This is a genomic window from Sphingomonas nostoxanthinifaciens (assembly GCF_019930585.1).
Lineage (GTDB): Bacteria > Pseudomonadota > Alphaproteobacteria > Sphingomonadales > Sphingomonadaceae > Sphingomonas_I > Sphingomonas_I nostoxanthinifaciens.
This window is the reverse complement of sequence record NZ_CP082839.1, coordinates 3,621,817-3,665,000: the sequence shown is the minus strand read 5'-3', so window position 1 is coordinate 3,665,000 and position 43,184 is coordinate 3,621,817. Positions and strand designations below refer to the sequence as shown.

Genomic DNA, 43,184 nt, shown 5'->3' with positions numbered 1-43,184 from the left:
GTATAGACCGTACCCGAAACCGACACAGGTGGTCTGGTAGAGTATACCAAGGCGCTTGAGAGAAGTGTTCTGAAGGAACTCGGCAAATTGCCTCCGTACCTTCGGAAGAAGGAGGCCCCAACTAAGCGCAAGCTCTGTTGGGGGGCACAGGCCAGGGGGTAGCGACTGTTTAGCAAAAACACAGGGCTCTGCTAAGTCGGCTTCAAGACGACGTATAGGGTCTGACGCCTGCCCGGTGCCGGAAGGTTAAGTGGAGATGTGCAAGCATCGAAATGAAGCCCCGGTAAACGGCGGCCGTAACTATAACGGTCCTAAGGTAGCGAAATTCCTTGTCGGGTAAGTTCCGACCTGCACGAATGGCGTAACGACTTCCCCACTGTCTCCAGAACATGCTCAGCGAAATTGAATTCTCCGTGAAGATGCGGAGTACCCGCGGTTAGACGGAAAGACCCCGTGCACCTTTACTGCAGCTTCAGAGTGGCATTAGGAAAGAACTGTGTAGCATAGGTGGGAGGCTTTGAAGCCAGGTCGCCAGATCTGGTGGAGCCATAGGTGAAATACCACCCTGTTGTTTTCTGATGTCTAACCTCGATCCATGAAACTGGATCAGGGACCCTCTGTGGCGGGTAGTTTGACTGGGGCGGTCGCCTCCCAAAGAGTAACGGAGGCGCGCGAAGGTTGGCTCAGGCCGGTTGGAAACCGGCTGTTAGAGTGCAATGGCATAAGCCAGCCTGACTGCGAGACTGACAAGTCGAGCAGAGACGAAAGTCGGTCATAGTGATCCGGTGGTCCCTCGTGGAAGGGCCATCGCTCAACGGATAAAAGGTACGCCGGGGATAACAGGCTGATAACCCCCAAGAGCTCATATCGACGGGGTTGTTTGGCACCTCGATGTCGGCTCATCACATCCTGGGGCTGGAGCAGGTCCCAAGGGTTTGGCTGTTCGCCAATTAAAGTGGTACGTGAGCTGGGTTCAGAACGTCGCGAGACAGTTTGGTCCCTATCTGCCGTGGGCGTCGATATTTGAGAGGACTTGTCCCTAGTACGAGAGGACCGGGATGAACGTACCTCTGGTGCACCTGTCGTTCTGCCAAGAGCGCAGCAGGGTAGCTATGTACGGACGAGATAACCGCTGAAAGCATCTAAGCGGGAAGCTCCCCTCGAGATAAGATATCTTAGGACGGTCGAAGACCACGACCTTGATAGATCGGATGTGGAAGTGGGGTAACCCATGGAGCTAACCGATACTAATTGTCCTATTCGCGCTTGAGAGTTCCACCATCAATGACAGGGCTGTCCGCAGCATTGTCGGCGATCACGTGGTTCGGCTCGGCATAGTGTTAGTGTGCACGCATCGATTTCTGACCCATCAGCATCCGCGCCGGCCCCATAGCTTGGTGGCCTTAGCGTCTGTGACCCACCCGATCCCATCCCGAACTCGGCCGTGAAACCAGACAGCGCCGATGGTACTATCGCTTAAGCGATGGAAGAGTAGGTCGCCGCCAGGCTTTGAAGCCGGCGCGAACGCTGATTAACCCATTCACAATGTTACCTTTTGCGCCTCAGGCGCCGGCAGCCGCATCCGCGGCTTTGGCTATCCTCGCATAAGCTCGGACGGCCGGTCGGCCTTGCGGACCTTCGGTCCGGGATCCAGGCCCGGGGCCAACACCAGTTGTCGCGGGGTGGAGCAGCCCGGTAGCTCGTCAGGCTCATAACCTGAAGGTCACAGGTTCAAATCCTGTCCCCGCAACCAACAAAAAGCCCGCAAGTCGAAAGACTTAGCGGGCTTTTCGCTGTCTGCTGCAGATCGCGCCAACTTGCCGGTGGAAGCAGCGTGGAAGCGCGCGGGATCGAAGTGGCGGTTATCATTGGCGGTCCTCGCGCGTTCGTACCAGTCAGACGCCCCGGTGATCGATGCCGAGTCGAGAGCGAGCGCGTGGCGTCTCAACCCAGGTGTTCGATCGGGTTGAAGCCTGGCCGATCTCAATGGAGCTCCCGAAGGTTTCCCTGGCACTCGCTTCTGGTAGTCAGGCCCGGCCGATGACAGCGACTAATGGGTCGCTCCCACCACCATCGGCAAGCAACTCGACCGTGATGTCGCGGAAGCCGGCGCGCTCGAGGTAGAGCCGGATCAATGCGGCATGTCCGTTCGTATCGAGCGACCGCCAGATGGCGACGGCCTTGGTCGGGAAGCAACGGTTCGAGAAGCTGACAATGAACGGGGAGCCCGGCGTCAACACGCGGCGTACATCGGCGAACACCGCGATGGGTTGCTGGAGATATTGCGCACCGACGCAGCAGAGCGCGGCATCGAACGATTGATCGTCCAGCGGCAGTGATGTTTCGCGATTGAGGTCCTGCACGAACCAGCCATCCAGCCTTGGATTGGCGGCGAGCTCTTCGGCGTTCATGCCGTGACCGACGACAGCGGCGTAGGATCGGTCGGATGGCAGGTGGCTGACCCAGCTCGACATGAGGTCGAGCACTTGGCTGTTCTCCGGGAGCCGCTCCCGATAACAGGCGGTCAGCGCCGCCACCGCTCCTTCGTCGATATGCGTGACCAGCCGCGGTGGAGCGTAGAAAGCGAGATCGTCGCCTGAATCCTGCTTCGAAAACGCACCGGCGGGCAGCTCGGGCAGCGGGTCGTTCGTCATGGTGCGCTATCCTGCTCGCTCAGCCAACTGGCATACGGAGTGTTGACGACGAGATGGCGATTGAGATCGGGCGAGCCGTCCCGCCACCACACCGGCCCGCGCTCGCCGAGCGCCACCTTGGCGCGATCGACCTGGGCACGTGCCTCGGCAAGGTGCGCTTTGTCGGCGGCACGCAACGCGGCTCCTACCGCCCGTCTCGCCGTCATGAGTTCGCTCACCAACGCGGCGCGCTGCTCTTCCGGCAGGCTCGGGTTCGATCGCCGCCACAGGCGGCCGCGAACCTCGAAATAGCGGCCGTCCGGCGTAACCGGGTAAGCGTCTGCGCTCACGCTGCCGCCTCACGCGATCGTGTTGGCGGGTTCTGCCGAGCGAGGTTCTCGCCAGGCTCGACGTCGACCGAGGCTCGCCCGACGAGCGCCGCGAGCGTCGTGGGCCGGAAATGACGAGCGTCTACCCCGACGTCGAACTGGCGCGGCAATGGCTTCAGCTTGCCGTGACTATGGCCGTGCAGGTTGATCGAGCGGCGATGCTGCCCGTTCCAGCTCCTGAACGGGTAGTGGCACAGCACCAGCAGGACACCGTCGTGCGTCAGTTCGGCATAGTCCTGAACGCTCGCCCAGCCGGCGGCTTCACCGGTCCCAGGATCGTCATTGTTGCCGCGGACGAGATGCTTGGTGCCGTTGAGCCGAGCGAGCAAGGCTGGCACGTCCGCCGACCGGCGTGCGACGTCACCAAGGTGCCAGATCTCGTCCTCGGGACCGACCACCTCGTTCCAGCCGGCAACAATCGCCGCGTCCATCGCCGCCACATCGGCAAACGGCCGATGGTGGATGTTGATCGTGCGATGGTCGCCGACGTGCGTGTCGGCGGTGAAGAAGAGCGCCATCGCCGAAAGCTCAGAGCATCTCAAGCGGGCGACGATTGCGCGGGCGCGGGAAAGCCGCGTCGAGGGTCGCAAGATCGGCGTCCGAGAGGACGAGATCCGCAGCCGCACGGTTCTCTCGCACATGAGCAACCGAGCCTGCCTTCGGAATGGCGATCACGCCGTCGTGGCGCATTGCCCAGGCAAGTGCGACCTGCGCCGGGGTCGCGCCGATCGCGGCTGCGACCTTGGCGAGGGTGGGATCGGCAAGGAGCCGTCCCTGTTCAACCGGGCTGTACGCCATGGTGGGGATGCCATGCTCCGCAAGCCAGGGCAGCAGGTCGTGTTCGGCACCCCGCCGCGTGAGATTGTAGAGGATCTGGTCGGTCACGCAGGCGCCTCCGTCCGCCGCGACGAGCTCTGCCATGTCGTCGGTATCGAGGTTGCTGACGCCCCAGTACCGGATCTTGCCCTCGGCCTTCAGCGCTTCCATCGCCTCTACGGTCTCGCCGAGCGGCACCCCCCCGCGCCAATGGAGCAGGTACAGGTCGAGCCGGTCGGTGCCGAGCCGCTTCAGGCTGGCCTCGCAGGCACCGCCGAGACGTTTGCGCGAGGCATTCTGCGGATCGGCCTTGCTGACCAGGAACAGCTGGTCGCGCACGTCCCCGAGCGCTTCGCCGATCAGGGTTTCGGCCGCACCGTCGCCATATATTTCGGCCGTATCGATGAGCGTCATGCCGAGTTCGACGCCCGTGCGCAGCGCCGCGATCTCGTCGCCGCGGCGATCGTGCCGCTCGCCCATCATCCAGGTGCCCTGGCCGAGCGCCGGCACCGTCTCTCCGCCTGGAAGCGTCACGATCTTCATGTTGGTCTCACCGCCGGAATGACTGACGACCTAACGCCGGATCTGTCGTTCCGGTGCAACGACCCGCCTTCAATCGCGGACGAGGAGGGGAGTGGCTTGACGCAGAATCGGTCGCCCTACCGCGAAGGCTCTGTGCCGGGCCGCAAGTACGCGAACATGTGCGCGACATAGTCGGTCTTGCCCAGCTCGACGCCTTGAGCGCGCAGGATGGCGTAGGCGGTCATGACGTGGAAGTAGAACTGGGGCAACGCCCAGTCGCGGACATATTGCTCGGCGGTAAGGTCGAACACCATGCCCTGCGGAAGCGCGTGAGCGATCGGTGTCGCGGGATCGATCCCCGGCGTGTCCGCTGCGATCGCCTCTACGAGCGTCAGGGTCTCGGCGATCCTGGTGCGTGCATCCGTGATGGAGCCAGGATGCTCGGACGCGTTGCGGCCTTCGTCCAGCAGCACCGCGATCGAGGGCGGGAACGTCTCCTGCCGCAGCCGGAACACCCCTTCCTGCGCCTGCACGCACGCGAACCGGATCTGGGTCGAGAGCGGGAACATGTCGGGAGCGAGGCGGGCGATGAGCAGCGCTTGGGCTCGGTCGCGCGAAGTTTCCTCGGCCTTGCCCAGCCACGCCGAAAGCGCACCCAGCATCTGGGTGTAGGTCGGTACCAGGATGTCGTTCAGCATCATCATCTTTCTTCTTCAACGCGCGGTCTCCTCGATCTCTTGGGGCAATATCTGAGGAAGATCGACGATGGTGCGCGAGATTGCACCTGCTCCGGTGGCTAGAGCCCGACCTTCTTGAGGGCTGAGGCCAGCTCCGCGTCGATCGCAGGATCGTTCCTGGGCGTGACCCGATGGAGCGCGGTCTGCACCCGGCTTTGCGCTACCTGGAATGTCTTGTGCCGGACCTTGCGCACCGCGTTGGTTCGCCATGACGGGCTTTCGCCGAGCAATGCCGACCATTTAGCTTCTTCCGCCGCAAGGATTGCCAGGGCCAGCCGCAGACCATCACGCCGCCCATGGGCGTAATCGTCGGACATCGGCATCTCCTCAAGGTTCGCGCCATTGCTACGGTCTCTTCGCCTGAGGTTCCAGGTGGCTACTTGAAGCGGGCTCAGGCAGCGCACCGATAAACGCCGCCGTGGCCCATAGGTCCTGGGCGGTTGGATTGTACCCGCTGCCTGCCCATCTTCCAGGCCTGAGGAACACCAGAACGGACGGAAGAGATGGCAGGCGGTTGGACAAGAGATGGCGCGATCCAGGATCAGATCGACGACACGGTCACCGACGCCGTTCTGTTCGCACGATCGCGCATACCGGCGGGGGGTGGGGAGACGCATTGCACGGAGTGCGGCGACGAGATCCCCGAGGCCCGCCGCCGCGCCCTGACAGGCGTGCGTACGTGCGTACAGTGCCAGTCGGAGCGCGACAGCCGTCCGACGCTTTCCGCCTTCAACCGGCGCGGGAGCAAGGACAGCCAGCTGCGGTAGACGGGCGTTACACCGCCTGCACGCCGGCTCAGCCTGACGTTGGCTTGCGAGGCGGCTTCGGCTTGGGAAGAGGCAGCTCCGCGGTCGTGATCCGGACGAGTTCGGCGAGCCAGTCGCCATCGTCCCACCGATCGGCGTCGACCAGCAGGCACGGCTTCGCACCAGGATAAGGTGGGGCCTCCTCGATGCTCCCGGCGAACCCCCGCCCGCCTGTGGTAGGCTTGATGAAGAGCTGGCCCTCGCAGATCATCCCGAACATCTTGCCGTCGCAGTATAGGCCATATTCTCCGAACATCGGCTTGGCCGAAACGTCACCGGCTGCGGAGAGCTGGTCGACGATGAAGGTGGCGGTGTGTTTGTCGGTAGCCATGACGCCAGCATGTCCGATCCGAGAGGCAATTTCGAGGTGCTGATCTGCGCTCGAGCACGAAAGGTGCGTACGCCTATGCTGCGACGGCCGCATCAAGGGAGAAGCGCGCACGGAGATCGTCCTCTGCCACGATCTCGATTGCGGAGCCGTTGCGTCGTAGCTCCTCAGCGCGCCGATAAGGGCCGCTGGGAGCGAACCTGCCGAACGGCTGATCCTTGCTGATAACGAGCATCGTGGATGTCGTGCCGATCGACGCAACCACCCGGGCACCCATCCCAGCCAACCAAAGACCCAGGGCGCCGTCACGTGGCGCGCCCAGGATTGCGGCGCGATGCCCTTTGAGGTGGCCATCTGCTGCCGCTTTCGGTGCCGGACCCCCGCGCGGCTGCGTTGGCTTCAGCCAAGTGGCCAGATCGATCCCGGTGTGATCGATCGCTTTCACGATCACCATTCCGGCGGCACGAGCATCGCTCAATGCATCATGATGCTTGTGGCGGACCCCGAGGAAGCGGGTGAGCACATTCAGCCGGTGGCTGGGAAGGTCGGGCCAGGCGCGCTTGGCGACCCGCACGCTGTCGAGCCATGTCGTCTCGATCATCTCGCGCCGATGCACGCGGCAGGCGGCGGCGAGCGCTCCCTTATCGAAAAGGGAGTGCGCTACAGTGGTCCGACCTGAGAGATGGCCATCGACGACTGCGTGGATGTGGGCAAAGGTGGGTTGCCCAAAGACGTGATCGCAGCTGATGCCGTGGATCCGCGTGTTGAACGACGAGAACTCATCGCACGGATCTACGAGGCTTTCGTACGCGAACACCTCCGAACCATCCCGAAAGCCGACGATCCCGATCTGGCAGATGCTGCTGACACGCGAGCATGCGGTTTCTACATCGACGACGACAAAATCGACCTGCGGCTTATCGTCCCACGGCGCCGGCGCAATGTCCGTTTTCGAAGCTGTCATGACCGGCATGCCCTGGAACATACCATGTCGAGTCGGTAGCGACAGTGGTTGCGTAACACGCCTTCCAAACTGGCCGATCAGGTGGAGGAAGCGGGCCTTGCCTTGGCTTTCCGCCGTGCCGGGGCCGGTGGCTTCGCCTCGTCGGCGAGCTCGATCCAGACCGGCGCGTGGTCGCTGGTCTTCTCCCAGCCGCGCACCTCGCGGTCGACCTGGGCGTCGACCAGCCGCTCGGCCGGCGCCGGGCTGAGCAGGAAGTGATCGATGCGCAGGCCGGCATTCCGCGCATAGGCATTCCGGAAATAGTCGAAGAAAGTGTAGATCGTCTCGTCCGGATGAATGGTCCGCAGCGCGTCGGTCCAACCTTGCTCGAGCAGGCGGAAGAACGCCGCGCGAACCTCGGGCGCGAACAGCGCGTCCTCGGTCCAGCGCTCGGGTTTGTAGACGTCCCGCTCGGTCGGCATCACGTTGAAGTCACCGGCAAGCACGACGGGAGCGCCTGAGGCGAACAGCGCTGCGGCGTGTTCGATCAGCGTGTCGAACCAGGCCATCTTGTAGTCAAACTTGGGTCCGGGCCGCGGATTGCCGTTGGGCAGGTAGAGCCCGGCGATCAGCACGCCGTTGACGGCGGCTTCGAGGTAACGGCTCTGCGTCGGATCGGGATCGCCCGGGAGTCCGCACCGGGTCTCGTGGATCTCGCCGACGCGGCTGAGGATGGCGACACCGTTCCAGCTCTTCTGACCGTGCCAGATCGCATCGTAGCCGAGATCGCGGATAGGCACTTCCGGGAACTTCTCGTCCGGCGCCTTCAGCTCCTGCAGGCAGACGATGTCGGGTTGTTCCTCCTCGAGCCAGCGGAGGAGGACGGGCAAGCGGCCGTTGATGCCGTTTACGTTGTAGGTGGCGATCTTCATCCTACAGGTCCGGCAGCACCTGGTCGGCGCGCCCCCAGCCGATCAGATCCTTCGACGCCGCCCGCTTCAGCAACTCCGCCGCGTCGCCGACATGCCAGCGCGAGGCGCCGTCGAGCGTCCGCAGCTCCTCCCAGGTGATCGGCACCGCCACCGGCGCATGTTCGCGGGCCCGGGCGCTGTATGGCATCACCGCGGTCGCGCCGCGCTGATTGCGCAGATAGTCGACGAAGATGCGACCGGTGCGCTTGGCCTTGGCGAGCGCGGCGGTGAAGCGGTCGGGCTCGGTCTGCGCCAGCACCTGCGCAAAGCGGTGGGCGAAGTCCTTGACCGCCGGCCACTCGGCCTGGGGTGTGAGCGGCGCGATGACGTGGACGCCTTTGCCGCCGGTCACCATCGGGAAGGTCACCAGCCCCATCTGCCCGAGCAGCTCCTGAACGTGGAACGCCGCGGAGATGACATCCTTGAACTCGAGGCCTTCGTCCGGATCGAGATCGAACACCAGCCGGTCGGCCTTCTCAACGTCCTCGATGCGCGCGCCCCAGCCGTGATACTCGATGGTGCCCATCTGCACGCAGGTGACCAGCCCCTCCGCATCGTCGATGAAGAGATAGGGCTCGTCGTGTCCGTCCTTTTCCCGGATGCCGACATGGTGGACGTGATCGCCGAAGCTGCCGGCGTCGTGTTTCTGGAAGAAGCATTTCTTGCCGCGCCCCTGCGGGCAACGGACCAGGCTGATCGGACGGCTGCCCGCCCATGGCAGCATGATCCCCGACACCGCCTGGTAATAGTCGGCGAGCTCGCCCTTGGTGATCTTGCCCTCGGGGAAGATCACGCGCTCGCGGTTGGTGACGCGAACCTTCGTTGCCGCCGGTGCCGTGGCGGCGGCCTCCACCTCGGCGACTGGGGCTTCCTTCTCGACGACGACGGCTTCCGCCTTCTTGTCGAGGCGTAGCCCGAGATAACTCGAGTGGCGCAGCACGCCGTCTCCGGTCACCTCCATGAACGCGATCTCAGCGACGAGCTTGGGCTGGATCCAGTGGGCGCCGCGCACCGCCGCGCGCGGGGCCTCGACGGTAGGCGTCTTGACCTCGAGCGGCGTCATCAGGCCCATCAGCTTGTCGATCTCGTCGGCGGTGTAGCCGGTACCGGCCTTGCCGGCGTAGCGCAGCTTGCCATTCTCGTTGACCCCGAGCAGCAGCGCACGAAAGCCGCGCTGCTTGTCCGACGGCGTCCAGCCGACGATCACGAACTCCTGACGCTTGATGCACTTTGTCTTGACCCAGCTGCCCGAGCGCGAGCCGACATACTTCGCATCGGCCCGCTTGGAGATGACGCCTTCCAGCCCGGCCTCGCAGAAGGTGCCGAACAGCTCCTCGCCGCGGCCGACGATGTGATCGGAGTAGCGGATCTTGGACGTGCCCGAGCCGATCAGGGTGGCGAGCTTCTCCTTGCGCTCGGTCAATGGCCGGTCGGTCAGGTCGTCACCGTCGAGCGCGAGCAGGTCAAAGGCGTAGTACAGGATCGAGCCAGGGTCTTCCTTGAGCGCATTCTGCAGCGCCTGGAAGCTGGTCCGGCCCTCGGCATCAAGCACGACGGCCTCGCCGTCGAGCAGTGCCGAGGAGACATCGAGCGTGGCGGCGTCCGCGACGACGGGCGCGAACTTGTCGGTCCAGTCGAGGCCCGAGCGCGTGTACGCGCGGCCATCACCGCCGCCGATCGAGATCAGCGTGCGGTAGCCGTCATATTTCATCTCGTGCAGCCAGGCGTTGCCGGCGGGCACATGGTCGACGAGCGTGGCCAGCTGGACCGGCCGGAACGGCGGGGCGACGCCTTCCGGCTTGGCTTTCTTCGTCCGACGTGCCGGCGCGGGAGCAGATGCTGCCGGCGGCTCCGCCTTGGTGGCGGTGGCCCGCTTCCTCGTCGGTTTCTTGCCGGCCGCGATCTCGGCCATGGTCAGCCCGCTCTCGACGCCGGTGAGGTGCGTCGTCACGAGGTCGTCCGAGCCGCCGGCATGCTCGTCGGCGACCTTGCGCAGCAGCCAGTTCTCGCCCTTTTCGCGGCCGCGTGGCTTCAGCCGGATCATGATCCACTCGCCTTTCATGCGATGACCATGGAGGATGAAGTGGAGATGCCCCTCGGGGATGGTCTTGCGCGGATCCTTGCCGGCGATCGATTCCCATGTCCCATTGTCCCACAGCATCACGGTGCCGCCGCCATATTGGCCCTTGGGGATCGTGCCCTCGAAGGTCGCATAGTCGAGCGGGTGGTCCTCGGTCCTGACCGCAAGCCGCTTGTCGTCCGGATCGGAGCTCGGTCCTCGCGTCACCGCCCAGCTCAGCAGCACGCCGTCGAGCTCGAGGCGGAAATCGTAGTGGAGCCGGGTCGCGTCGTGCTTCTGAACCAGGAAGCCATTGCCGGACGTCGGCTTGGTCGCGCCAGCGGGCTCGTCGGTTTTCGCAAAGTCGCGCTTGGCGCGGTAGGTGGCGAGGCTATCGGTCGCCGACGATTCGGTTGTGGAGGTTCGGGCCATGGCAGCTCTCGTCCTAGCAGGAATGTCTTGGTGGCCGGCTCATCGATCGAGCGTCGCCAGCTCGGCGGGGCGCAGCTCGTAGACGAGCTGCTCCATCGTGCACTGCTCCGGCGCCTTGTCGGGACGCCAGCGCAACAGGCGGGTGCCATGGCGGAAGCGTGCGCCTGTAACCTGATCGTAGAGGACCTCGACGACGAGCTCGCTGCGCAGCGGCTCCCATTCACTCTCCTCGCCATTGTTCCAGCGGCTGGGGCCGCCGGGCGCCTTGCCGGTGAAGCCAGGGGCTCCGATCAGAGGCTCGAGCCTGGCGGCGAGCGCAACGCGATCTGCCGCCGCGATCCCAGAGGTGAACCCGACATGGTTCAAGCGGCCGGCATCGTCATACAGCCCGAGCAGCAGCGAGGCGACGCCGTTCCCGTCCTTCGCGCGCCGGAATCCGCCGACCACGCAGTCCGCCGTCCGATGCTGCTTGACCTTGAGCATCGCACGCTCGCCGGGGCGGTACGGCTCATCGAGCCGCTTCGCGACGACGCCGTCGAGCGCCCCGCCGCTCTGCGCCAGCCACGCCCACGCCGCCGCGAGATCGCCGCAAGGCGACAGCAGCAGCGAGGGATCGCCGTGGCGGGCATGGAACGCCTCCAGCGTCGGGCGGCGTTCCGCGAGCGGCTTGGTCAGCAGATCGTCCTCGCCGTCGTGCAGGCAGTCGAACAGCATCAGCTGCGCCGGGGTCTCTCGCGACAGCTTCGTGATCCGGCTCTCTGCGGGATGGAGCCGCGCTTGCAGCGCATCGAACGACAATATGTCGCCGACCGGCAGGATCAGCTCGCCGTCGAGGGCGAACCGCGCCTGGTCGATCCCGGCGACCAGCGCCACGATCTCGGGAAAGTAGCGAGCGAGCGACTTGCCCGACTTCGACAGAAGCTCAACCGCATCGCCGTCGCGGAACACCAGTGCGCGGAACCCGTCCCACTTGGGCTCGAACTGCCAGCCGGGCTCCTCCGGCAGCTCGGTGACGAGCTTCGCCTCCATGGGCGCCGAGGCCGGTGCGGTCATGATGCGGCAATCGCCAAGGACAAGATCTCCGGTTTAGCGTTCCTGTCGCTGGTTTGCGCCGGAGAGATCGGCACATAGCGGCGTTCCTGCCTTCGTGCCGTCCAGCGTGATCCAGAGCTTCGTCTACGACAAGGAGGAACAGCGCCTCGCCGTGCGCTTCGTCAGCGGCAAGGTCTATACCTACGACGATGTTCCGGCTGAGGTCGCGGAGGGGTTCAAGGCGGCGGCGTCGAAGGGGACCTACTTCAACGATGTGATCCGCGACCGATTTCCCTTCGCGCGCAGCCGATCACGGGGCAGATAGTCTTTCAAGCCGCGGGTTGCGGCATCGATCGGACTCAGGAGCAGAAGCATGGCCGCACGTCCCTACTGGCGGGGCCAGATCCGGCTCGCTTTGGTCTCGATCCCGGTCGAGATCTTCTCCGCGACCAAGAGCGGGGCCGCGGTCGCGTTCCACCAGATCTACGAGCCGACCGGCCAGCGCATCAAATATGAGAAGACCGTGCCGGGTATCGGCCCGGTCGACGTCGACAAGATCATCAAGGGATTCGAATACGCCAAGGGCGAGTATGTCCTCCTCGACGATAAGGAGATCGAAGGCGTCAAGCTGGAAAGCAAGAAGACGCTCGAACTGACCCAGTTCGTCGACAGCCACGAGATCGACCCGATCTACTTCGACAAGCCATACTACGTGGTGCCGGCCGACGACCTCGCCGAGGAGGCGTTCGTGGTGCTGCGCGAGGCGCTGAAGCGCAGCCACAAGATCGGGCTCGGCCAGCTGGCGATGCGCGGCCGCGAATATGTCGTCAGCATCAAGGGCTGCGGTCGCGGGATGGTCATGGAGACGCTGCGCTACGCCGACGAGGTCCACAAGGCGGCGAGCTACTTCCGCGACATCGGCGAGACCAAGCCCGACGACGACCTGCTCGACCTCGCGCAGACGCTGATCGACAAGAAGACCGGCGCTTTCGACGCCAGCGATTTCCACGACCGCTATGTCGATGCGCTGAAGGAGCTGATCGAGGAGAAGCGGAAGGGCAAGACCATCAAGATCGAGGACGACAAGGCCGCCGATCCGCGCGGCAGCAACGTCGTCGACCTAATGGCGGCGCTCAAGAAGTCGCTCGGGTCATCGGCCACCGCAGCGAAGCCTGACGCGCCCGACGAAGCACCCAAGAAGAAACCGGCTGCGAAGAAGCCGGCCAAGGCGAAGGCCGAGGCACCCGCCGAACCCACGAAGGCGCCGGCGCGCAAGCGTGCCTGAAGGAGAAGATGATGCGCTGCGCGACGCGGCGGCGCACCGCGGGCTCAAGCTGGTCAAGTCGCGCAAGCGCAAGGCCGGCGTGGGCGATTATGGTCGCTATGGACTGACCGACGGTGCCGGCAAGGAGCTGTTTGGGTTTGGGCCCGACGGCCTGACCGCGCTTGCCCCCGACATCCGCGACTATCTGCGCAAGGCGGAGGTCTCGACCTGGGCGCAGTCCGCACAGGTGACACCGGATCGTCCAAAGCCGAGCCGCACCGCCTCCGAAATCGTGGCTGCCAACGATGCTGAGGCGGCTGAGGATGTGTCTGCGGCAGCGGCCGAGAGCGATGATCAGGACAAGCGGACGAGTCAGCCGGCGGGAGCGGGCAAGCGACGTAAGCCGGGGGCATTCACCACCAGAAAAAAGGCCGCCGAACCGCCGCCTCCGCGCCAGCCGAAAGCAGAGCCCGAACCCATACCTCAGCCTGAGCGTGAGCCTGAGCCGGAGCCAGAGCCGGAGCCTCAACCGGAGCCCGAGCCCGAGCCAGTTCTTGCAACACGCACCGCAGCCAAGGCGGACCTTGACGAGATCAGGACGCTGATCGGCGACCAGGACTCGGCTGCGACGTTCGCCTCGCGTTTCAACGAGCTCAAACGCGCTGGCGGCGGCGTGATCGTCGCCGAGCGGGGCAGGGTGCTCGGCTGCGTCGCCTGGCACGTCATCCTCGGTTTGCAGGAGGCTCCGATCGGCCGCTTGACGCTGCTCGTCGTGGCGGAGGACGAACGGCGGGAGGGCATTGGCCGTGCGCTGGTCGATGCTGCCCGGTCGGCGATGGTCGACCAAGGCTGCACAAAGGTCGAGGCGATGAGCGACATCGAGGTCCGCAACGCCAACGGCTTCTTCCGAGCCCTCGGGTTCGAGCAGAAGAGTTACCGCTTCGTCAGCGATGCCGAACCTAACATCTGATCGCTTCTCGTCGGTTGTTTGCCCCGCGTGAGCGAAGCTCACTAGAAGAATTGCCGTTGAGACGCGGGTTGCGCGCGGCGTAGGAGAACGTCCAATATCGTGAGCGGAGATCCGAGACGATGGTCGAAGCAAGCTGGGGCGATGCGGCATCGCCCGACATCAATTGGCGCATGAGCGCCGCGCTGGAGAACGTACCGCGCGGCCTTGAAGAGCTTGTCGAGGTGACGAGCCTCGAGAAAGCGGTACGCGCATGGCTCGCTTTGGACCTGACGCATCAGGAGGACGCGATTCTCATCCCGCAGCACGCGTTGATCGTGGAAGGGGTCTCGATGATCGAGATCCGCGGTGACAATATCGGCTCTCTTGCCTTGAAGCTGCCTGATGCGGACGAAGCCGAAACTGGCGACAGCCCTCATTTGGACGACGCCGGCTAGGAGGACCTGACCCGCAGGCTCCGGAACGTGATCGACCAGCGTGCCTGGTCCATCTCGACGATGCTGTGCTCCCACTCTTGGCGGGCCTCACCGCTGAGATGATAGGCGCCGCGGGGCGGCAGGGGCACGCCGACGCGCTCGAAGCGGGTGCCGACCCGGCGGCGAAAGCGCATCGTCGCCTCCGCACCCAGCGACAGCCCAACCACATGCTCGAATGCCGGCCGGTCACGATGCCAGCCGATGCCGGCGCCTGGATCGTAGCGGATCAGCAAGGCCTGGACGAGATCGTCCGCGGGTAGCCCGGCGAAGGCAGCCGCGCGATCCCGGATCGGCAGCAGCCACTCCGGCAGGGGTTCGCCGCGCTCGAGCCGCCCCGCGTCGAAGTCGTAGCGCCAGCCGAAGGAGCTGGTCAGCCGCTTGCCGGTCCAGCCCTGGAAGCGGAACGGCGAGAGCGCGGTCGCGTCGATCGCCTCGATCAGCATCCGCTCCTCGGCTTCGCTGATCAGATCGTCCTGTGACGCGAGGCCGGGCAGCGCAGCCAGGTCGAACAGGTCCGCCATGGCCATCATGCCGCGCTGTCGTCGGCTTGCGGCTGTGCCGGCTGCTCCCAGCCGAACACGCTGCGGCCGCCGAACGCGTGTGAGCGGCCGCGCTCGTCCGCGATCAGCGCGTCGACCGAAGGGCCGGTCGCGGTGGCTTCGAGGCGCCGCGCCTGCTGGTCGAGGCGTCGGATCGCCGCCAGCTTCTCGTCCTGGCCGAGCTTTGCGGCGTCGACCGCATTCTTCATGACCGCGATCGTCCGATCATAGACATGCGTCGGCACGGGATAGGGGTGACGGTCCTTGCCGCCATGCGCGAGACTGAAGCGGGCAGGGTCGCTGAAGCGACAGGGAGCACCGTGAACTACCTCCGCCACCATCGCGAGCGAGCGAACGGTGCGCACGCCGATGCCCGGCACCAGCAGCAGTTCGGCGAAGTCCTTGGGTCCTCGATCGGCAGCAGCCGCCAGCGCGCCATGCAGCCGGCGCTCGACGACGTCCTCGGCCCGGACCTCGTGATGATCCGGCATGATTAGGTGCGGCAGCGTGGCTTGTGCGGGCGGTGCAGGTGCCTTGGTGCTCATGGGCTGAAGCCGGGAGAGTTCGCGGACGATCCCGTCGGGACCAGCATCCCTGATAAGGTCCAGCTGCCGGTCGCGTGAGGCGGCGGCGCGCCGGTCGGTCAGGTTGACGATCCGGCCCTGATTGGCGCCCTCGACCGCGGCGTGCGGTGCGTCGACGAAACTCTCAAGTCCTTCGGAGAGCCAATGGTAACGACGCGCCTGCTTGCGGTCGCCGTTCATGCCCTGCTGCACGACCACCCAGCGCCCGTCGTCGGCGACGATGAAGCCGTGGAGGTAGAGGTCGAACCCGTCTTGGACGGCGGCGCTGTCCACCTTGGCGACCAGCCGGCTCGAGCGAGCGAGCGCTGTGAATCGGCCTGCAATGTTGACCCCGTTCGGGGCTGATCGGCGTGCAAAATTGACCCCCCTGAACTGAGCGGTTCACGCCCGGCGCTTTGCGCAGGAGCGGTCGGGGAGAATGCTGGTCGTGGAGACGGTGGCGCGCATCCGGCGCGAGTTCTACGTCAAGGGTAAGAGCATCAAGGAGATCGTGCGCGACCTGCGGGTGTCGCGGAACACGGTGCGCAAGGTGCTGCGGTCCGGCGAGACGGACTTCTCCTACGAGCGGACGGTGCAGCCGCTGCCGAAGCTTGGGCCATGGTCGGCGGATCTCGAGCGGCTGCTGGAGGCCAACGAGCGCAAGCAGCGGCGCGAGCGCCTGACGCTGGTCCGGGTGTACGAGGAGCTTCAGGGGCTAGGCTACCGTGGCGGCTACGATGCCGTTCGCCGCTATGCCACGGCATGGCAGCGTGAGCGGTCGGCGGTCACGGCGGCGGCCTACGTGCCGCTGAGCTTTGCGCCGGGCGAGGCCTACCAGTTCGACTGGAGCCATGAGGTCGTCGTCATGGCGGGCGTGACGACGACGGTGAAGGTCGCGCACATGCGGCTCTGCCACAGTCGGATGTTCTTCGTGCGGGCCTACCCGCGCGAGAGCCAGGAGATGGTGTTCGACGCCCACGACCGGGCGTTCGCCTTCTTCGGCGGCGCCTGTCAGCGCGGCATCTACGACAACATGAAGACCGCGGTGGACGCCATCTTCGTCGGTCGTGAGCGGCGCTACAACCGGCGCTTCCAGCAGATGTGCGGCCACTACCTGGTCGAGCCGGTGGCATGCACGCCGGCATCGGGCTGGGAGAAGGGGCAGGTCGAGAACCAGGTCGGGCTGGTGCGCGAGCGCTTCTTCACGCCGCGGCTGCGCTTCAGGAGCTACGACGAGCTCAACGCCTGGCTGCTCGACCGCTGCACCGTCCATGCCCAGCGTGCCGCGCATCCCGAGCTCAGGGACTGCACGGTCCAGCAGGTGTTCGAGGCGGCCGACCGGCCTGCGCTCATCGCCTACCGCGGACCCTTTGACGGCTTCCACGCCCTGCCAGCGGCGGTGTCGAAGACGCTGCTGGTCCGCTTCGACTACAATAAATACTCGGTGCACGCGAAGGCGGCGGGGCGCCCGGTCGAGGTGCACGCCTATGCCGAGCGCATCGTCATCCGGCAGGAGGGCGAGGTCGTCGGCGAGCATGCCCGGCGCTTCGGCCGCGACCAGACGGTCTACGACCCGTGGCACTATGTGCCCGTCCTGGCACGCAAGCCCGGCGCGTTGAGGAACGGCGCCCCCTTCAAGGACTGGCCGCTGCCGGTGGCGCTGGAACGCGTCAGGCGGAGGCTGGCGGGCCATGCCGACGGCGACCGCCAGATGGTGGGCATCCTGGCGGCGGTGACGACGGACGGGCTGGATGCCGTTGAGGCGGCCTGTGCCGAGGCGCTCGCCGGCGGCACCGTCAGCCGCGACGTCGTGCTCAACGTGCTCACCCGCCAGCGCCAGACCGCCGCTCCCGCCACCATCGCCACGCCCGAGGCTCTGCGGCTCGGCCGCGAGCCCGTCGCCGACTGCGCCCGCTACGACAGCCTGAGGAGGTCCTATGGAACGTCACGCCATCCTGGAGATGATGGGAACGCTGAAGCTCGTCGGCATGCGCCATGCCTATGACGAGGTCGTCGCCGATGCCGTGAAGCGGCAGCACTCCGCTCAGCGCGTCGTCGGCGACCTGCTCAAGGCCGAGATAGACGAGAAGCAGGCCCGCTCCATCCGCTACCAGATGACGACCGCCAAGCTGCCGCTCGCCAAGGAGCTCGCCGACTTCGACTTCGCCGGCACCGGCATCAACGAAGGCCTGGTCCGCGATCTCGGCACGGGTGCCTTCCTCGAGGCGCAGCGCAACGTCGTGCTGGTCGGCGGCACCGGGACGGGCAAGACGCATCTCGCCATCGCCATGGGGCGTGCCTGCGTCCGGGCCGGAGCGAGGGTCCGCTTCTACAACACCGTCGACCTCGTGAACCAGCTCGAGGCCGAGGCCCGTGCCGGGCGCCCTGGGCGCATCGCCGACCACCTGTCGCGGCTCGACCTCGTCATCCTCGACGAGCTTGGCTACCTGCCCTTCGCGCTCTCGGGCGGCCAGCTGCTCTTCCACCTCGTCAGCAAGCTCTACGAACGGACCTCAGTGGTGGTGACGACCAACCTTGCCTTCGGCGAGTGGCCCACGGTCTTCGGCGACGCCAAGATGACGACCGCGCTCCTCGACCGGCTCACCCACCACTGTGACATCGTCGAGACCGGCAACGAGAGCTGGCGCTTCAAGAACCGCGAAGCCGCCTGAAACCCTTCCCCCGGACCCCCATCCCCCGGGTTGACCCGGTGGGTCCACAGGCACCTCCCACGGCCGTCACCGCCTGCGCTCGTGGCGGCGCGCGGCGCCGGCCGTGGGGCCCTCCTGTGGACTACCGGGACAACCCGGCTGCCCATCAGAAAAGGGGGTCAAAGTTGCACGCCGATACGGGGTCAACTTCCCGAGCCGATTGACAGGTCGGCGCATGGCTTGGATTGACCACCCGGCGCTACCAGTCGGGCGAAGTAGACTATGGAGGCCATATCTCCCGCCGCGGCGATGCGCATCTACGAGCGCTTCTTTACGAGGCGGCAACAACGATCCTGACGCGTGTCGCCGCCGACAGCACGCTCCGAACCTGGGGGATGGTGCTGCGCGAGAAGCTTGGGTTCAAGCGCGCGGCGATCGCGGTCGCAAGGAAGCTTGCCGTCATCATGCACAGCATGCTCAAGAGCGGCCAGTGCTTCGAGCGCCTTGCCAGCAACCCAGCCTGAGCCGACCAGTGACCCTTTGACCATCTGACCCGTTCGCATCTCGTTCAGATGCGCCGAGATGTCCCTGCCGGGACGTGGGCTGGATCATTCCGACTATGGGAGTGCAGGAGTCTCCGGGCTCATTGCGGCGAAAACATAGGAAGATCCGTTCCGCGAAACCCATGATGCGGCGGCAAGTCCCGACCGCGAAGACGACCTTGCCCCGGCAGAGACGACATCGTTGCGCAGCTCGACATCAGATACGAAGCGGGTTGACCTCAAAGCGATTAGACGACCCCATAGCGCAGCGCTTGCAGCCCGCGGGTTCGGGCCTCCACGACTTTCGTACGCCTGCCGGCATCCGAAACTCTTCAGGTTAGCGGAATGGCCGCTTTGAAGCTCTAATCTGACTTAGCGGCCCTTCGTTCAACCATGGGATTCCGAAGGTGCGTTGTCGATCGTAAGCCCGCGGGTAAGAACCACCGCTCTCGCTATACGGACACATTTCCGTCAAGTGCCCGGTTTTCGCAAAGCTCAGCGATGATGCCAGCGACCGTTTCCAAGTGGCGTTCGCTTCTACGACTCCACATCCGACGCAGCAGATCCTCGTCGATGAACTCGTCGAGCTTGGCCGTACGCAGCCCGACGACGAAATCCGCGAGGTCGTCGATCGGAGGACACCCGTCCAAGGTCGAGAGCAGGGCTTGCAGGTCGGCGGGCGACGTACCGACGGCCGTCACGCCGACATCATGCACCTCTGCCTCGAGACCGGCGCTCATGAGCAGGATCGCGAGCAGCCCGTTCACCACGGTCCCCCGCCATGTGAGAAGGTGCGTGTCATTCCCGGATCGCACCAAGCTGCCGGAGGAAAGTCCGAGTTCGTCGAACGATGCACGACCCTGCGCGAGGAACTTCTTCGCGGCGGCGTCGAGGTACGTGGGCTCGTCGCGATCCGCCAGGACCTCACGCATGGTCATTGACAGCACATCGTGGAGAGGCTCGTTCGAGGGCCGGTCGAAACGCGGTAGCCGGCCCGAACGGTGCGGAACGACCTCGAGCACCTTGGCACGATCGTCGACGGCCTCCACCCGCCACCTCCGCCCTGCGAACCCGACGAGCGATCCCACGCCCAGCACGTTCGTGAGCGGCACCGTGCCCAGCGTCCTTCCGCCGGACACGAGGCGCCACTCGTCATCCGTCGAGAAGACCGCGTAAAAGTCGCGGCCCTGGACGAGCTGCTCGCCCGCGGAGCCCAGCATGAGCAACCCCTGCGGCGACTGCTCCAGCAGATCGATCCCCTTCCGACCGGCACCACGCAGCAGGTCGGCGTAATCGGCCGGTTGCACCTCGAGGTAGCTGTCGCGTCCGAAGAGCAGGCGGTGCGCCGCCGCTGGCCGGACCCCACCGGCCGAGGCTATCAGGGAGAGCGTCTGATGGAGCGCCACGGTCGCCAGCGACGCGTCCTCGACCGCGGGCTCGACCCAGTTCCGCTGTAGTAACCTAACGCATGCGACGGCGCGGACCGTCTCCAGCCGCAACCGGTCGAGCGGGTCGGCGTCCGCCGCCAGGTGCTTCTCCCTCAGGTACACGCGCAGGATGGCGGGCTCCCCGCGCCGACCGCTTCTTCCAAGTCGCTGGCGCAGCCCTGCCAGCGAACGTGGAGCGCCCACCTGGGCCACCGACTTCACGCTTCCGAGGTCGATCCCCAGTTCCAACGTCGTCGTCGCGACGGCTGTTGTCGGCAGCTTCCCGTCTTTCAGGCGCGTCTCGAGCGTCTCCCTCAGCTCCTTCGAGAGACTGCCGTGATGGGGAAAGAACTCCTCGGGCACGCCATCGCGCTCGGACCGCTGGCGCAGTCGATCGGCTAGCGCCTCGACCGTGCGCCTCGATCCGCCGAAGACAAGGTTGTTGGTGCCTCGCAGCGTGGAGAACAGATGGTCCGATATCCGGCTGAGCGCGTCCTGAGCGCCGTCCTCCGCAAGGTCGTCCACCCCGTCGGATTCCGGAGGCTCCTCGTAGCCGCGGATCTGGAGCTTGATGCCGGGCCCCGTGTTCGCCGCGCGAAGCACCTCGACCGACTGCGGATTCGGCTTGTGGAGCCAAGCGCTCGCCATGTCGGCATCGCCCAGCGTCGCCGAGAGACCCACGCGTCTCGCTCTCACGTCGGCGATCTGGTCCAGCCGTCGCAGCAGCGATGCGAGATGCAGTCCGCGCGGCCCCTGGAGGAAGGCGTGGAGCTCGTCGACGACGATGGCGCGGACGCCCTGGAACAGTCTGGCGGCGTCGGCCGGACGCCGCAGGAGCAGCGCCTCGATCGACTCGGGCGTGATGAGCGCCACCCCGGCGGGCGAGCGCAGCAACCGCTTCTTCGGACCTTGCGGCGCATCCCCGTGCCAACGGGTCAGCGGCAGCTCCATGCGCTCGCACAAGGTCTCAAGACGACGGAACTGGTCGTTGATGAGCGCCTTCAACGGGCTCACATAGAGGATGCGTAGCCCGGGCCCATCGAGCGCCGCTGCCTTAGTGAGAAGCGGCAGGAAGGCGGCCTCCGTCTTGCCGGACGCCGTGCCGGCCATGATGATGACGTCCGCACCTGTGCCGAGGATCGTCCGTATCGCGACGTCCTGTATCTCGCGCAGTCCGGTCCATTCCTGCTCGCGGACCCAGCGACGGATCTCGGGATGGAGGCGGTCGAAGGAGGACAGGTCAGATGCGGAGGTCGACAAGCTCGTCGTCCGCCTCGACCTCCTCCGGCTCCTCGGGCTCCGGAGCGACGCCGCCGAGCAGCTCGCGCCAGTCCGTACCCGGATTTTGCTCGAGGACCGAAAGGAACTGGACGAAGGCCTTGATGGTGTTGCGGGGCGTCCGGAAGTATGCCTCGCCGATCCTCCGGTTGCAGTGGTCCATGAACGCCGTGAGCGCCTCGTCCGGCACGAGGAAGCCAGCGGGATCGTCGAGCGCGAAGACGGCCCGGATGTTGGACAGGAGGATGAGGAGATCCTCGGGCGACAGGCTCTGGAGCCGAAGCACGGGACCGCTCAGGTCGATGCGGCCGTCGGTGGCGAAGCTATTCTCGGCCAGTCGCGATTGGAGGGCCTGGTAGCTGTACAGGCCCCTGCGGCTGTCGAGCAGGAATTCGGGCGTGCCACCGAAGACGAAGCCGAGACCCTCAACGTTGCCCTGGAGCACATCGTTCAGGATCCGCAGGATCTGCTCGTAGTTCTGGTTCCGCGCCTGCGAGCTCTGCAGCTTGTAGAGATTGACCATCTCGTCGAACACGACCAGCAACCCGGCGTATCCGGCGACGCGGACGAAGCCGGAAAGCAGCTTGAACGTGTCGTAGACGTCCGCGTCGTCGATGATGCTGCGCACGGGAAGAGCCTGCCGGGCCTCGGTCTTCGTCGGATACTCCGCCCTCAGCCAGCGCAGCGCCGCCGCCTTCAGGCCGTCGTCACCGTCCTCGTGCGCCCGCCAATAGGTCTTGAGGACGGTCGCGAAGTCGTGCCCGCCGAGCATCTCCAGCAGCGGCGCCAGCCGCCGGTCTATCATGCGTTCGACGGGGCTCCCGGCATCCTCGGCTTCCCGCACGCACTCGGTGACGAAGCGCTCGACGACGCTCTGCAGCGCGCCGCCCTCCGGCTTGGTGCGAATCGCCATGTTCCTGACGGCCTCGGCGTAGAGCCCGCGGGCCTGGCCGGCCGTCGCGTGTATCCGGCGATCGGGCGCGAGATCGGCATGGACGGTGACGCACTTGCGCTCGAGAGCGATGAGGCGGACCAGGTTCAGGAAGAAGGTCTTGCCCGCGCCGTACTCGCCGATCACGAAGCGGACCGCGGAGCCCGCATCCGCGATGCGGTCGATGTCGCGGACCAGCGCCTCGACCTCGCGCGATCGTCCGACCTGGATATGCCGCAACCCGACGCGGGGCACGACGCCGGCCGACAGCGCCTGCACGATGAGATCCCGATCCTTCCGGCGAATGGTGCTCAAGCCGCTACTCCCATGGGTTCTATCTGACCGACCATCTCGGGCACGATCCGCGTCTCCTCGTCGTCCTCCACGATCGCCTCGCCGAAGTGGTCGAAGCCCCACTCGTTGAGCGTCTCGATCGCGCCGTCGGGCATCAGGCGCATACCCGCCGCCGCCGTCTCGAATTCGGATCTCGTGAGGGGACCCGACAGCAGCCTCTTCAGAAGTTTGGAATGTGGTCCATCGAGCCCTTCGAACGCGCTCGTCGCGTCCTGCTTCGGCGCCGGAGCAGGCGTGGACGGCTCCGGCTCGTCCTCCACGAATATGCTCGCGAGCAGCGCGGAGACCTTGCTCGTCTCCCCCCGGATGCGCTCGAGCCGCGCCGCGTCGATGGCGACCACCTTGGCGGTGACCGCCTCGGCCGGGATCGGGACGATGTCTTCGGGTCGTCCTTCGACGACGGTCACCGGTCCGACGTCGTCGGCGCCGCGATGGATCGCCGAATACAGCGCCGCCGCCGGCACATCGAGTGCGGCGTGGAGCGCTTCTAGGAACCTGACCTCGTCGGGATGCACACGCCCGTCGGCCAGCACCGCCTCGACCGCCGAAGCCGCGAGTGCCGAACGCCGCGCCGGCGGTACGTCCGCCAGCTTCTTGAGCGCAGCCCTGACCTTCGGGGGATCGGCGGCGAGTGCGCGCCCGTAGGCCATGAGGCGCGCCGTCTCGCCCTCGGAAAGGTCCGGGATCGCGCGGAGTCGCCGGTCGATCGCGTCAACCTCGGCCGCGACTACCTCGCCGTCCGACATCGCCGCGAGCATCGCGACCTCCACCATTCCGCGCGCAGCCGCATAGGAGTCCCGCTCGTGCTCGACGGGAGCGCCGGCCGCGAAGCCGAAGAGGCTCACCCGGTTGTCGGCCCGGAGAGTCGGCGCCGGCCCGTATCGGCGGTCGGGTTCGCAGCCGTAGTCGAGAGCGTCTAGGGCGCTCATCATCATGCGCACGGTAGTCGCGGCCAGCTTCTCCGATCCGGCTTCGACGTCGACGTCGAGCGCGCGCGCAAGCTCGCAGGCGCGGACTCCGGCCGGACCCTCCGCGAGCATCAGCGATTCCAGCGACGCCCTGCAGTCGACAAGGGACTGCCGCCCCGCGCGCAGCTCGACCGGCAGCAGCAGGTCGCCCCGCAGACGGTTGCGCGCCTCCGGATCGCGACCCAGCAGCCTGCTGTACGGCGAGAGGTCCTCCATGCAGGGGTCGAGCAGGGCGCGCAGGAGCGGGAGCGGTGCCGTCGTACCGGAGATGTCGGGCAGCTCCTCGACCGAGACGTTGCAGGTGAACGTCCCGCTGGCGGCTCGGTAGACGTGATGTATGACCTTCTTCGGCCTTCTCACGGCGAGGCCGTCCGGATGGCGGCTCGAGAAGCGCACGCGCCAAAGCGAAAGCAGCTCGTCGAAACATCGCTGGCCGGGCGTCCTGAGGAACACGTCCGGAAGCGAGAGGACCCACCGGAGCGAATCGTCCGCATCGAAGGACCTGCCGTCCCGCAGGCGCCGGCCGAGCCTGACCCTGAGATCCAGCGGCATCTCGACGTCGTAGTTCTGGGCGCAGGCCAGCGTGGGCGGCGTGTCCACGTCGGCTTCGTACAGGCAGCTGAGGGCGAGGAGGCGTGAAGCGTAGCTCCTGAAGGAGTAGTTGTCGCCATAGAGCGCCATGAGGCGCCGGACTTCGGTGAAGATGGCTTCCGCGTCGTCGCGGGCATCATCGACCAGCAGCCGCTGCTCGAGTCCGTAGAAGAAAACGAAGACGTAGCCGATCGGCGTGGAGGCACCGGTCCGGCCGCCGGCGAGCCAGTCGAGATACGTCCAGCGCGCCCGGGGATCCATCCCCGCGTAGGAAGGCCAGTAGTTGAGCGTGGTGCCGAAAGGGTCGCCGCGAGGATCAACCGGCAAGCTGGGATCGATGCGGCTCTGGTCGTGCCGCGGCTCGTGGCGCAGAGGCGTCCCGAAGTAGACCAGGTCGGCCTCGATCGCATTCCCCCCGATCGTCAGCAGCGTGGGCTTCCCCACCCAGCGAGGCGCCTCCCGCTGCACCGCGGTTCGGGCCGGCGGCCGCGACGACGCGACGCGCTGTTCGGGTCGGATCGTGGGAGGCGGCGGCGATGCGGGGCGCGCCAGCCTCGCCGCATAGCTGACCGCCTGCTCGACGGTGGAGAAGGAATAGCTTCCGACGACGTAGCGTCCGTTATCGTCCAGGCGCACGCCCGGCGGCAGGCCGCCGGAGCCGCTCCGATCCGGCACCGCCGGCGCCTCGAAGGCGGCCGCGCCCGGTTCGCCGCGGTCGAGCACCTCCTCGCGCGCGCCTCCCATCATCTCGCCGAACCGCCTGGCGACTCGCGCCAGCCAGCCTTCCGTCTCGTGCATCTGCACCCCCTGCAGGGATGCTGTAGCAAAGCGCGCTGGATTTCCAGTGCGATAGAACTGCACACCGAAAACTAACCGTCCAGAACGGAAGACGTTATTCGTGGACCAGTCTGCGCCAATATTGCAGCATGTCCCGGATCCGATCGGGGGGTCGGGCTCGACGCCGCTCAAGATGGCGCCATGGGGATGAAGAGATGACGGTATCCGAGTTTCCGGTGATTCCGGCGCTGGTGGCGCTACTGCTGTTCGCGTGCCTGTATTCGTTCGGACGCTACTTCTTCCTCCCGGCGCGCGCTCTGGACATCACGCTTGACGGCATGATCCGGAAACTGGACGCCGCGCGCCTCGCCGGCGAGCGACAACTCGGAAGCTGCTTCGAGGACGACAGGGAGATCGCCGCGATCTGGAGCGAGTTCCGCGAGACCCTCCACGTCCAGAAGGCGATCGATGCCGCCTCCGGCGAGATGGTCGAGGTCGCGATCCGATCGACGGTTCCCGCCGAAGCCTACTTCTCCCCGCACTCCGTCGTCGACGGCCGGGTGCACGCCGAGTTCTTCAAGCACCTGCCGGGCATCTTCACCGGCATCGGCATCATCGGCACGTTCTCGGGCCTGCTGCTGGGTCTGCGCTCCTTCCAGATCTCCGAGGATTCGGTCGTGGTCCGGAACAGCCTCTCGGCGCTGCTCCATGGCGTGAGCGAGGCCTTCGCCGTTTCCGCGCTCGCCATCATGCTGGCGATGCTGACGACGGTGCTGGAGAAGTACAGGCTGAACAGCCTCTACCGGAAGGTCACCCGGCTGGCCCACGAGATCGACGCCGTCTTCGAGGCCGGAGCGGGCGAGGAGTATCTCGCGCGGCTCGTCAACTCCTCCGAGGAATCCGCCAGCCAGACCCGGATCCTCAAGGACGCGCTCGTCTCGGATCTGAAGGAGATCCTCACCGATCTGGCCGACAAGCAGATCCAGGCCACGAACCAGCGTTCCGCCGACCTCGGGACTGTGATCGCGGGGGCGCTCACCGACGCGCTCAAGACGCCGCTGGACCAGATCGCCGGCGCGGTCGGACAGGTGAGCCAGGACCAGTCGTCGGCCGTCACCAAGCTCCTGACCGACGTGCTTGCGAGCTTCAGCGAGCGACTGGAGAACCTCTTCGGCAGCCAACTCTCCGGTATCGGCGACATGCAGCAGCGCACCATCGACGCCATGCAGACGGCGGTCGCCAGGCTGCAGGACCTCACGACGAACGTCGAGGCGGCCGGCACGCGGGCGACCGACACGATGTCCGCGAAGCTCCTCGAGGCGGTCGAGGCCGTGGAGACCAGGCAGGCGGCGATCAGCGACGAGCTGCGCACCGTCTTCGGCGAGATCCGGTCGACGACGGGTCACCTGCAGACGGAGACCCAGAGCCGGGTCCAGGAGATGCTCGCGGAGCTCGCTCAGAAGATGGGCGACGCCGTCCAGGCGATCGAGAGCCAGGCGGCCGACCGGTCGCGAGCACAGGCAGAAGTCGACGAACAGCGCGCCCAGGCGGCCGCCGGCCAGGTCGGCCACATGCGGGAGACGGTCGGCGAGATGGCGACCAACGTCGGCGATCTGCTGGGCGCGGTGAAGGAGATGGTCGCGAAGGTCGAGGAGAGCACCCGCAACGCCTTCACCCGCCTCAACGGCGGGGCGGACACGCTTCTCGCGGCGGCAACGCGCTTCGAGACCTCGGGCCGGGAGGCGGCGGAGGGTTTAGGCCGGATCGCCACGGTCACCTCCGGGCTCTCCGAGGCGGCCGGCAGCGTCGCCGGCGCCGCACGCAGCCTTGATTCGGTCGTCTCGGACCACCGCACCGCGCGCGACGCGGTGGCCGCCATGGTCGACAGCCTCCGCAGTACGGTGGAGTCCGCAAGTCGCGAGGCGTCGCTGACGGCGGACGTCCTCTCCCGGATCGAAGGCGCCGCCCAGAAGCTGGCGGCGGCGCAGGCCGAGGCCGACGAATTCCTCGACGAGGTTGTGGAGGTCATCGGGTCCTCGCACGAGAAGTTCGCCGACGGCATGCGCTCGACGGTGGTCGAGGCGAACCGGCATTTCCACAGCGAGCTCACCCAGGCCACCGGTCTCCTGAAGGAGGCCATCCAGGAACTCGAATTCGCGCTCCCGGCGGGCTCGCGGCAGGCCGCCTGACCTAGATGTTCGGTCAGCGGATACACAACTCGCACCGCGGACGCGAGGAGGGCGAGAAGCCCTTCTGGATCTCGTTCGCCGACCTGATGACGGCGCTCATGGTCCTGTTCCTGCTGGTGATGAGCGTTGCCCTTCTCGCGGTCACCAAGACCATCACGCAGCGCGAGAAGCTCGAGGCGGCGAGGCAGGAGGAGATCGACAGGCTGCTTGACCGGATCGAGCAGGCCGCCCGCAGGGAGCAGGGCGTCCACGTCGACCACGAGCGGGCGGTCATAGATTTCGGCGAGCGGGCGCGCTTCGACACGTCGAGCTTCACCCTGCGACCGGATCAGGAGCGCCTCCTGAGATCCTTCGTCCCCGAGGTCCTCGCGATCGCCCAGGACAAGGGCGGACAGCGATGGCTCAAGCGCATCGTGGTCGAGGGCTTCACCGATCGGCGGGGGAGCTACCTCTACAATCTCAATCTGAGCCTCGAGCGCAGCCAACGCGTGCTCTGCGCCCTCATGGGACCACCCGCCGCGGACGAGCGTCCCATGCAGCGGTCCGAGCTGGAGGAGATCCGGCGGCTGTTCCTGGTCGGTGGCTATTCGTCGAACTCCGCGAAGGAATCGCTCGACGCGAGCCGGCGCATCGAGCTGCGCCTCGAGTTCTACGGTGCCGAGGAGCCGGCGAAAACCACGGCCTCCTCATTCGACGGCGAGTTCGGCGCGTGCGCGCTCTGACGCCCCGAGCGATCCGTCTCGGCGAGCGCATGCGGGCCGCCGGCGAGGCCGCCCTGCGGAACGTGCCGTCCGCCGATCTCACGTCTCTGGCCGCCGAGATCAGATCGCTGCGTGCGATCCTCGGGGGGACCGGGGCGGGCGTCGGAGCACCCCCTGACCGCGTCCGCGAGGCCATCGCGGAATACCGGCGGACCGGACGGCTGGCTGACGTGAGGTCGGCCCGCCTGGTCTGCTGGGGCACCACCGTGCGCAACAGCGGCCAGCCACCGCTGATCGAGGACGGCGACCAGTTCGAGCCGCTGATCGACGAGGTGGACGGCTTCCGGGCGATGCGCCGGCCCTACCGCAGATGCTGGCGCGGGCTCCTCGACGGATACATCGGCTACGACCCGGACGCCGGACCCGAGGTGGGCCGGCGGAACTGGACGCTGCTTCGCACCTACCTCAACGACAACCTGCCCGAGCTCGAGAGATCAGGCCGCTCGCCCGATTGGCTCCAGGTCATCGACGAACACGCGAACATCCTCGGAGAGCGCCCGTGCGACCGGTACGGAGCCGAATTGCTCGAGGACGGGGCAGGGGTGATCGAGCCTCTCCGGCGGGAGCTTTCCGCAGGCGACTCTTCATGGATCGGGCGGCGGATATTCGAGGCGCAGATCGAGGCCGCCGTCGCGTTCGATGACCGCCGGCTCAGGAGCTTGATGTCGCGGGTGCTGACGCTGATCGAAGAGCACCCCCTCCTGGCGGACGACGCGTTGGCGCGTATTCTCGATCGGTACGCAGGCTGCGCCTCCACCGAGATCGAGCCCGACCTGCGGGACGCGTCCGTGGCCCGCTGGGGCAATCCGTGGCTCGAACGCAACGACACCCGCTGGACCCTCGTCGAGGCGGAGACCCGGCAGATGGTTTCGTCGTGGCTGAAGTTCAGGCTCATTGAGGACTTCTTCGGCCTCCTCTCCGAGGACGGCATCAACGATCAGCGCCGGATCAACTTCTGGAAGCGCTACGTCGACCGCATCAGCGACATGCACTTCGCGCTCGGGGATGCGGCCTATTCGGACAACCGCCCGGACTTCCGATCGCTGCGCCAGTCGATGAAGGGCCGCCTGCTGCGCCTGGAGAGCGGTGGCCGAAACAACGCCTTCATCATGCGGATCGGAGGACATGTCGTCGTCGAGTTCGGCGAGAAGGGCAACGCGATGTTCGCTTTCGACGCGGGCTCGCTCCCGTTCGACCTCCGCCGGGCGTCGGTCGCGGGCAACCGCACCGCGCTGAAGCATCCTTCCCACGTGGCGAGGATGGTGCACACCGACAGTGCCGAAGAGAGGTGGGAGCGCAAGATCGAGCGCCGGATGGCCGAACTCGGAGCGGGTCGTCCGACCGAACAAGCTGGTCGGAGCCCGGCTTCCCCGGTCGCCATTCCGCGTATGAAGCCTACCGAATGGCGGGTGCCCGAGGCTCGATCCACGCAGGCTCCGCCGGCCGACCATGTCGCCTTCCTGGCGCGCAGCGGCATCAAGACCCTGGACTCTCGGGACAAGGGCGGCACCCTCTGGGCGTACGCGCCCGGCAATGGCCCTGCGTCCGCCGAACTCATCCGACGCGGCTTCGTCTGGTCCGAACGCCGGGGCGCCTGGTACTTGAAGGCATGATCTGGGGACGACGACCACCGAAGGATCCGACGGATCGGCCGGCCGAGCCGATCTGTGCCGCCGTCACCGACGACGGGCTGGCCTTCCGCGCCGCGGCCACGTCCGCTCCCGCGGCCGCAGCGGCGACGGCACTCCTGGACCAACTGACGGACGAGGGCCTGGCCGAGCACGGTACCGACGGCCATCTGATCCGCTGGCCGCAGCTCTACGTGATGCTCGATGATCCGGAGGCGGCCCGCGAGATGGCGATCCTGGGACTTCCAGGGACGATCGCGGCCACGCCCAGGCTGGCGAGCCGGGGCTCGCTGACCGACGAGGGCTTCGCCGTTGCGATAGACGGCTGGGTCGATGGCGAACGGAAGTCGATCCCCGGCGCCCGACTGAACCACGGCGCACTCGAGTTGGGCGGAACGGCGCATCTCCTCGCGCCGCCCGTGTGGGATCTCGTGGAGCGGGTCCGAAACTTCGCGCGTCGCGGGGAAGACGCCAGGAACGAGGCAGCGCAGCGCCGGAGCTGGGGCGAGATCAGGCAGTCGGCACTCGCCGCCGGCGCGATGCTCGACGACTTCCTCTACCGCACGGTCGTGCTGACGCCGGACAAGCTGCAGCTTGCGCTGCGGCGATCGGGCGACCAGCGGCTCGTCGAGGTCGAACCCTGGTTCGAAGGCGCTCCGACCCACTGGCTGGAAGCCTACGACAAGTCCGCGTCGGTGCGGGAGCGGTACGACCTGACGACACCCGAAGGCGTCATCCAGGTCATGATCGCCCCCGAGGTCGGGACCGTGCTCCGCGAGATCAAGCGCATGCCGGGCAGACGCCTCGCAGGCAAACGGGCCGAAGCGTTCCTGCTCAATCCGACGGCGGCGATCGGTCCGGACGCCGCGCGCGTAATCGACGCCGACCAGTTCGAGGCGGCGAAGGAACAGGCCGGCATCGTCTTCGATCGCTTCGCGGCGATGACGCCGGAGACCCATGGCCCGGGCACGCTCGGCCTCCTGATAACCTCGGGAACTGGCGACGCGCCCGAGACGCGCGCGCTCGCGCTGGACGAGGACGATGTCCGGGAGTTCACCGACCGCGTCCTCTCGCATCTCGATCGGAACCTGCAGCTCTGCGCGTGGGACGACTACGAATTCGAGCTCGACGGCGACAGTCGCCTGCACTGCGAGGCGCTGCTTCGCGCGCTCGGTCAGCGCAGCGAAGGTCTGATCACATACGGCGAGATATACGACCTCGCCGGCTACTCGGATCGAGTCGACGGTATCGGCCACGACAAGGCCTTCTATTCCCCACACTTCGCGAAGCGGAAGGAAGGAGAAGGCTGGTTCCCCAAGAACCTGGTGCCGATGATCGGCTGGACGGACCCCGCCTCGAACGAACCCGTGGTGATGCCGCTCACCGATGAACTGTCCGAGGAGCTGCGCACCGGCGTCGACATCGCGCGCGAGCGCGGTTCCGACACGGTCCCCCTGACCGGCTGCCCGAGCGACATCCCTTTGGGCGAGGCTCTGGCCATCGTCTCCGCCTTCGCCAATGCGAGAAGGGAGGCCTCCGCCGGTACGTTCAAGCCGCCAACGTCCGCCAAGCGGGGCAAGCGGCCCACGCTGATCCTGAAGGGCAACATAGATCAGATCGACTACCGCGAGGAGCGGCTCGCGGCACTGGCCACGCCTCCCGCATCCGCGCGTCTCCCGTCGGCGCTGCGCCCCGAGGTGTCGCTCAAGGAGCATCAGCTCGAAGGCCTCGCATGGATGCAGCATCTGCTGGCCCTCGCACCAGACCAGTGCCGAGGCGCACTCCTCGCCGACGACATGGGGCTCGGCAAGACGCTCCAGATACTGTGTCTGATCTCGCGGGCGCGCGAAGAGGATCCGACGACGCCGCCGGCCCTGGTGATCGCGCCGCTCTCGCTGCTGGAGAACTGGCGCGAGGAGGCCGACAAGTTCCTGGAGCCGGGGACGCTCCGAATCCTCACCGCCTATGGAGACGGGCTGTCCGAGCTGCGCGTCGACAAGTCGGCCGTCGACGAGCAGCTCCGGCGCGAAGGGCTCGTCCGCTTCCTCAGACCGGATTGGCGGGGCGATGCCGACGTCGTCCTAACCACATACGAGACGCTGCGGGATCTCGAGTTCTCGTTCGCGCGCGAGCGCTGGTCCGTGATGGTCTGCGACGAGGCCCAGAAGATCAAGAATCCGAACGCCGCGATGACCAAGGCTGCGAAGAAGCAGAAGGCCGCGTTCCGCATCGCCTGCACGGGAACGCCGGTCGAGAACAGTCTCGTCGATCTCTGGTGCCTGTTCGACTTCGTGCAGCCCGGACTCCTGGGTGCGCTGAACGAGTTCGGTTCGAGCTACCGGCGACCCATCGAGGCGGAGGGAGAGGAGGATCGCGCCAAGATCGAGGAACTGCGGGGCATCATAGCACCGCAGCTGCTCCGCAGGATGAAGGTCGACGTGGCCACGGACCTGAAGGACAAGATCGTCGACGGCGCGAGCCGGAACCTGCCCATGAGCGGCTTCCAGCGAGGCCTCTACGTCGGTGCCATAGAACGCTTCCGCAAGCAGGCGGCGTCCGCGGGACACCTAGCCCTGCTCCACCGGTTACGGCTCCTATGCTCGGAGCCGAGCGGCAACGGCGCGATCGAGACGTTCGATCCGATCGACACCTACCGGAGCCGGTCCCCGAAGCTCGACTGGCTCATCGAGGAACTGGGATCGATCCGCGACCTTCAGGAGAAGGCCATCGTCTTCTGCGAGTTCAAGGCCATCCAGCGTCTCATCCGGCACTACGTCCGCGAGGCGTTTGGGATCACGCCGGACATCATCAACGGCGACACGTCTGCGGTTGCGAGCAGCATCGACAGCCGCCAGAAGCGGATCAGGAAGTTCCAGGAGCAGCCGGGCTTCGGCATCATCGTTCTCTCGCCCGTAGCGGTCGGCTTCGGCGTCAACATGCAGGCGGCGAACCACGTGATCCACTTCACGCGGACGTGGAACCCCGCGAAGGAGGACCAGGCCACCGACCGGGCATACCGGATTGGCCAGACCAAGGACGTGTTCGTCTACTACCCGACCGTTTCGGCGGAGGACTTCAAGACCTTCGACGTCAAGCTCGACGAGCTTCTCGAACGGAAGCGCGCACTCGCCGGCGACATGCTTAACGGCAGCAGCGACATCGGATTGCGCGACTTCGACATGGACGAGCTTCAGCCGTAGCCGACCGAGGACAGCTCATGTGCCGTCGGACGTGCCTTCCACAGCCGTCGCGACGACTGGCAGACCGGGCGAGAGATCGACGCGCCTGGCCAGTTCGCTCGTCGGAAACAGGTCGCCTTCGCCAATGGCATGGCAGCCGTAGAGGAAGTCGTCGCCGAACCACCGCCGTTCCTTGACGATGGCGTCGAGCGCGAACCGGAACGTCAGCTGCGCCGAGCGGTCGAGCCAGTCGTTGGCGACCGGGGGCATCGCCGACAGCCAATCGTATACGTAAGTCGAGCGGCGGGCATAGCGTGCAGCGTTCGCCGTTTGCCACCGCGAACCTTCCCATCGGATGCGCTTGCGGTCTATTCCAGGTCGAAGCGGAAACCGAACAGTCCTCCCGTTTCGTCGTCGGTCAGCTTGACCGGATTGACGAATGGCTTGAGATCGACGTCGCTCGCGAGTTCGGCCTTATCGAACTCATCGCTGTTGAGCGCGACGATGTACTGCCCGCCCACCTCTCCAGCGATCTCCATGCCATAGACGAGTGCCTGCGCGACTTGCCGCGAATCCACCCCGTCGAATAGATGGCTGTCGTGCACGAGCATCCGCGGCCCTGGCGCGAACCGGTCGAAGGCGATCCGCAAGAGTGCGGTGTCAAAGCAGAACAGCTTCATCATGTCGATGCCGCCCTTGTTGCCGCCACCCTGGATATCCATGCGGAACTTAGGACCGGAGCGTGTTGCCTCGACGATGAGATTGCCCGTGCGGTCGTCATACAGCGTCGTGATCGCGTGATCGACGAGCACAGTGGCCCGCTTGATGCTGTCCTCCGCCTCCTCGTGGCTATGGCGGAGCATCAACTCGAGATCCGCAGCCTCCACCTTCAGCAGCGCCTTGTTGTTCTCGAGCGCCGCGGCGTGCTTGAGCTTGCTGCGTAGTGTCTCGGCACGGCTGACGAGTTCACCGAACTGCTCGCGGAGGCGAATGAGATCCTCGAAGGCGCCCTTGCCGTCGAGCGCGCGCAGGATTTCAGTCCGCTTGCCCGTCGCAATCTCGAGTTCCTCGCGGAGACGATCGCGTTCCGCGAAGACCTCGTCGATCTGCTGCTGCAGATAGAGGCGACGATTGGTGGCGACCGACGCCTGGAATGCCTTCACCTCATCGAAGCGGCGGAGCGCGACGTCCGGGAGCTCGACGCCGGCTGCGGCGTAGAGGCGTTCGACGTCTGCATAGGCGGGAGGCGTCTCCTGATCGAGCGCCTTGGTTATGTATTCGACAGCAGAGTCGGCTTCCGCGAGCGCGAAGGTGAGTTCTGTCGCACTGTCCTTCAACGCCGCGGCCTGACTGGCCAGATCCCGGTAGCTATCGTGGACTTGGAAGCTGTCCACCTGTGAGCGCAGTTTTTCAATCTGCTCCTCGGCCCTCGCCAGCTCGGGCCTTATCTCGGCGGTCGTTCCGAAGATCTCTCCGAGGTCGCCGTCATTGATCGCCTTGCTCAGCACGCTGATCGCCTTCCTGCGATCGCGCATGTCCTGAAACTTCCGGGCGACGCGCCAGTCTAGTCCGAGCAGATACGAGATGGAAACCTGCCAGCTGGCGGGCTGCTGATCGCTGCCGTTCTTCTCGATCGCGTTGAGTCCGCCAACCTTGCGGCGCCGTGCGAAGTAGCCGACGAGTTGCCGGAAGCTCGGTGCGCCCTTGCCGGCGAAATCGGTTCCGGACCTGCCAGCGGGGAGCGCGAACCATCGACCGCCAAGGATTTCCTTCCAGGCATCCAGCGGAATGCTGGTCAACTCGTCGCTGGACCCGAACAAATCCGGTGCCGATGCGAAGCCAAGCGCGTCCGCGTCCGCAGATGACAGGACGATCTCGTCGTCGCGAGCACCCGAGCGGGAGGCCCTAATCCATCGGTCACCGAGAAGGAGCTCGACCGTGAATGTGTGGTCGATCAGCGCCTCATGCTTGAACAACGACGTCTTCCCGGCGTCGCTTCCGAGCAGAAAGTGAATGATCTCGACGAGACTGGTCTTGCCGGCCGAGTTTCGAGTGTGGCGATCGGTCGAGGTCTCCGCGACGTCGGCCAGAATGATGTTGAGTCCGGAGCGAAAGCCAAGCGACTTAAAGGTCGGCAGCGTGCTGCTGATAGAGCGGATCACGCGATAGTCTGTCGGCGGAGAAGGTCACCTTGCGGTTCGATCGCCTGAATCGCGTACAGCAGCGACAAGGCCAACACGAACCAGTCGAACGGCAACGGGGACGCGTCCTCGCGCTTCGATCTACGCGCCCGCACGGCGTCCCAGATCGTGGACACGGAACTCTCCCGATCGAGGACGGCGAGGATCTCGCCGCCTATCGTGAGGAGAGCTCGGTCGGACTGGAGGTTCTTGCCCGGAAGGATCATGCAGCTCTCGTCGCTACCGGCTTATCCTCGAAGATCATGCACTTCTCGAACAGGTAGGCGAGCAGGCTCCATACCGAGACATCGAGCGCTGCGGACGGCTTTCCCACGCCCGCTGCGAAATCATAGAGATGAAAGAGGATGTCGTCAGGATTGAGGCCCTGGGCCTTGAAGTCGAGATATTTCGCATTGAAAGCGCCGGCGAGATTGCCCTCGAGCAACGGGTCCTGGTGATCCTGCATCAGCTTGGCCACGCGAACAGCATTCTGCATGCCCCTAATGACGCGGTCCTGTGAGTGTGCGGAAAGACCGTTGAAATGCAGCTTCTGCTGCGGAACTTCGGCAGGCGCATCCTCCAGGTCATGACGCTGAACGACAGCGGCCATAATGACGTCGACGACGGAGAGCACGATCGTCGGCTGGAGCGCGCGGAAGTCCTCATCGGTCGCCGCGTCGCCTACGAGGGCATCGATCGCTTCGGCATCGAGTGACAGGAGCGCACTCTCGAACTGCTCCTTTCCGAAGAGTTCGATGGCGATGGGCTTGTGCCGGTCCCGCAGCTCCAGGATCTTCTGAACGATCTGGGCCGGCGGTTGCTCGACGTAGTTGTGAACGAATTTCCAAGCCTCGAGATTAGGCCAGTTCTCGAGCGCGCCAGCGAAGTCGGTGCCAACCTTGGCAACCGCGGTCTTCATCGCCGCTTCGGTAGCGTTGGCACCGGCATTGACCGGGCCGTAGCAGGCGTAAATCGTCAGCGGTGGCTGCAAAAGCCCGTCGCATTGGAGATCACCACGGGAGTAATCCGTTCCTATCGGCTGAAACCTGTCGCCGTGAACCGCGATCATCAGTTCGGCGAAAAACTCTTGCAGCCGCGCCCCCTTCGCTCTCCGCAGTTTCAGCTCCAGAGCAGCCCGGATGGCCTTCCTCCGGGATGGCGTGTGCGACACAATTGACCCCGTTCCTGATCCCGACATGGCGCGAGCTGCTCGCGCTCACCATGGACGCCAAGGTCAACGCGATCAAGAACACAGCCGTCGAACGCGCTATGGGATCGCGTTGGGCTCGATCAGATATGCCGACGCGCGCGTCGATCAGTCTGCAGCACGTGCGGTCGGTCGCGATTGAGGCGGGCGGAGAGCGTCACATGCCGGCTCCGTGGCAAAACTCCGGCACGAGATCCGGATCAGCCCGGACCGTACCCACCCACCGGTGCAATCTCGGGGAAACGGAGGGCGCGCAGCAGGGCGCTGCTCGAAGTCGCCTCGTCACTTATCTTCGAGTCCGAAGCCGGAAGACGCCTCGGGGCAATCACGATCCACAGCGAACCGCTCGGCCGGGAGCGGTACGGGTCGACACCCGTCCGACCCCGATTCCTATCGGAAAAGGCGAGGAAGTCTCGGCAGACTGGTGTCCCACGGGAGCAACGGCCCATCGATGACCAAGGATCACGCCGCCTGGATGGCGAGATCCACCGGCTCGAGCCGATGCAGTCGGAAGGCCTTCTCGCCGATCGCACGTCGGGCGACCTCGACGATGTGCTCGTGGTGCGTGAACAGCACCACCTGGTTGGAGGTGGACGCGGCCGCCAGGACCTCGAGCATCGCTGCCGACCGTGCATCGTCGGCGGTGATCAGAAGGTCGTCGCAGATCAGCGGGAGCGCGACGCCGGCACGGTCGCGGATCGAGGCCAGACGAAGCGCCAGGTAGAGCTGATCCCTAGTGCCTTCGGAAAGGCCCTCCACGCCTACCGGGTCTCCCGTCGACCGCAGCGCTCGGATGGTCGGCTCGTCGTTGTCGGAATAGCTGAGCGCCAGGCCGGTGAACGCGCCTCGCGTGACGTTCGAGAAGATCTCGGACGCACGCTGCATCAGCGGGGCCTGCCGGGACGCACGGTTGCGCTCGACCACCCACCGGAGAAGCGCGGCCGTCGCGACGGTTCCGACGTGCTCCTCGGCGGCGCCCGCCAGAAGGGCGGAGGCGTCCACGAAGCGCTGCTGGGCCTCGGCCGCAGCCGCCGCGGTCGAGGCGGCCCTGGTCGCGGCCTCGGCCTCGGCGAGCTCACGCCCCACCGCCTCCCGCTCGGATTCGAGAGCACTCCGCCGCTCGGCGATGCCCTCGAGTTCAGCCGCGACCTCGTCGGGCCCGATGGCTGCGGTCTCCTCCCGAAGCGCGTCGAGCGCGATCCCGTCCCCGAGCGACGCCAGCTCGGTCGCCAACGTATCCCGCGTCCCCCGAAGCGCGACGACCCGGGACGAGGAGGCGATGGCGGTCTCGAGCAGCTCGATCGATCCGACCCCGGCCGCCCGCATCAGCTCCGAGATCTCCTCGTCGGCCGCCGCCACGCCTTCGCCGACCTGACGAAGAGCTTCCGCCGCCTCCTCCGCGAGCTTCTCCTGCCGTCCGAGCTCCGCATCGGCCGCGACGGCGATTCGAAGTTCCGCCGCCAGCGCGCGGACCATCGGCGGGGACTCGTCCGCCGGCCGCTGAAGGTCGCCGAGGAGGGACGACACCTCCCGTTCGAACACCGCGATGTCGCGCTCCATGCCGGACACCTGTCTGGCGAGACCGGCCCTTGCGCCACTCTGTCCGCCGATCGTCTCCATCGCCGCGACGGCGTCGATCAGCGTCACGTCCCCGCCGCCGGCCGGCAGCGCGGCCTCGGAGAGCAGGGCGCCCGACACCTCGGCGGCGGCGCGCCTTCCCGCCGCCAGCCGAGCTTCGTCCCGTTCGAGGTCCTCGGACGCAGTAGCCAGAGCCTGGCGCTGCATCGTGCCGCGTTCGGCATTCCTGGCCTCCGCCTCCAGCTTCTCCAACGTGCGCCGGGCGACGGGAAGAAGCCCGGCGAGCGTCGGCTCGGCCGTCTGCACGCCGACAACCCGTAACGCGTCGACGAGCGCCTCAGCAAACGCCGTACCCTCCTCGCGCCGGCGGGCGAGGGCGTGCTCGGCCGCTTCGGCGTCGGCGAGAATGGTCATGGTCCGCTCGCGCTCGGCGCGCCATGCGGCCATGCCCGTCGGTGGAAGCGCGCCGTCGAAGCCCAGAGGGCGGAGCGTCTCGGCCCATCGCGTCTGCGCCGCGGTCAACGCTCTGGTCGCGGCCGTAAGCCGGTCCGCCGCTTCCTGGCGGAGGTTGCGGGCCTTCGCGAGATCCGCGGATGCGATCGCATGCTGCGCGACGCGGGCCGAGTCCGCGTCGCGACGGTCCGCCAGAGCGTCGGCGGAACCGATCGCCGCTGCGAGATCGTCTGCGACGCCGCCATCGTCGGGCCGTCGTTCGCCGGCTAGACGATCGCGCACCTCGTTCATGAAGCCATCGCGAGTCGACCTCGAGGCCGCCACCGCTTCGGGCGTCGGAAGGTCGCCGGCACCCACCAGGCGGTCCACGTCAGCCGATGATTCTATCGCCCGCTTCTCCGCCGTGACGATCTCGGCCTCGGCCGCCGCGATACGGCGCCGCGCCGCATCGATCTCCTCGGCGTGCTCGGTGACGACGGCCTCGGGAGGAAGCGCGAGGGTGGGGAGGTCGGACGGCTCGCCGCGCCAGGGCGCGAGCGCCGCCCGTGCCGGTCCGAGGCGACCGGCGGCCTGCTTGAGGCGGTCCTCGGCATCGCGCAGCCGCGCGGAATGATCGCCGGGCACCGCCGCGACGGCCGCCCTTAGCGGTGCCGGATCCACACCGCCGGCCGCCGCATCCGTGGTCGGAAGACGGCTCAATCTGACGGTCAGCTCCGATCGGGCGATCTCGAGCCGGCCCTCCTCCGCATCGAGAAGGCGGACGTTGTCCAGGTGTCGCCGCACCCTCTCCACCCAGCCGGCGCCCGGAAGCGGCGCGTCGACCGGAAGCCCGGCTTCGGCACGCGCGGCGCCGATCGAGGCATCTACCCGGTCCAGGTCCGCGCGACGCAGCTCGAGGTCCCGGATCGCGTTCTCCACGACCGGACGGCGTTCCTCGAGTTCGGCCATGCGATCGCCGTGCGACAACAGAAGCGTGTCAACCGTGACGGCGGATGTCGCCTCCCTGGCTCTGTCTCGCGCGCTCCGGTGCTGTACGCTGAGCGCTTCGGCCGTCCTGCGGTTGGAAACGGCGGTCGCCAGACGGAACGCCGCGTCCTCCGGCAGGATGGCGACCTCTCCTAGGGACGCCAGTTCGTCCTCCACGGCGGCCAGCCGGGCGAGAGAGGGCCGCACCCTGGTCAGGCGTTCCAGCATCGCGGAACGGGCCGCAAGCCCACGAGCCTCCTCCAGGAGCTGGGCCCGTCGGCCCGTCGCGGCCGCCAGCTTCTCCTGGACCGCCTTCCAGTCGGACTCGGTCAGCGCCGCGGTGCGGACGTCGGACCTCGCCTCCTCACGCTCGCGCATGAGACGGTTGACCAGCGGGTTCTGCGCGCTCGGCTTGAACAGCCTGGCGGCCTCGCCGTCTAGGCGCTTCAGCTCAGTTCCGATCCCGCTGAGGCCGGTCCCCGCCTCGAGCACCACGCGCGCCGCGTCGTCGCGGCCATCCAGGATTGCCTGCCCGCCCTCGCGGAGCTTCCGGTGGTCGAGGCCGAACATGCGCTCGAACGATGTGCGATCCATCCCGCCCAGCATCGTGGAGACGGTGTCGTCGGGCGCCGCGCTCCCGTCCGGACGCAGCAACGTGTTCTTGTTGCCCTTGCGCCGCGTGAGCTCGATCGTCCGGCCCTCGTGCTCGATCACCGCCCGGATGCCGAGCGCCCCGTAGTCGTACCGCCAGTTCTGCGTGCTCTGGGAATGAAGACCGAACAGGAAGTCTCCGACCGCCTGGAGCATCGTCGACTTGCCTGCCTCGTTGGGGCCGACGACGAGATGGAGATCGACCGTCACGTCGCCGAAGTCGACCACCCGGTCCGCGAAGGCCCCGTAGCGCACGAGCTCCAGCGTCCTGAAGCGCATCAGTCGGCCTCGCCTTCGAAGCGCGCCGCGACCCTGCTTCGCGCATCGCCGATCAGCGCCCTGACGTCGCGAGCCCTGGCGGCCGCGAGGAGCGGCGACGTGTCGGCATCGCCGATGTCGGAAGGCAGCTTGCCGAGCAGCGGCGCGATCGCGGCGTCGATCGCCTTCGCGCAGTCGGGGTCCTCGAGCGCCTCCGCCAGCAGATCGGAGATCTCGGGGGGCAGCCTGACCGGCGCATCGACGAGCGGCGCCTCGATCCGAATCTTCTCCAGCCACAGCGAGTCCGAGACGGCGGACGCCTGGGCCCGCACCTCCGCGGAGAACCAGTCGGGGTCCGAGAGGAGCGCGTTGCGCAGAGGCCCGGCGGCCGTCACGTTCAGTCGCGTCGCGGTAGGCCGATCGCTGGCATCGGCGATCGACCCCCGCAGCACCTCTGAGACTCCCGACAGGAGCTCGGTCATGTCGCGTGCGCCGCCCGCGTCGATCGATGCTCGCGCCCAGCGCACCTCGTCGCACGCGCGAGGCTCGACGCTGCGGACGACGCCGTCCTCCACCCGCACGATCATCGCCCCCTTGGCTCCGGTCTCGCGGACGTGGCGACCCTGCGTGTTTCCGGGAAACACGATGTGCGGATCGGTCGATCGGATCGACGCCTCGTGCACATGCCCCAGCGCCCAGTAGTCGTGGCCCGCCGCGCGCAGTTCGTCGACGCTGCAGGGCGCATACCGCGCGTGACCTTCAGCGCCCTCGACGGCGGTGTGCAGGATCGCCAGGTTGAGCCGACCCTTCGTCGGCGGACAGTAGGTTGACGCGATGTTCTCGAACGTCGCCGCCTCCTTGTAGCTTCGGCCATGGATCGCGACGCCGAGCTCCGGCAGGTCGACGGTCTCGCACTTGCGGTTCGAGAACGAATACACGCCATCCGGCATGGTGAGGTGGCGGGTGACGCGGCTCTCCGCGTCGTGGTTGCCGAATGCGATGAAGGCGCGGATTCCGGCCCTCGTCAGACGGGCGAGCTGCGCGACGGCGAACTGCCCCGTCGCGTGGTCCTTCCACGTCCCATCGTAGAGATCGCCGGCGATCACGACGAAGCTCACGCCTTCCGAGATCGCCAGGTCGATGACGTTCGCCAAGGCGCGCCGCGTCGCGCCACGCACCAGCTGCGAAAAGGCCTCGTCCTTCGCCGCCAGGCCAGCAAGTGGACTGTCGAGATGAACGTCGGCCGCATGGATGAAGCTGAAGTCGGCTACCATTCAGCGAGACTAGCCTCTGGCCCATCGAATTGGAACGCGATCTCGCGCTCACGATCCTGTGGCGGTCAGCGGGGCCGCTTCGATGCCCACAACAGGAGCGGGAGCGTTCGGAACCGGCCTTATGCGCGTTACACTAGGTCGTGCCCTTCAGCTCCCAAATGCCCTGCGCGAGAATATTCGTTTGGCTGCAGTGAACGAATGGCGGAAGTTGGGAAGCGTGAATGGCTACGCGAACGTCTGGGAATGGGTCATCGGTGCCATTAAGCGGGTAGGGATGTTACGCGACGAGGTCGAGAAACGTGGGTTCGGTAGAGGCCTCCCCCATCGTTGTATGCTCGCGCTGGTCGAAAAGAGAAGCTGCCAGGCGCTTAGATATTCGATTGGCCGCGTCCTTCACGGGATCAGCCGCAAGGTGAGCGTACCTTGCCGTTGTCTGTACCTGAGTATGGCCGAGCAATTTACCGATCATCGGCAGACCTTCGCCCTCAAGCAGCCCACCCGAGGCAAAAGTGTGACGGAGATCATGGATCCTCACGTCCTCAAGGCCAGCCTCTTTCCGAACGCGACGCCAAGGGCGCTGGAGATCGGTGATGTGAGCTCCTGGCACTTCACCGATGATGACAAAAGGGTTTCCCGGAACGTGCTGAATACCCCTTAGAACATCGGCAACGATGGGCCCGAAATGAACTGTTTTGGCGCCTGTTTTGCTGTCCGGAAGCTGGAACTCGTTCTTAGTGAGATCGACATAGCTCCACTTGAGCGTCTTTATCTCGCCGAGCCGGCAACCAGTCAGCAGCAAGAGGCGGTAGGCCGCAACGGTATGAGCTAGCTTCGAATTCGATCGCTCTGTGGTGGCGAGCGCCTCGCCCAGACGCTTCAGCTCCTCAGGCGAAAGGAAGCGCTCGCGCTTATATTCGGGGTATTTTTCGACGTCCTCGCACGGATTGCTGTGTCTCGGCCGGATGTGCCAGACCTCCGCTAAGTTCATCATTTTCGACAGCACGCCCAGCACTCGGTTTGCCTGATAGGGCGTTTGAGAGAGGCTGCCATGTAACTCTGCAACGTCCGCGGAGGTAATCCGATTAGTGCGCTCCTTCCCAAAGAAGGGATTGATGAAAAGCTCGATCGAGCGCTTGTACTCCGCCGCCGTCGATGGCTTACACCGAGTGCCGACGTGCTCAAGCAGGAAGCGCTTTCCCAGCGCCTCTATCGTCAACGCTTGCCGATCGGCATCGCGAGCGGCCGCTGGATCGCCGTCCCCGGCTCGAACGTCGGCGAGCATGCGGGTGGCCTCACGCCGCGCAAGCTCGGCTGTCACGGGGCCGAACTGCCCAAGCATGACGCGGCGCGTCTTTCCACGTTTGCGATATTGGATGAGGAAAAAGCGCTTACCGCTCGGCATCACTCGGATGCCAAACCCAGCCAGGATGGCATCGAACACGATATAATCCTTATCGCGCGCAAGGAGTGCCTCGACCGATCGCTTCGACAAACTCAGACGCCCAGCCATGATGTGAATGTCTCCGAGTTCTCCATCCGACACCTTCGCTTCCACGACGTCTTGTGGAAGCGTCGTGGAAGCGCTCGGACGTAGAATAGCGGTTATTGCCTCGCAGAAAAGGATGGAACACGTAGCCTATAAAGTCAAGATAGGTAGGCTTCGTAGTAGCTTAGAGCGCGTCCGGATACATTACGGCGTGCGGCGTTCACTTCCAGAAACGTACTCATAACCTGAAGGTCACAGGTTCAAATCCTGTCCCCGCAACCAACATCATACACCACACACAACCGCCGCAGGCCATCCCTGCGGCGGCTTTCGCGCGTCCAGAACACAAACATCAGGATGGCATGGGCCGGCGATCGG

At 66.2% G+C, this 43,184-nt stretch carries 34 protein-coding genes, 1 tRNA gene, 2 rRNA genes and 1 pseudogene (1 of these 38 running past the window's edge); 15 read left to right on the top strand and 23 right to left on the bottom strand.

What is annotated here, in order from left to right; all coding sequences use genetic code 11:
• The 3 genes from K8P63_RS17345 to K8P63_RS17335 all read left to right on the top strand — a co-directional run.
• Nucleotides 1-1,271 (top strand): 23S ribosomal RNA (locus K8P63_RS17345); it begins 1,523 nt to the left of the window's first position.
• A 122-nt stretch (nucleotides 1,272-1,393) separates the two neighbouring features.
• Nucleotides 1,394-1,508 (top strand): 5S ribosomal RNA (gene rrf / locus K8P63_RS17340).
• A 168-nt stretch (nucleotides 1,509-1,676) separates the two neighbouring features.
• A tRNA-Met gene (locus tag K8P63_RS17335) sits at nucleotides 1,677-1,753 on the top strand.
• 274 nt (nucleotides 1,754-2,027) lie between these two features.
• On the opposite strand, the gene K8P63_RS17330 is transcribed toward K8P63_RS17335, so the two are convergent.
• The 6 genes from K8P63_RS17330 to K8P63_RS17305 form a co-directional block, all read right to left on the bottom strand.
• Nucleotides 2,028-2,654, bottom strand: a complete 627-nt coding sequence (locus tag K8P63_RS17330; protein WP_223797246.1) for a class I SAM-dependent methyltransferase — start codon at nucleotides 2,652-2,654, stop codon at nucleotides 2,028-2,030.
• Nucleotides 2,651-2,983 carry a hypothetical protein gene (locus K8P63_RS17325; protein ID WP_223797245.1) on the bottom strand — a complete coding sequence of 111 codons (333 nt, stop codon included), beginning with the start codon at nucleotides 2,981-2,983 and terminating at the stop codon, nucleotides 2,651-2,653. Before K8P63_RS17325 ends, K8P63_RS17330 begins: the two co-directional genes overlap by 4 nt.
• A complete protein-coding gene (locus K8P63_RS17320) occupies nucleotides 2,980-3,540 on the bottom strand; it encodes a metallophosphoesterase family protein (protein WP_223797244.1) in 561 nt (186 codons plus the stop codon). Before K8P63_RS17320 ends, K8P63_RS17325 begins: the two co-directional genes overlap by 4 nt.
• A 10-nt stretch (nucleotides 3,541-3,550) precedes the next feature.
• Nucleotides 3,551-4,381, bottom strand: a complete 831-nt coding sequence (locus tag K8P63_RS17315; protein ID WP_223797243.1) for an aldo/keto reductase — start codon at nucleotides 4,379-4,381, stop codon at nucleotides 3,551-3,553.
• A 116-nt stretch (nucleotides 4,382-4,497) separates the two neighbouring features.
• Nucleotides 4,498-5,061: a DUF1993 domain-containing protein gene (locus K8P63_RS17310; RefSeq protein WP_223799866.1), complete on the bottom strand. Its 564-nt coding sequence runs from the start codon at nucleotides 5,059-5,061 to the stop codon at nucleotides 4,498-4,500.
• A gap of 95 nt (nucleotides 5,062-5,156) precedes the next feature.
• Nucleotides 5,157-5,414, bottom strand: a complete 258-nt coding sequence (locus K8P63_RS17305; RefSeq protein WP_223797242.1) for a hypothetical protein — start codon at nucleotides 5,412-5,414, stop codon at nucleotides 5,157-5,159.
• 186 nt (nucleotides 5,415-5,600) lie between these two features.
• Between K8P63_RS17305 and K8P63_RS17300 the strand changes: the two genes are divergently transcribed.
• Nucleotides 5,601-5,864 carry a DksA/TraR family C4-type zinc finger protein gene (locus K8P63_RS17300; RefSeq protein WP_223797241.1) on the top strand — a complete coding sequence of 88 codons (264 nt, stop codon included), beginning with the start codon at nucleotides 5,601-5,603 and terminating at the stop codon, nucleotides 5,862-5,864.
• 28 nt (nucleotides 5,865-5,892) lie between these two features.
• Here the strand turns inward: K8P63_RS17300 and K8P63_RS17295 are convergent, their stop codons facing one another.
• The 5 genes from K8P63_RS17295 to K8P63_RS17275 all read right to left on the bottom strand — a co-directional run bounded on the left by K8P63_RS17295 (nucleotide 5,893) and on the right by K8P63_RS17275 (nucleotide 11,689).
• Nucleotides 5,893-6,234, bottom strand: a complete 342-nt coding sequence (locus K8P63_RS17295) for a TfoX/Sxy family protein (protein WP_223797240.1) — start codon at nucleotides 6,232-6,234, stop codon at nucleotides 5,893-5,895.
• 73 nt (nucleotides 6,235-6,307) lie between these two features.
• Nucleotides 6,308-7,195, bottom strand: a complete 888-nt coding sequence (locus tag K8P63_RS17290) for an exonuclease domain-containing protein (RefSeq protein WP_223799865.1) — start codon at nucleotides 7,193-7,195, stop codon at nucleotides 6,308-6,310.
• A gap of 77 nt (nucleotides 7,196-7,272) precedes the next feature.
• The gene (gene xth / locus K8P63_RS17285; RefSeq protein WP_223797239.1) at nucleotides 7,273-8,106 is read right to left on the bottom strand and encodes an exodeoxyribonuclease III; all 834 of its coding nucleotides are present in this window, start codon (nucleotides 8,104-8,106) and stop codon (nucleotides 7,273-7,275) included.
• Nucleotide 8,107: 1 nt separating this feature from the next.
• Nucleotides 8,108-10,636, bottom strand: a complete 2,529-nt coding sequence (gene ligD / locus K8P63_RS17280) for a DNA ligase D (RefSeq protein WP_223797238.1) — start codon at nucleotides 10,634-10,636, stop codon at nucleotides 8,108-8,110.
• 39 nt (nucleotides 10,637-10,675) lie between these two features.
• Nucleotides 10,676-11,689 (bottom strand): ATP-dependent DNA ligase, encoded by a 1,014-nt coding sequence (locus tag K8P63_RS17275; RefSeq protein WP_223797237.1) that lies wholly within the window; start codon nucleotides 11,687-11,689, stop codon nucleotides 10,676-10,678.
• A 106-nt stretch (nucleotides 11,690-11,795) separates the two neighbouring features.
• Between K8P63_RS17275 and K8P63_RS17270 the strand changes: the two genes are divergently transcribed.
• The 4 genes from K8P63_RS17270 (at nucleotide 11,796) to K8P63_RS17255 (ending at nucleotide 14,336) form a co-directional block, all read left to right on the top strand.
• The gene (locus tag K8P63_RS17270; protein ID WP_263282657.1) at nucleotides 11,796-11,993 is read left to right on the top strand and encodes a KTSC domain-containing protein; all 198 of its coding nucleotides are present in this window, start codon (nucleotides 11,796-11,798) and stop codon (nucleotides 11,991-11,993) included.
• A gap of 48 nt (nucleotides 11,994-12,041) precedes the next feature.
• Entirely contained in the window at nucleotides 12,042-12,953 is a 912-nt protein-coding gene (ku, locus tag K8P63_RS17265) for a non-homologous end joining protein Ku (RefSeq protein ID WP_223797235.1), read from the top strand.
• A complete protein-coding gene (locus tag K8P63_RS17260) occupies nucleotides 12,946-13,902 on the top strand; it encodes a GNAT family N-acetyltransferase (RefSeq protein ID WP_223797234.1) in 957 nt (318 codons plus the stop codon). Before ku ends, K8P63_RS17260 begins: the two co-directional genes overlap by 8 nt.
• A gap of 119 nt (nucleotides 13,903-14,021) precedes the next feature.
• Complete coding sequence (locus K8P63_RS17255; protein ID WP_223797233.1) at nucleotides 14,022-14,336, top strand: hypothetical protein; 315 nt, start codon at nucleotides 14,022-14,024, stop codon at nucleotides 14,334-14,336.
• On the opposite strand, the gene K8P63_RS17250 is transcribed toward K8P63_RS17255, so the two are convergent.
• Nucleotides 14,333-14,905: an alpha-ketoglutarate-dependent dioxygenase AlkB gene (locus K8P63_RS17250; RefSeq protein WP_398287874.1), complete on the bottom strand. Its 573-nt coding sequence runs from the start codon at nucleotides 14,903-14,905 to the stop codon at nucleotides 14,333-14,335. The two genes, K8P63_RS17255 and K8P63_RS17250, sit on opposite strands and share 4 nt — an antisense overlap.
• Entirely contained in the window at nucleotides 14,902-15,771 is an 870-nt protein-coding gene (locus K8P63_RS17245; RefSeq protein WP_263282656.1) for a DUF763 domain-containing protein, read from the bottom strand. Before K8P63_RS17245 ends, K8P63_RS17250 begins: the two co-directional genes overlap by 4 nt.
• Nucleotides 15,772-15,916: 145 nt before the next feature.
• On the opposite strand from K8P63_RS17245, the gene istA reads away from it, so the two are divergent.
• The 3 genes and pseudogenes from istA to K8P63_RS17230 form a co-directional block, all read left to right on the top strand.
• Nucleotides 15,917-17,482: an IS21 family transposase gene (gene istA, locus K8P63_RS17240; protein WP_223796967.1), complete on the top strand. Its 1,566-nt coding sequence runs from the start codon at nucleotides 15,917-15,919 to the stop codon at nucleotides 17,480-17,482.
• Complete coding sequence (gene istB, locus K8P63_RS17235; RefSeq protein WP_223796966.1) at nucleotides 17,415-18,149, top strand: IS21-like element helper ATPase IstB; 735 nt, start codon at nucleotides 17,415-17,417, stop codon at nucleotides 18,147-18,149. Before istA ends, istB begins: the two co-directional genes overlap by 68 nt.
• Nucleotides 18,150-18,355: 206 nt before the next feature.
• A pseudogene (locus K8P63_RS17230) lies at nucleotides 18,356-18,652 on the top strand (transposase); the annotation flags it as partial.
• A gap of 470 nt (nucleotides 18,653-19,122) precedes the next feature.
• Here the strand turns inward: K8P63_RS17230 and K8P63_RS17225 are convergent.
• Genes K8P63_RS17225 through K8P63_RS17215 form a run of 3 tightly spaced genes read right to left on the bottom strand, consistent with a single transcriptional unit; the run spans nucleotide 19,123 to nucleotide 25,017 of the window.
• Nucleotides 19,123-21,357: a DEAD/DEAH box helicase gene (locus tag K8P63_RS17225; protein ID WP_223797231.1), complete on the bottom strand. Its 2,235-nt coding sequence runs from the start codon at nucleotides 21,355-21,357 to the stop codon at nucleotides 19,123-19,125.
• On the bottom strand, nucleotides 21,338-22,621 hold the full coding sequence (locus K8P63_RS17220; RefSeq protein WP_223797230.1) for an ATP-binding protein: 1,284 nt from the start codon (nucleotides 22,619-22,621) through the stop codon (nucleotides 21,338-21,340). The genes K8P63_RS17225 and K8P63_RS17220 overlap by 20 nt, the downstream gene beginning before the upstream one ends.
• The gene (locus K8P63_RS17215; RefSeq protein WP_223797229.1) at nucleotides 22,618-25,017 is read right to left on the bottom strand and encodes a tellurite resistance TerB family protein; all 2,400 of its coding nucleotides are present in this window, start codon (nucleotides 25,015-25,017) and stop codon (nucleotides 22,618-22,620) included. Before K8P63_RS17215 ends, K8P63_RS17220 begins: the two co-directional genes overlap by 4 nt.
• 194 nt (nucleotides 25,018-25,211) lie before the next feature.
• Here K8P63_RS17215 and zorA point away from each other — a divergent pair, with 194 nt between their 5' ends.
• The 4 genes from zorA to K8P63_RS17195 are packed head-to-tail and all read left to right on the top strand — an operon-like array spanning nucleotide 25,212 to nucleotide 32,774.
• Entirely contained in the window at nucleotides 25,212-27,185 is a 1,974-nt protein-coding gene (gene zorA / locus K8P63_RS17210) for an anti-phage ZorAB system protein ZorA (RefSeq protein WP_223797228.1), read from the top strand.
• 5 nt (nucleotides 27,186-27,190) lie between these two features.
• Entirely contained in the window at nucleotides 27,191-27,907 is a 717-nt protein-coding gene (locus K8P63_RS17205) for an OmpA/MotB family protein (protein WP_223797227.1), read from the top strand.
• Nucleotides 27,895-29,559, top strand: coding sequence for an EH signature domain-containing protein (locus K8P63_RS17200; RefSeq protein ID WP_223797226.1), 1,665 nt, complete (start codon nucleotides 27,895-27,897; stop codon nucleotides 29,557-29,559). The genes K8P63_RS17205 and K8P63_RS17200 overlap by 13 nt, the downstream gene beginning before the upstream one ends.
• Complete coding sequence (locus K8P63_RS17195; RefSeq protein ID WP_223797225.1) at nucleotides 29,556-32,774, top strand: DEAD/DEAH box helicase; 3,219 nt, start codon at nucleotides 29,556-29,558, stop codon at nucleotides 32,772-32,774. The genes K8P63_RS17200 and K8P63_RS17195 overlap by 4 nt, the downstream gene beginning before the upstream one ends.
• Before the next feature lie 15 nt (nucleotides 32,775-32,789).
• On the opposite strand, the gene K8P63_RS17190 is transcribed toward K8P63_RS17195, so the two are convergent.
• From K8P63_RS17190 to K8P63_RS17160, 7 genes are all read right to left on the bottom strand, one after another.
• On the bottom strand, nucleotides 32,790-33,023 hold the full coding sequence (locus K8P63_RS17190) for a hypothetical protein (RefSeq protein WP_223797224.1): 234 nt from the start codon (nucleotides 33,021-33,023) through the stop codon (nucleotides 32,790-32,792).
• A 98-nt stretch (nucleotides 33,024-33,121) separates the two neighbouring features.
• Nucleotides 33,122-34,915, bottom strand: coding sequence for an ABC-three component system protein (locus K8P63_RS17185; RefSeq protein ID WP_223797223.1), 1,794 nt, complete (start codon nucleotides 34,913-34,915; stop codon nucleotides 33,122-33,124).
• The gene (locus K8P63_RS17180) at nucleotides 34,912-35,160 is read right to left on the bottom strand and encodes an ABC-three component system middle component 6 (protein WP_223797222.1); all 249 of its coding nucleotides are present in this window, start codon (nucleotides 35,158-35,160) and stop codon (nucleotides 34,912-34,914) included. Before K8P63_RS17180 ends, K8P63_RS17185 begins: the two co-directional genes overlap by 4 nt.
• On the bottom strand, nucleotides 35,157-36,104 hold the full coding sequence (locus tag K8P63_RS17175; protein WP_223797221.1) for an ABC-three component system protein: 948 nt from the start codon (nucleotides 36,102-36,104) through the stop codon (nucleotides 35,157-35,159). Before K8P63_RS17175 ends, K8P63_RS17180 begins: the two co-directional genes overlap by 4 nt.
• Before the next feature lie 498 nt (nucleotides 36,105-36,602).
• Nucleotides 36,603-40,067 carry a YhaN family protein gene (locus K8P63_RS17170; RefSeq protein WP_223797220.1) on the bottom strand — a complete coding sequence of 1,155 codons (3,465 nt, stop codon included), beginning with the start codon at nucleotides 40,065-40,067 and terminating at the stop codon, nucleotides 36,603-36,605.
• Nucleotides 40,067-41,320, bottom strand: a complete 1,254-nt coding sequence (locus K8P63_RS17165; protein WP_223797219.1) for a metallophosphoesterase family protein — start codon at nucleotides 41,318-41,320, stop codon at nucleotides 40,067-40,069. Before K8P63_RS17165 ends, K8P63_RS17170 begins: the two co-directional genes overlap by 1 nt.
• Nucleotides 41,321-41,597: 277 nt before the next feature.
• Entirely contained in the window at nucleotides 41,598-42,875 is a 1,278-nt protein-coding gene (locus K8P63_RS17160; protein ID WP_223797218.1) for a tyrosine-type recombinase/integrase, read from the bottom strand.
• Nucleotides 42,876-43,184: the final 309 nt, after the last annotated feature.

Excerpts from the sequence above, each read along its gene's own strand:
- K8P63_RS17215 (WP_223797229.1), bottom strand. The coding sequence starts at position 25,017 with ATGCACGAGACGGAAGGCTGGCTGGCGCGAGTCGCCAGGCGGTTCGGC.
- zorA (WP_223797228.1), top strand. The coding sequence starts at position 25,212 with ATGACGGTATCCGAGTTTCCGGTGATTCCGGCGCTGGTGGCGCTACTG.
- K8P63_RS17250 (WP_398287874.1), bottom strand. The coding sequence starts at position 14,905 with ATGATGGCCATGGCGGACCTGTTCGACCTGGCTGCGCTGCCCGGCCTC.
- K8P63_RS17170 (WP_223797220.1), bottom strand. The coding sequence starts at position 40,067 with ATGCGCTTCAGGACGCTGGAGCTCGTGCGCTACGGGGCCTTCGCGGAC.
- K8P63_RS17295 (WP_223797240.1), bottom strand. The coding sequence starts at position 6,234 with ATGGCTACCGACAAACACACCGCCACCTTCATCGTCGACCAGCTCTCC.
- K8P63_RS17310 (WP_223799866.1), bottom strand. The coding sequence starts at position 5,061 with ATGATGCTGAACGACATCCTGGTACCGACCTACACCCAGATGCTGGGT.
- K8P63_RS17300 (WP_223797241.1), top strand. The coding sequence starts at position 5,601 with ATGGCAGGCGGTTGGACAAGAGATGGCGCGATCCAGGATCAGATCGAC.
- istB (WP_223796966.1), top strand. The coding sequence starts at position 17,415 with ATGGAACGTCACGCCATCCTGGAGATGATGGGAACGCTGAAGCTCGTC.
- K8P63_RS17255 (WP_223797233.1), top strand. The coding sequence starts at position 14,022 with ATGGTCGAAGCAAGCTGGGGCGATGCGGCATCGCCCGACATCAATTGG.
- K8P63_RS17195 (WP_223797225.1), top strand. The coding sequence starts at position 29,556 with ATGATCTGGGGACGACGACCACCGAAGGATCCGACGGATCGGCCGGCC.
- istA (WP_223796967.1), top strand. The coding sequence starts at position 15,917 with ATGCTGGTCGTGGAGACGGTGGCGCGCATCCGGCGCGAGTTCTACGTC.
- ligD (WP_223797238.1), bottom strand. The coding sequence starts at position 10,636 with ATGGCCCGAACCTCCACAACCGAATCGTCGGCGACCGATAGCCTCGCC.
- K8P63_RS17190 (WP_223797224.1), bottom strand. The coding sequence starts at position 33,023 with ATGCCCCCGGTCGCCAACGACTGGCTCGACCGCTCGGCGCAGCTGACG.
- K8P63_RS17320 (WP_223797244.1), bottom strand. The coding sequence starts at position 3,540 with ATGGCGCTCTTCTTCACCGCCGACACGCACGTCGGCGACCATCGCACG.
- K8P63_RS17275 (WP_223797237.1), bottom strand. The coding sequence starts at position 11,689 with ATGACCGCACCGGCCTCGGCGCCCATGGAGGCGAAGCTCGTCACCGAG.
- ku (WP_223797235.1), top strand. The coding sequence starts at position 12,042 with ATGGCCGCACGTCCCTACTGGCGGGGCCAGATCCGGCTCGCTTTGGTC.
- K8P63_RS17180 (WP_223797222.1), bottom strand. The coding sequence starts at position 35,160 with ATGATCCTTCCGGGCAAGAACCTCCAGTCCGACCGAGCTCTCCTCACG.
- K8P63_RS17315 (WP_223797243.1), bottom strand. The coding sequence starts at position 4,381 with ATGAAGATCGTGACGCTTCCAGGCGGAGAGACGGTGCCGGCGCTCGGC.
- K8P63_RS17205 (WP_223797227.1), top strand. The coding sequence starts at position 27,191 with ATGTTCGGTCAGCGGATACACAACTCGCACCGCGGACGCGAGGAGGGC.
- K8P63_RS17165 (WP_223797219.1), bottom strand. The coding sequence starts at position 41,320 with ATGGTAGCCGACTTCAGCTTCATCCATGCGGCCGACGTTCATCTCGAC.
- K8P63_RS17305 (WP_223797242.1), bottom strand. The coding sequence starts at position 5,414 with ATGTCCGACGATTACGCCCATGGGCGGCGTGATGGTCTGCGGCTGGCC.
- K8P63_RS17330 (WP_223797246.1), bottom strand. The coding sequence starts at position 2,654 with ATGACGAACGACCCGCTGCCCGAGCTGCCCGCCGGTGCGTTTTCGAAG.
- K8P63_RS17290 (WP_223799865.1), bottom strand. The coding sequence starts at position 7,195 with ATGACAGCTTCGAAAACGGACATTGCGCCGGCGCCGTGGGACGATAAG.
- xth (WP_223797239.1), bottom strand. The coding sequence starts at position 8,106 with ATGAAGATCGCCACCTACAACGTAAACGGCATCAACGGCCGCTTGCCC.